At 41.6% G+C, this 57,671-nt stretch carries 47 protein-coding genes, 2 tRNA genes and 1 CRISPR repeat array (2 of these 50 cut by a window edge); of the genes, 24 read left to right on the forward strand and 25 right to left on the reverse strand.

Annotation, left to right across the window (positions count from 1 at the left end):
• On the reverse strand, positions 1–240 hold the 5' portion of the coding sequence (locus V7K31_RS28145; protein ID WP_335099029.1) for a hypothetical protein. The gene continues 141 nt to the left of window position 1, outside the view; 240 of the gene's 381 nt are visible here — the first part of the coding sequence; its start codon is at positions 238–240; its stop codon lies off the left edge, out of view.
• A gap of 193 nt (positions 241–433) precedes the next feature.
• Between V7K31_RS28145 and csx18 the strand changes: the two genes are divergently transcribed.
• The 3 genes from csx18 to cas2 all read left to right on the forward strand — a co-directional run bounded on the left by csx18 (position 434) and on the right by cas2 (position 2,415).
• Entirely contained in the window at positions 434–709 is a 276-nt protein-coding gene (csx18, locus tag V7K31_RS28150; RefSeq protein WP_335099031.1) for a CRISPR-associated protein Csx18, read from the forward strand.
• A gap of 426 nt (positions 710–1,135) precedes the next feature.
• Positions 1,136–2,128, forward strand: coding sequence for a CRISPR-associated endonuclease Cas1 (gene cas1 / locus V7K31_RS28155; RefSeq protein ID WP_335099034.1), 993 nt, complete (start codon positions 1,136–1,138; stop codon positions 2,126–2,128).
• A 5-nt stretch (positions 2,129–2,133) separates the two neighbouring features.
• A complete protein-coding gene (cas2, locus tag V7K31_RS28160; RefSeq protein ID WP_335099037.1) occupies positions 2,134–2,415 on the forward strand; it encodes a CRISPR-associated endonuclease Cas2 in 282 nt (93 codons plus the stop codon).
• A gap of 184 nt (positions 2,416–2,599) precedes the next feature.
• Positions 2,600–3,155: direct repeats of the CRISPR family, unit length 37 nt; unit sequence TGTCTCCACTCGCTGGAGAAACTAATTGAATGGAAAC.
• Here cas2 and V7K31_RS28165 read toward each other — a convergent pair.
• Positions 3,156–3,758, reverse strand: a complete 603-nt coding sequence (locus tag V7K31_RS28165) for a hypothetical protein (protein WP_335099041.1) — start codon at positions 3,756–3,758, stop codon at positions 3,156–3,158.
• Between the two features lie 783 nt (positions 3,759–4,541).
• On the opposite strand from V7K31_RS28165, the gene cas10 reads away from it, so the two are divergent.
• The 6 genes from cas10 to V7K31_RS28195 all read left to right on the forward strand — a co-directional run bounded on the left by cas10 (position 4,542) and on the right by V7K31_RS28195 (position 13,472).
• The gene (gene cas10 / locus V7K31_RS28170) at positions 4,542–7,502 is read left to right on the forward strand and encodes a type III-B CRISPR-associated protein Cas10/Cmr2 (RefSeq protein ID WP_335099044.1); all 2,961 of its coding nucleotides are present in this window, start codon (positions 4,542–4,544) and stop codon (positions 7,500–7,502) included.
• Entirely contained in the window at positions 7,502–8,569 is a 1,068-nt protein-coding gene (locus V7K31_RS28175; RefSeq protein WP_335099046.1) for a type III-B CRISPR module-associated Cmr3 family protein, read from the forward strand. The genes cas10 and V7K31_RS28175 overlap by 1 nt, the downstream gene beginning before the upstream one ends.
• A 76-nt stretch (positions 8,570–8,645) precedes the next feature.
• Complete coding sequence (gene cmr4 / locus V7K31_RS28180) at positions 8,646–9,428, forward strand: type III-B CRISPR module RAMP protein Cmr4 (RefSeq protein WP_335099048.1); 783 nt, start codon at positions 8,646–8,648, stop codon at positions 9,426–9,428.
• 194 nt (positions 9,429–9,622) lie between these two features.
• The gene (locus tag V7K31_RS28185) at positions 9,623–10,024 is read left to right on the forward strand and encodes a hypothetical protein (protein ID WP_335099051.1); all 402 of its coding nucleotides are present in this window, start codon (positions 9,623–9,625) and stop codon (positions 10,022–10,024) included.
• The gene (cmr6, locus tag V7K31_RS28190; RefSeq protein ID WP_335099054.1) at positions 10,024–11,916 is read left to right on the forward strand and encodes a type III-B CRISPR module RAMP protein Cmr6; all 1,893 of its coding nucleotides are present in this window, start codon (positions 10,024–10,026) and stop codon (positions 11,914–11,916) included. Before V7K31_RS28185 ends, cmr6 begins: the two co-directional genes overlap by 1 nt.
• Positions 11,913–13,472, forward strand: a complete 1,560-nt coding sequence (locus V7K31_RS28195) for a hypothetical protein (protein WP_335099056.1) — start codon at positions 11,913–11,915, stop codon at positions 13,470–13,472. Before cmr6 ends, V7K31_RS28195 begins: the two co-directional genes overlap by 4 nt.
• A 9-nt stretch (positions 13,473–13,481) precedes the next feature.
• Here V7K31_RS28195 and V7K31_RS28200 read toward each other — a convergent pair whose 3' ends face one another.
• The 4 genes from V7K31_RS28200 to V7K31_RS28215 all read right to left on the reverse strand — a co-directional run bounded on the left by V7K31_RS28200 (position 13,482) and on the right by V7K31_RS28215 (position 19,301).
• The gene (locus tag V7K31_RS28200) at positions 13,482–14,603 is read right to left on the reverse strand and encodes an ABC transporter permease (RefSeq protein ID WP_335099058.1); all 1,122 of its coding nucleotides are present in this window, start codon (positions 14,601–14,603) and stop codon (positions 13,482–13,484) included.
• A gap of 47 nt (positions 14,604–14,650) precedes the next feature.
• Positions 14,651–15,757 (reverse strand): ABC transporter permease, encoded by a 1,107-nt coding sequence (locus V7K31_RS28205; RefSeq protein ID WP_335099061.1) that lies wholly within the window; start codon positions 15,755–15,757, stop codon positions 14,651–14,653.
• 35 nt (positions 15,758–15,792) lie between these two features.
• Positions 15,793–17,745 carry an ATP-binding cassette domain-containing protein gene (locus V7K31_RS28210; RefSeq protein ID WP_335099177.1) on the reverse strand — a complete coding sequence of 651 codons (1,953 nt, stop codon included), beginning with the start codon at positions 17,743–17,745 and terminating at the stop codon, positions 15,793–15,795.
• A gap of 185 nt (positions 17,746–17,930) precedes the next feature.
• On the reverse strand, positions 17,931–19,301 hold the full coding sequence (locus tag V7K31_RS28215) for an HlyD family secretion protein (protein ID WP_335099063.1): 1,371 nt from the start codon (positions 19,299–19,301) through the stop codon (positions 17,931–17,933).
• Between the two features lie 108 nt (positions 19,302–19,409).
• Here V7K31_RS28215 and V7K31_RS28220 point away from each other — a divergent pair, with 108 nt between their 5' ends.
• Complete coding sequence (locus tag V7K31_RS28220) at positions 19,410–20,057, forward strand: TetR/AcrR family transcriptional regulator (protein ID WP_335099065.1); 648 nt, start codon at positions 19,410–19,412, stop codon at positions 20,055–20,057.
• 176 nt (positions 20,058–20,233) lie between these two features.
• Here the strand turns inward: V7K31_RS28220 and V7K31_RS28225 are convergent, their stop codons facing one another.
• Complete coding sequence (locus V7K31_RS28225) at positions 20,234–21,307, reverse strand: WD40 repeat domain-containing protein (protein WP_335099068.1); 1,074 nt, start codon at positions 21,305–21,307, stop codon at positions 20,234–20,236.
• 119 nt (positions 21,308–21,426) lie between these two features.
• On the opposite strand from V7K31_RS28225, the gene V7K31_RS28230 reads away from it, so the two are divergent.
• Positions 21,427–21,891, forward strand: a complete 465-nt coding sequence (locus V7K31_RS28230) for a CYTH domain-containing protein (RefSeq protein ID WP_335099070.1) — start codon at positions 21,427–21,429, stop codon at positions 21,889–21,891.
• Positions 21,892–22,317: 426 nt separating this feature from the next.
• Positions 22,318–23,493, forward strand: coding sequence for a PD-(D/E)XK nuclease family protein (locus V7K31_RS28235; RefSeq protein WP_335099073.1), 1,176 nt, complete (start codon positions 22,318–22,320; stop codon positions 23,491–23,493).
• Between the two features lie 484 nt (positions 23,494–23,977).
• Here V7K31_RS28235 and V7K31_RS28240 read toward each other — a convergent pair whose 3' ends face one another.
• The 4 genes from V7K31_RS28240 to V7K31_RS28255 form a co-directional block, all read right to left on the reverse strand.
• A complete protein-coding gene (locus V7K31_RS28240; protein ID WP_335099076.1) occupies positions 23,978–25,747 on the reverse strand; it encodes an NAD+ synthase in 1,770 nt (589 codons plus the stop codon).
• Between the two features lie 243 nt (positions 25,748–25,990).
• Positions 25,991–26,737 carry an NUDIX hydrolase gene (locus tag V7K31_RS28245; RefSeq protein WP_335099079.1) on the reverse strand — a complete coding sequence of 249 codons (747 nt, stop codon included), beginning with the start codon at positions 26,735–26,737 and terminating at the stop codon, positions 25,991–25,993.
• Positions 26,698–27,297 (reverse strand): nicotinate-nucleotide adenylyltransferase, encoded by a 600-nt coding sequence (locus tag V7K31_RS28250; RefSeq protein WP_335099179.1) that lies wholly within the window; start codon positions 27,295–27,297, stop codon positions 26,698–26,700. The genes V7K31_RS28245 and V7K31_RS28250 overlap by 40 nt, the downstream gene beginning before the upstream one ends.
• 4 nt (positions 27,298–27,301) lie before the next feature.
• The gene (locus V7K31_RS28255; protein ID WP_335099082.1) at positions 27,302–28,711 is read right to left on the reverse strand and encodes a nicotinate phosphoribosyltransferase; all 1,410 of its coding nucleotides are present in this window, start codon (positions 28,709–28,711) and stop codon (positions 27,302–27,304) included.
• 453 nt (positions 28,712–29,164) lie between these two features.
• On the opposite strand from V7K31_RS28255, the gene V7K31_RS28260 reads away from it, so the two are divergent.
• The gene (locus V7K31_RS28260; protein WP_335099084.1) at positions 29,165–29,317 is read left to right on the forward strand and encodes a hypothetical protein; all 153 of its coding nucleotides are present in this window, start codon (positions 29,165–29,167) and stop codon (positions 29,315–29,317) included.
• A gap of 216 nt (positions 29,318–29,533) precedes the next feature.
• On the opposite strand, the gene V7K31_RS28265 is transcribed toward V7K31_RS28260, so the two are convergent.
• The 6 genes from V7K31_RS28265 to treY all read right to left on the reverse strand — a co-directional run bounded on the left by V7K31_RS28265 (position 29,534) and on the right by treY (position 35,765).
• On the reverse strand, positions 29,534–29,824 hold the full coding sequence (locus V7K31_RS28265; RefSeq protein WP_335099087.1) for a hypothetical protein: 291 nt from the start codon (positions 29,822–29,824) through the stop codon (positions 29,534–29,536).
• Between the two features lie 138 nt (positions 29,825–29,962).
• Positions 29,963–30,610 (reverse strand): DUF938 domain-containing protein, encoded by a 648-nt coding sequence (locus tag V7K31_RS28270; RefSeq protein WP_335099090.1) that lies wholly within the window; start codon positions 30,608–30,610, stop codon positions 29,963–29,965.
• Between the two features lie 141 nt (positions 30,611–30,751).
• Positions 30,752–31,003, reverse strand: coding sequence for a BrnA antitoxin family protein (locus V7K31_RS28275; RefSeq protein ID WP_334826255.1), 252 nt, complete (start codon positions 31,001–31,003; stop codon positions 30,752–30,754).
• A gap of 118 nt (positions 31,004–31,121) precedes the next feature.
• Entirely contained in the window at positions 31,122–31,262 is a 141-nt protein-coding gene (locus V7K31_RS28280) for a BrnT family toxin (protein ID WP_335099093.1), read from the reverse strand.
• 82 nt (positions 31,263–31,344) lie between these two features.
• Positions 31,345–32,862, reverse strand: coding sequence for a trehalase family glycosidase (locus V7K31_RS28285; RefSeq protein WP_335099095.1), 1,518 nt, complete (start codon positions 32,860–32,862; stop codon positions 31,345–31,347).
• Between the two features lie 104 nt (positions 32,863–32,966).
• A complete protein-coding gene (gene treY, locus V7K31_RS28290) occupies positions 32,967–35,765 on the reverse strand; it encodes a malto-oligosyltrehalose synthase (protein ID WP_335099098.1) in 2,799 nt (932 codons plus the stop codon).
• Between the two features lie 115 nt (positions 35,766–35,880).
• On the opposite strand from treY, the gene V7K31_RS28295 reads away from it, so the two are divergent.
• Positions 35,881–36,321 (forward strand): hypothetical protein, encoded by a 441-nt coding sequence (locus V7K31_RS28295; protein ID WP_335099101.1) that lies wholly within the window; start codon positions 35,881–35,883, stop codon positions 36,319–36,321.
• A gap of 16 nt (positions 36,322–36,337) precedes the next feature.
• Here the strand turns inward: V7K31_RS28295 and treZ are convergent, their stop codons facing one another.
• From treZ to dnaK, 3 genes are all read right to left on the reverse strand, one after another.
• Positions 36,338–38,185 (reverse strand): malto-oligosyltrehalose trehalohydrolase, encoded by a 1,848-nt coding sequence (treZ, locus tag V7K31_RS28300; RefSeq protein ID WP_335099103.1) that lies wholly within the window; start codon positions 38,183–38,185, stop codon positions 36,338–36,340.
• 499 nt (positions 38,186–38,684) lie between these two features.
• Complete coding sequence (locus V7K31_RS28305) at positions 38,685–39,680, reverse strand: J domain-containing protein (RefSeq protein ID WP_335099105.1); 996 nt, start codon at positions 39,678–39,680, stop codon at positions 38,685–38,687.
• Positions 39,681–39,830: 150 nt separating this feature from the next.
• Positions 39,831–41,912, reverse strand: coding sequence for a molecular chaperone DnaK (dnaK, locus tag V7K31_RS28310; RefSeq protein WP_335099108.1), 2,082 nt, complete (start codon positions 41,910–41,912; stop codon positions 39,831–39,833).
• Positions 41,913–42,228: 316 nt separating this feature from the next.
• Here dnaK and V7K31_RS28315 point away from each other — a divergent pair, with 316 nt between their 5' ends.
• The gene (locus tag V7K31_RS28315; protein ID WP_335099110.1) at positions 42,229–43,077 is read left to right on the forward strand and encodes a M28 family peptidase; all 849 of its coding nucleotides are present in this window, start codon (positions 42,229–42,231) and stop codon (positions 43,075–43,077) included.
• Positions 43,078–43,328: 251 nt separating this feature from the next.
• Positions 43,329–43,736 carry a hypothetical protein gene (locus tag V7K31_RS28320; protein ID WP_335099112.1) on the forward strand — a complete coding sequence of 136 codons (408 nt, stop codon included), beginning with the start codon at positions 43,329–43,331 and terminating at the stop codon, positions 43,734–43,736.
• A gap of 330 nt (positions 43,737–44,066) precedes the next feature.
• On the opposite strand, the gene V7K31_RS28325 is transcribed toward V7K31_RS28320, so the two are convergent.
• The 3 genes from V7K31_RS28325 to V7K31_RS28335 all read right to left on the reverse strand — a co-directional run bounded on the left by V7K31_RS28325 (position 44,067) and on the right by V7K31_RS28335 (position 46,476).
• A complete protein-coding gene (locus V7K31_RS28325) occupies positions 44,067–45,473 on the reverse strand; it encodes a lysophospholipid acyltransferase family protein (RefSeq protein WP_335099115.1) in 1,407 nt (468 codons plus the stop codon).
• A 332-nt stretch (positions 45,474–45,805) separates the two neighbouring features.
• Positions 45,806–46,252 (reverse strand): DUF2127 domain-containing protein, encoded by a 447-nt coding sequence (locus V7K31_RS28330; protein ID WP_335099118.1) that lies wholly within the window; start codon positions 46,250–46,252, stop codon positions 45,806–45,808.
• A gap of 151 nt (positions 46,253–46,403) precedes the next feature.
• Positions 46,404–46,476, reverse strand: a tRNA-Ala gene (locus V7K31_RS28335).
• Positions 46,477–46,547: 71 nt separating this feature from the next.
• On the opposite strand from V7K31_RS28335, the gene trhO reads away from it, so the two are divergent.
• A complete protein-coding gene (trhO, locus tag V7K31_RS28340) occupies positions 46,548–47,450 on the forward strand; it encodes an oxygen-dependent tRNA uridine(34) hydroxylase TrhO (protein WP_335099121.1) in 903 nt (300 codons plus the stop codon).
• A gap of 195 nt (positions 47,451–47,645) precedes the next feature.
• Here trhO and V7K31_RS28345 read toward each other — a convergent pair whose 3' ends face one another.
• Both V7K31_RS28345 and V7K31_RS28350 read right to left on the reverse strand, forming a co-directional pair.
• A complete protein-coding gene (locus V7K31_RS28345; RefSeq protein ID WP_335099124.1) occupies positions 47,646–49,178 on the reverse strand; it encodes a SagB/ThcOx family dehydrogenase in 1,533 nt (510 codons plus the stop codon).
• A gap of 520 nt (positions 49,179–49,698) precedes the next feature.
• Entirely contained in the window at positions 49,699–50,196 is a 498-nt protein-coding gene (locus tag V7K31_RS28350; protein WP_069070622.1) for an HNH endonuclease, read from the reverse strand.
• Positions 50,197–50,500: 304 nt separating this feature from the next.
• Here V7K31_RS28350 and alr point away from each other — a divergent pair, with 304 nt between their 5' ends.
• From alr to V7K31_RS28385, 7 genes are all read left to right on the forward strand, one after another.
• On the forward strand, positions 50,501–51,688 hold the full coding sequence (gene alr, locus V7K31_RS28355; RefSeq protein WP_335099127.1) for an alanine racemase: 1,188 nt from the start codon (positions 50,501–50,503) through the stop codon (positions 51,686–51,688).
• A 126-nt stretch (positions 51,689–51,814) separates the two neighbouring features.
• A tRNA-Leu gene (locus V7K31_RS28360) sits at positions 51,815–51,896 on the forward strand.
• 1,372 nt (positions 51,897–53,268) lie between these two features.
• Positions 53,269–54,336, forward strand: a complete 1,068-nt coding sequence (locus tag V7K31_RS28365) for a response regulator (protein ID WP_335099129.1) — start codon at positions 53,269–53,271, stop codon at positions 54,334–54,336.
• Between the two features lie 80 nt (positions 54,337–54,416).
• Positions 54,417–54,782: a four helix bundle protein gene (locus V7K31_RS28370; RefSeq protein ID WP_335099132.1), complete on the forward strand. Its 366-nt coding sequence runs from the start codon at positions 54,417–54,419 to the stop codon at positions 54,780–54,782.
• Between the two features lie 55 nt (positions 54,783–54,837).
• Positions 54,838–55,215 carry a response regulator gene (locus V7K31_RS28375; protein WP_335099135.1) on the forward strand — a complete coding sequence of 126 codons (378 nt, stop codon included), beginning with the start codon at positions 54,838–54,840 and terminating at the stop codon, positions 55,213–55,215.
• A gap of 4 nt (positions 55,216–55,219) precedes the next feature.
• Entirely contained in the window at positions 55,220–55,717 is a 498-nt protein-coding gene (locus V7K31_RS28380; RefSeq protein ID WP_335099137.1) for a chemotaxis protein CheW, read from the forward strand.
• A 62-nt stretch (positions 55,718–55,779) separates the two neighbouring features.
• Positions 55,780–57,671 carry the 5' portion of a methyl-accepting chemotaxis protein gene (locus V7K31_RS28385; protein ID WP_335099139.1) on the forward strand. The gene runs 961 nt beyond the window's last position, so 1,892 of the gene's 2,853 nt are visible here — the first part of the coding sequence; the start codon lies at positions 55,780–55,782; its stop codon lies off the right edge, out of view.

The raw sequence follows: 57,671 nt of genomic DNA on the forward strand, positions 1-57,671 counted from the left end.
GTCTTTTCGCAGAGTAGCGATCGCCGGATAATCTTCTGGTAATCTGATTCTACACTCGACTGCTAATTGCTGTAGGGATGTTCGTACTTGAGTAAGTGCATCGTGTTGTTTGTCATAATTGGTGTTGATTAAATCGGGACAACCTATACCTGGATTCTTCAGCAAAGTTGCAATTAGCAACATCAGGCGTTCAAAGGATAGGCGTTCCGCGTAGGGGTGAGATGTCGATTTTTTGGGCATGAGGAATTAGGAATTAAAAAATATTACTACTGCGAGTAATAATGTAGCGTCAATTCTTTATACACAATAGTTATAGCTTGGTTATAGTGGCAGCATCAATTATTTTCTTTTACTGGCTTCTTGGTGAGTTCGGGGATATCGTAGTTAGTAATGGTACGGGATATTCACCTTTAAATAAGTCATATTTATAACTATGTATATTTCTCATCGCGGTGCTAAACTACGTAATACTTTGGTATCGTTTTTCAATGGAAGTGTGACTCTGGTGATTTTGCTGATTGCTCCTTTGGGTTTAATGGCAGTAATTATCAATACTCTCTTAGTGACTTTCGCTACTTATGTTGTTTCCAACGTGGCAGATAAAGTTATTGCTGGGCTAGAACCAGGACAGAATGCAGAGTTAACGGCTTCATCTCAGCCTAGAAATCGTAATTCACGGCAATCTTATCTCCAGCGATGGTGGCGGTAACAACCTGACTTTTCATGTGGAAAAGCTCACGAAAAACCTAACCCTCTTGCCGACGCGGGAAGGGGGAAAATTCAAAGTTTCTCTCCTTTTAGGCTACGGTGTACACACAAGTTTTTCTCAACGCAATTGATGGTTAAGTCTCATAACCTCACCCTGGTTCTGCTACGCAAAACCTGTCCCTCTCCTTATAAAGGAGAGGGATGTCCGATTAGGTCTTTGACGCTCATTTCCTCTGAATCATTGTCCTGTCCCTCTCCTTACTAAGGAGAGGGATGTCCGATAGGACAGGGTGAGGTTTTAAAGGACTTTTGGGTAATCGGATAACTTGTGTGTACGCCGTAGCTTTTAGGAGAGAGATTTTCCAGACAACGCGAAAAGTCAGGGTAACAAAAAATTCATAATTCATAATTTGTAATTCATAATTCTATGCGAACTCTCTACGTTTCTCAGCAAAATTGTTATGTGTGTTTGCACCAGGAGACTTTGCTTGTTAAGCAAGGAGAGACTATTTGCGGTGAGGTGCAATTACCTTTATTGGAACAAGTTCTGATTTTTGGTAAGTCGCAAGTTAGCACCCAAGCAATTCGCGCTTGTTTATGGCGAGATATTCCGATTACCTATTTATCGCGTATGGGTTTCTGCTATGGCAGGATTTTACCGATTGCTAGGGGATATCGCCAATTATCCCGCTATCAGCAGCAATTGTCACCAGTGGAAAAGTTAATCTCTGCCCGTGCGATTGTGCAGGCAAAGTTAAAAAATAGTCGGGTGTTGATGCGACGACAGCGAAAAAGACTAGAGTCTCAGATTCTAGAAAATGTGCTGCAAAGTCTTGATTATTTGGCTAATCAAGCGGCGGAGGCTGATTCAGTTGAGAGATTGATGGGGTTTGAAGGTGCTGCTGCTGCACAATATTTTTCTGCTTTTGCTGAGTGTTTGACTAATACAGATTTTGTATTTACTGCGCGTAGCCGTCGTCCTCCGGGAAATCCTGTGAATGCAATGTTGAGTTTTGGCTATCAGGTTCTTTGGAACCATTTATTAGCATTGATTGAAATTCAAGGACTTGATCCTTATTATGCTTGTTTGCACCAAGCACATGATGGTCATCCAGCGCTAGCTTCTGATTTAATTGAAGAATTTCGCGCCCCAATTGTCGATTCTTTGGTGTTGTGGTTAGTTAATAGTAAGGTGGTGAATGCCCAAAAAGATTTTGATTATCATGATGGAGGATGTTATTTAAATGATTCTGGACGGCGGAAGTATCTTCAAGCTTTTTTACAAAGGATGGAAGAAGAAATTCAAACTGACTCTGGGGAGAAACAACCGAAATGGGATTTGTTAACGCAGCAGGTTAAGGCGTATAAGCAGTTTGTCTATAAGCCTAGCTCACTTTATCAGCCTTATCAGATTCGTTAGTTTATATGTTTTTGTATGTGGTGGTTTATGATATTCCTTGTGACAAACGCCGCAAAAAAGTATCAGATTTATTAGAGGGCTATGGTCAACGTGTTCAATATTCGGTGTTTGAATGTCGATTGTCTGCTGATAAATATAAGGAACTGCGTCGCCGACTCCAGAAAATAGTTAAGTTGGCTGAAGATAGTCTGCGGTTTTACCCTCTGTCACGTCATACTTTAGAACAGGTGGAATGTTGGGGTGTGGGTCCACCTGTTACAGAACTTCCAGGTTCGCTAATTATTTAGTTTGGTTGCGAGGGCGTCTGGAAATCGCTGAAATGCTGATTGTGTCGCTTACCCCCTCGCCGCCTTGTCTTGTAAGGGTTTCAAGGATTTTTTTTACCGATGTTTTTGATTTTGCTGTCTCAAATTCTGACCCCCTCGCAAACTGCCTCTGGACTCTTGGCTGGATAAGGGTTTAAAATCGAGGGGTCTCCACTCGCTGGAGAAACTAATTGAATGGAAACGACAATTCATTATCCCAATCAATTGCATTAGAGATTATGTCTCCACTCGCTGGAGAAACTAATTGAATGGAAACTTCTTCTCACACTCCTGATCTAGATGTTGCTGTATGAATGTCTCCACTCGCTGGAGAAACTAATTGAATGGAAACATTGTCTTGCCAAGTCACTCAAGTCTTCTTGGGTTCCAGATATGTCTCCACTCGCTGGAGAAACTAATTGAATGGAAACCGAGAAAAGAGCCACATTGACAACATCTTTCTTGGTGTCTCCACTCGCTGGAGAAACTAATTGAATGGAAACGCATATTTTAATATTGGGTGAATCAAGGTACGGTGTCTCCACTCGCTGGAGAAACTAATTGAATGGAAACAATACTACTTCTTAAAAATTTTAAATTCATCTCTATCATGTCTCCACTCGCTGGAGAAACTAATTGAATGGAAACTTTTCTTTGCTTTGATATCAGCGAGCATTCCATTAAATGTCTCCACTCGCTGGAGAAACTAATTGGATGGAAACTTAAGCATTCTGCACCATCCATACTAAAAAACCTAGTATTTGATCTATTGGAGGTAGTGGGTAATCTGTCAAGTCGATTTCTACTATTTGTTCTACTAGCTTGAGGAATCGACACTGGGTTCCGTTTGTGATGCTCCCATACATGGCTGATGTGGGATTTCCCTTGAATTCATTAAATCGCTGGGCGGCCACCATTTCAGCAATACATTGACCTATTCCAGCATTTAAATCACCTCTTTTCGCCTCTACAATTACTACCGTAGGCGCTTCAATTTCTAGTAATTCAGGAGAACGGCTAATTAAAAAATCGCATCGGCCATTTAATCCAACTGTTGCATCTACTGTAAAATCTTGACCAGAGAAAAAACTGATTTTGCGTTCTAATATGCGACGAACTTCTACCAGCACAGGGCTAATTATTAACTCAGAACGGGCTTTTTCATTGCCTGTTGCTACTGCCAAAGGGAGGTTTTCATTGAGTGATTCTTGTAAGTTAGAACTAGGGCTAATTGGCTCTATCTGTGGTAAAAAACGATCGCCCTCACGAGTAGAAATGCCAAAAGCAGTCTTTACCTTGCCAAGTGTAAATTCGTTATATGCCATTTTGGCTCCCTTGCAAAAACAGCCGACCTTTAGAGGATGTTTTAAAAGTCCTAAAGTATACCAAAAACCCCGCTTCCATTCCTCTCCCCGAAGCGGAGAGAGGCTTTGAAACCCCCATTCCCTTGTAGGGAAGGGGGGCTAGGGGGGTTAGGTTTCTGAGATATTGATGTTAGCAATAATACTTTTCAAACACCCTCTTAAATCATTCTAAGTTAAAGAAGTCGGAAGTTGGAAGTACAGTTTTGTAAAGCATACTAGAAACCCCGCTTCCATTCCTCTCCCCCACTCCTGAGAGGCTTTGAAACCCCCATTCCCTCGTAGGGAAGGGGGGCTAGGGGGGTTAGGTTCTTAATGCTTTGATGTTACCAAAAATACTTGTTCATTCATCCTCTGAGAGGATGTTTGAAAAGTCGTAAAGTATACTAGAAACCCCGCTTCCATTCCTCTCCCCCACTCCTGAGAGGCTTTGAAACCCCCATTCCCGCACTTCGTGCCGCTACGCTAACGTAGGGAAGGGGGGCTAGGGGGGTTAGGTTCTTAATGCTTTGATGTTACCAAAAATACTTGTTCATTCATCCTCTGAGATAAGGTTTAAGTAGAAATAATTCAAATTGTCAATAAATAAATAAAAAAATATTTAAATAACTGCAACCTAACTTCCTCAAAGCCTTACCAGGAGAGGATTAAGCGAAAAAATGTTGATAATAATTAAGATTAATTTTTACTGGACGATCGCTAATTTAGATTTATACAATAGCGGGCACTATCAAAGAAAGCAAACCTGTGTCGGAAGCATACTGGCAAGCAAAAATCTGGGGATTACTTCATGACCCTGTGCTAAAAGCGCTACACAATAATAGTGGACGTGGTGAAAATAGCTTCTGGCAACAACTAGAAGTAATGCAGAACTGGCGTGAGAATAACTGGAACCCAGAGACATCTGGACGCAAAATTCTAGAACACATTCACCAAGCTGATTATATTGCCTCAGCCAGCGATCGGGGTGCTATTGGTAGCGTGACCGCAAGTATCAATTATGCTCCGACTAATAACAGAGAACAAGGTCTAGAAATATCTCATTTGCTATCTGGGGAAAAACGTCATTTTAAAATAAAGCAGCATTCAGAAATGCTGGCGACAAAGCGCAAAGATTATTTAACTTCAAAAGAACAAAAGTTACTAGAAGCCATACCAAAAGAGTTGAGAACAAATCCCGAAAAAATTAAGGGTTTGTTTTGGTGGCTGTGGCGTTGTTTACCAGCAGCTACTTGTGGAGAATTTGATGATGAATCTTTGATGCTGATGCCAGCTGAAACGCGCCTACCAGATAGTTCTATTTGGAGTCATGGTAGTATCACAGCAGCCTTGGCTGGCGCTTTAGCAGGATATGATCTGACAACCGCAGAGATTGAACACTGGCCAACCAACAAAACTTTCTCTCATCCTTATTTAGCTAGCTTCACCTTTACCCCCGTCCAAGAACTCATCAAAGCCAGCCGCAAAATGCGAGACTTTTGGGCAGGTTCTTGGCTATTGCACTATCTCTCAGCCAAAGTATGTTGGCAACTTGCCCTAAAATACGGCCCTGATTGCTTTCTTTATCCCAGCCTCTACCAACAACCATTAATTGACCATTGGCTATTAAAAGAATTTCCTGAGTTTAATATATGGATAGAAGAACCTGAAGCTAATTCACTTTTAACGGCAGGATTTCCGAACGTGTTAGTGTTAGTGCTGCCAAAAGATAAAGTGCAAGCTGCTATGCAATTGGCCAAACAAACACTTTTACAAGAATGGGCAAAAATTGGTGATTTGGTTTTTGACGAATTACAAACTCAGCGTCATTGGATGCCAGATTTACAAGCAAACAGCAGCACTTGGAAAGGTTGGTTACAATCTCAATGGCAATTTTATTGGACAGCTTTACCCATAGGCGCTGAAGGAAAACTTCTCAAAAATGCCGCTATTCCTAAAGAACGAGAGACAGAATTTTTAGATTGGCTAAACGCTCAAAATCAAGCTTATATAACTAACCAAAAGAAAAACCTATTTCAAGATAATGAAATAAATTTTCTGCGGCAAGCATATCAACAACGTTGGGAAAAACAAAAACGAAAATTCAGCGTAAATGTTGGTTCTTGGTGGGCACCGATTTTTGACGCTAATCGATATGCTTTAGCAGCAGTAAAAAATGCTCGGAATTGGGAACTACCTACAGCTTTTGGCCCGCGTTCTACGATTTCTGGTATTGGCCCAGTGGTGCATCCTGGTGAGGATTGGATAACTGAAGGTGAAACTAAAAAATATTGGCAACAACGCGTAGGTTTGTTTGATGGCAGTGAACAACTAAATGCTACAGAGACAGTGAAACGATGTTTGCATAAAATCCTCCCGACATTACTGAATATCTCAAAAGATAAAATTGCTGTTTCTTATCCAGATTTGACATCAGGAGTCGCAGGTTATTTAAAAAATGCTGATTCTGAAGAATTAAAAATATTTAATCGAACTTGTGCAGCAGTGAAAAATTGGGTGGATGACCGAGGACAAAAACTAGATGTAATTCATGAAAAATGGGGTATACCTTGGATTGATCAACATGAAAATACTCAATTTAAACAATTTCATCCTCGATTACTAAATCTAGGGTGGGTAGTTGAAGATTTAGAAATATCAGCAAACTTAATCAATGATTATCGCCAAGATATTGCGAAAATTATTCATAAATCTTATCCCAGCAATAATCCTGCTGATTGGTATGTATTAGCGGCAGGTGACGGCGATGATATGAGTAAATGGTTGCAGGGTGAAAAACTAAAAGAATATCGAGATTATATTCCTTCAAAATTAAAAGATAAAGAAGATAAATCAGTATCTTTAGAAAGCTTTCAGAAGTTTTTAGAAGTCAAAAAACGCATGGGGCCATCAACACATAATGCCCTGAGTCGTGCTTTGTTAGATTTTTCTAATCAATTAGTACCTTATTTGACAGAACAGCGTTATGCTGGACGCTTGATTTATGCAGGTGGAGATGATGTTTTAGCCTATAGCAATCTCTGGGAATGGGATAACTGGTTATGGGATATCCGCGAATGTTTTCAAGGAAATAAAGACCCTCAAGATGAATTTGACAGCAAAGGCGATTATTGGACTGCTTTGGAGACACACCCAAAAATAGCCAAAAGACCATTATTCACGATGGGGAAGAATGCAACTATTAGCTTTGGTATCGTTATTGTCCATCATTCAGTACCACTTGCGATCGCTTTAGAAAGTCTTTGGTCAGCAGAAGCAAAAGCCAAAGAACATTTTTATCTAAAGGAAGGTAAAAAAGACCAAAAAGATGCTGTACAAGTACGAGTATTATACGGCAACGGCAACACCTTAAAATCCACTGCTAAATTTGATGTTTTCCGTGAGTGGCAGAAATTAATTACAGACAAAGAATTAGACAGTGCGATATTTGAACAAGCCGCGAGTTTGTGGAGTCAACACCCAGTACCGAGTCGAGAGGCAATTTTACCTTGGACAAAAGCATTTTGCGATCGCCGTGACCAATTCCAAGGTGATGACACAGCCAAACAACAAGCCAAACAGCAATTTCAGAGAAATTTAGCTGATTTTCTCCAAGCCTTATTTGTGACTACCAAAGAAAAAGACTTAGACGATGAAATCCAAAACTGGTTAAAACTTGCAGCTTTTGTCAAACGCAACCGTGACATCAAACTAGGAAGTGATATTTAATGTATTGGTATAAACTCACACCATTAGATATATTAATGTTAAGAGATGCCAAACCATTTTCACCACAAGAAAGGGCTTGGGCGGGTAGTATATTTCCTCCCAATGGTCATGCGATCGCAGCGGCATTGCGGGGAATATTAGGAGAGAAGAAAGACTTTAATATTGTTGGTCCGTTCCTCTGTTATGAAAACAAAGGAAATAGCTTATATCTTCCGCGTCCATTAGGATTTGTGAAATCCACACCTCTTGTTCCTTTAGTATGGGAAACTGCATCTCATTTACATAATGTTGTTTTGCGTGATCAGACTCAACCTTGTCCTTTAGTTAAACCTGTCAACCTACTAACAGAAGATGAGGAAGATGATTTTGTAAAAGGCGACGATTCAGAAGCGAAATTTAGACAATATCTTCCATACTCAGTTGTCAAAACATATCTCCAAACCGGAAAGATCGAAAAAGACGATTGGCAAGTAATTTCTGGGAGTCATGAAGATCAACCTTGGACAATAGAGACGCGATCGCACAATACTATTGAACAAGGAACAAGACAAGTTAAAGATGCCGATGGTTATTTTGTCGAAAATGGAATTCGCCTTCATCATGGGTGGAGTTTAGCAGTTGGCATAGACGAAAATATCGATACTCCAAGCAGCTTACGATTAGGAGGAGAAGGACATCGGACAATTTTGCAACGTTGTGATGAATTAGGCGAACAGTGGGCAAGTTTGCAACAACAATCACAAGCTAACTTTGCGCGTGGAGGTAAAGCGATCGCTTACTTGGTGACACCAGGTACTTTTGAACGCAAAGATAAATCCCAAGGGAGAGAAAGGGCGATTTGCCGTGCTTATCCTTGGGAATGGAAATTAGCCCCGACTATTAACGGCAATCAAACACGAGGATATTTAGTCAGTGTAGCAACAGAGAAATTAGTACCTATTAGTTGCCGTTTTCGAGAAAAAGCAGAAGCGAGTAAAAGTATTCCGGCGCCGCAAGTTTTTGCTACACCTCCTGGTACTTTGTATTACCTCAATCAACCGCAACTTTTATTTCAAGATAATGAATAAACCAAGGTAAACACTTGGAGAAAACTTGGTTATTCAGAATTATTGTGGATTAACTACAAACAAGAAGGTAATAATCATGATTAATTCTATTTACCTATATCTTCTAGCTCCATTACACACTGGCGGTACAACTCAAGAAGGTAATTTACTAGGAATTGCGCGTGAATCTCATACTAATTTACCTTATATTCCTTCTAGTACAATTCGTGGTAAAGTTCGGTCAACTGTCACAGATAAAGATAGACAATATCAACTATTTGGCAATGAATTAAAAGATGGTAAACAATTAGAACAAGGTAATATTTGGATTGGTGATGCTTCTATACTTTGGCTACCTGTACCTTCTTTAAGTCATAGTGTAGTTTGGATTAGTTGTCCTATGTTACTACAACGTTGGCAACGTTTACAAGGTAGTAATTTACCTATACCTCCCGAATATAGTTATAACTTTACTAATGGTAAATCTGCTGTTTACCTCAAAGATGCGATTATCAAAGCTGATAAATTACAGCCTTGGGATAAATCGAAGGAATTTGTCCCAAAATCATCAGCAACAAGTTCTCTAAATCGTTTATTAGTTTTACCAGATAAACACTGCGCTACATTAATTCAAATGAGTTTATGGCGACAAGTAAAAATTAAACTCGATGAACATAAATCAGTAGACGGTGGTTTTCGTTATGAAGAAGCAATTCCTCCAGATACATTAATGTATTTACCTTGGGGAATTACATCTCAAGCTAATGGCACAGCCCAAAAATCATCTCAAGATTTTAAGGATTTATTAGCCGCTAATGAAATCTTACAAATTGGTGGACAAGAAAGTTTAGGACGCGGATTTGTCCAACAATGGATGTAAACATTTAGTAGTAAAACGCGATGTGCAACTTTCTCTCAAACCTAACCCCCAGCCCCTTCCCTACGAGGGAAGGGGAGCAAGACTTAAAGCCTCTCTCCACTTACCTAACGGTAGGCTGACGCCAACGGGGAGAGAAATGGAAGCGGGGTTTTAAGAATAAGTCGCACATCGCATTAGTAAAGGAATTAATTAATATGACATTTGACCCTAGAACAATTGCAACACCAATTTATGAAGCTTTAAATGAATTGCGTACCCTACCCAATCAAGATGACACTCGTTTGAAGCAACAAAAAGGACAATCAGTTGAACTTTACACTTATCTTTCTACTTGGGGAATGATGCGACTAAAAGCTGAAGAAACAGCCTTAGCTGAGAACATGAAAGGTAAAAAGCAGGTGGTAAAAAAGTTTTTTGAATGCTTACAAGAACTATCAGGAATAGCAAATTTAGCTAATGAACAAGGTTTAGTAACTTTAAAAAATCTTGATACAGATGAATATTTAGGTTTAACAGGATTGGGACTAGCTTTAGCACAAGAGTTTAGTTTTTGGGCTACTGCTATTTATTCAGATATTCAGGGAGACTCAAACTAATGGTATTTGATAGACCTCAACCTAATCAACCTAGAAGACGACAACCACCTGCAACCGCCAATTCAGATATGAATCCCAGAAGAGTAATTACTGTTGGTGTTGGTGGTCATAGTGGTGGTCATAGTGGCGGTCATAGTGGCGGTCAGCCTCCTATACCCTCTCCTTGGTTAAACCCAGAAAATCCACCTCAACCACATCCAGAGGCGAGTTTTGTAGAATATCTGCGTTGGATGCGATCGCCTGATGCTGAATACAAAGACCCCACCAAAGTACAAATATTGCAAATGGCCCAAGAGGGGGCAAACTACTCAAAGCGATTAGAACACCTCACCAAACGTACAGAATTAATAGCTAAAAATAGTTTTAAAGTTCAATGTCCTTGGAGAATTCGAGTCGGGGGACACCGAGGACCAGAGAGTATTTTATTACCTGCTTTTGATGCTTTAGGTATGCCTTATATTCCCTCTAGTACCTTGCGAGGTATCGCTAGAACCCAAGCTATACGGGAAATCATCACTCAACAGCAAATAGATTGGAAACAAGCAGAAAAACAAATTGCACCTTGGTTTGGTTCATTAGACGCGAAAAATAAAAGCGATCGCTCAGGTAAAGTAGTATTTTTAGATGCTTACCCTCTACCCAATCAAAATATATTAGCTGTAGACATGGCTAATAATATTTGGCAATGGGAGAATAATTCACCAAAATATAGTCCCAATCCTAACCCATTTTTAAGCTTAGAAAAACCCATCTTTGTTATTGGCTTATGTTTAGCAAGTGGTTGTCAAGATAATCAAATATTAGAAAAAGTTAAATATTGGCTAATTACTGGATTACAAGCTGGCGTAGGTTCTCAAGTTAATACTGGTTATGGTCAATTAAATCCCGCAGGTAAAGTTACTTATCAAAGTGAATTCTTCCGCGTTGAATTTATATTAGAAGGTCAGTTAATTCATGGGCAGCAGAAGTTTAGAAATATTAATCAACCTTATAGAAGACATACAAATGGAAATTTAAGATCAGATACAATCAATCATGCAGAAGTCCGACCTGTTGCTTTTAAATCTATGCTACGTTATTGGTTTAGAACTTTTGCATTAGGAATTCTAGAACCAACACAAGTTCAAGCATGGGAAAATAAAATATTTGGAGGGATTAATCCTAGTAAAGAATATGGTTGGTTAATGATCAGAGTTTTAGAAGGAAGAATTACCCAAAAAGAACCTCAGAGTCGTGATGATAAATGTGGTGAACAAAAAGGAATTTTAACATTAAATTACTCACCAGAAATCCCAAAAGAGAAACAAGCTAATCTGCAAAAATTAGCTCAAAATCTTACTTGGTTAATGTTTAATTTAGGTGGTATTGGTCAAGGTGCAAGAAGACCTTGTTATTCTCGGCAAAATCGTGAATATGCTCCTTGGTGGCGTGGTTCTACTATAATACCTGACAGTATAGACTCATTTTGGAGATTACCAAAAACTCCTAAAGAATTTCAGCAATTATTTAGACAAAAACTAGAAGCTTTTTATCAAGCATTACAAGCGTTAGGTGCTAATTTCAATTATCTTCAACTAAAAAATTGTGGTACAGCCAGAAATAACCAATGGACAGAAGCTATTGATGCTAATTGTCGAATAATTGTCTGTTCTGCAAAAGAAGATTTTGATAAACCCTATGCATTAGTAGTTCTGCATAGTCAAGACTTGAAATTTAATGGTAATTATGACGGTAATCTTTGCGGAAAAGTAGGTAGAGAAGTGAAACCTTCCCCTATATGGATTGCAGATTTACAGGAATACCAAGTAGTAACGGTATTTGGTGCTAACGTAGACCCACGCAAAAAGTATTTAGAAATATTAGATAATTCTATCCAAATCTTCCCCTTATGACAATTATATCAACTGAATCTAATCGCGTAGATACGTTAATTATCACCGTGGGTACTCGCCAAGTTGGTTGGCGTTGTAAAGATGGAGTAATTCGTTCTTTTGGTGCTGATGGTATTATGAGTTCTAGCTATCCATGTCATGTTAACGAACTTTTTCACGAATTAGGAATTGAACGTGGTACTCATGAAGAAAAGGAGAAAACCTCTCCCTGGAGTGCTAGAGATTTAGGTAAGCGATATTATGAATACTGTGTAGAATGGCTTGGTGGTGACTTTAGCCAAGTTGAACTGCTTTTAGACCAGAAAATTATTGAAACTGGGATTAAGCAGGGTCTTAAGCATATTATCTTGTGGGGAACTGACCAACCAGAAACAGTTTCTTGGTTTTTTCGTCGGCTTGATACTCTTTGGTTAGCAAAATTAATGTCAGGAAAAATTAAAAGTATTTTTCCTGATGTCAGGGTAGATATTCACGCACCACTAATTAATGCAAATGACACTAATGCTACTCGTGAAGAACTAGAAATTTTAGTATTGCAAGAAGCACGAGATTATTTTTCTCCCTCTGGCGAGGAAGAATTTGTCTTATGGATACAAAATAAAGGATGTACGCCTGCGATCGCATCCTGTGTAGAAATTTGTGCAGCAGCTTTGGTGCGTCAATGTCAAGTCTTTAACGCCAGTCCCGATGAACCAGAAGAATTCTTCCCCACGCTGCAAAATGGTGCTAGAACTGCTGCTCATTCCCAAACTTTTAAACTTATCCCGATGGGAGAGTATTTCTGGTCTTTAGAACGCTTGCGGGTAGTTTCCGCATGGGAAAGGGGCGATTTTTCCGAAGCACAACTTTGGTTAAAAGTACATCAAATTCGTCACAAAATTCTCTATAAATTGGCAGGAATTTTGGTAAGCTATACGAACTGGGAAATAGATAGTTTTATAAAACTTATTGGTGATTGGCTAGATTCTAATGATGTCGCTAAAGCAGTAAAGAGCGAACAAATTCAAGCTTGGAAAGAACAATTAAATCAAATCAAAGCCGACGACATGACCAAAGCTTGGGAGTCTACTTTGTTAATTCAACTACCGCTTTACCGCCAAAATTACACTATAGCATTTATTCAATTTGCCCAGATTTTAGAACGATTGCTGTATATTCAATCCCAAGAAAAAAATTGGCTGGCTAAAGGATTTTTGACCATAACACCAGACCAAGCACATGGAATAACCTATGAACCACGAATGGTCGATTTAATTCAAGGTTGGTGTAAATCTCGGAGTTTCAATCAAGATAATAAATGGTATAAATTATTAGATCGCATTCGGAAAAAACGCAATCAAGTAATTCATTCAGGTAAATCAGTGACACTGAGTCAAATCCGCTCTCTTTGGAATGATGGTAATTTATTTTCAGTAAAAATCTCAGAAGATTCAGCAGTTGTAAATGATTTGATGTTAGAACTGCTTAAAGAAGTTAGCACTTCGCCAAACTTAGATAAATTGCTAGTGCTATCGCTCTACAAATGGGGATTGCAGGTATTACAAGAATCAATCTGAATATATCCTTTAGCTTAACTGACTACGAAACTTACTAATACTAATAGTTAATAACACAACAGCAAAGGCGACTAAAACCAAAACATTCATCCACAATACATCTAAGCCAACGCCTTTGAGCAAAATACCTCGAACGATCGCAATGTAATGGCGCAGGGGATTCAGTAAGGATAGGACTTGAAAGAAAGGTGGCATAGCTTCAATCGGTGCGATCGCGCCAGAAGTTTGTACCATTGGTAAATTAATAAAGAAAGCTGTCAGGACTACCTGTTGTTGGGAATTACTCACAGTCGCCAACATAATACCCAGGCTAATTCCGACAAATACATACATACCTGATAGGGCGAAAAATAGCAGAAAATTACCTCGAAATGGGACATGAAATATTACTATTGCTAATGTGATAGCTAATAAGACATCTCCCATTAATAAAAATGCTAAAGGGACTATTTTCGATAGTAATATTTGCCAGTTAGCAGCCGGAGTCATTAATAATTGTTCTAAAGTTCCCGTATCTTTTTCCCGAACAACAGTAATTGCTGATACTAATGTGCCAATTAATGTTAAAACTAAACCCATAACTCCTGGTACAAAAAACCAACTACTCGTAAGTCCGGGGTTGTAAAGAAATACAACTTGAGGTGAGATTGGGGGAGTTGCTTTACCTTGGGTTAATTGCAGATTATATTGCTGGATAATTTGATTCATATAATTTCCCGCAATCCCGGCTGTATTGGCATTTACTGCATCGATAAATACTTGAATTTCTGCGGATTTTTGTGCCAGTTGACGCGGAAAATCAGGAGGAATTATTACTCCGACATCTAGCTTTCCTTCTTCTACCTGACGACTCAATACTTTTTCACTGTTTGGTACAGATTCTAAAGTGAAAATTTGATTTGATGTCATGGCTGAAACTAACTCTCGACTGGCGCTGACGTTGGCATAGTCGATGACACCTAATCGTAAGTTATGAACGTCGGGATTGAGGATAAAGCCATACAGTAATAATTGGACTGTCGGGGGGACAACTAACAAAACAATTAATTGTTTATTGCGGAGAATTTGATTAATTTCTTTCCGCACTAGTGCCCAAAATGGACTATCAAATAGACGCTGAATAAGTTTCATAAAATTAATTTTTATCGAACCGCAGAGACGCAGAGAACACAGAGAGATTAATTTGGTAATTGCATTCGACTTAAAGCTCGACGCGATACGTTGAAAAACACTAATCCCAAAGCTGCAAGCATGAGTAAATCAAACCAAACTCCGGCAAATCCTGTACCGCGCACGAAGGCATCACGAGTGATATTAATGTAATAACGCGCCGGAATTACGTTAGGTAGTAGTGATAAGGGAAAAGGAATATTGTTGAGGGGATAAATAAAACCTGAGAGTAATAAGGATGTGATAAAGCCTAGGAGGGAAACGCCTTGTACAGCAGCATTTTGGTTACTGCTACGGACTCCTAAAAGTAACCCAAAAAGAACGCTATCTGTTAGAAATAGTAATGTGCCAAGTAGTAATGTTATCGGGTTGCCAACTATGCCAAGATGGAAAATAATTGAGCCTAATATCATAACTATTAATGCCTCGGCGATGGCAATTAATAAGTATGCTAATCCTTTACCAAGTAATAGTTCGGTGGCACTAATACTGGAAGCGTAAACTTGTAAAATTGTCCCTTTTTCTTTTTCGCGTACCATTGCGATCGCAGACAGCAATGAAGGAAAAATCCACAGTACAACGCCGTAAGTTCCTGGTACAATATACAACGATTCTAATCTCCCAGGATTAAACCATAGACGCATTCGTGCTGTAATACTATTAGTAGCAGGTATCAGTCCATGCTCTTGCATGAAAAAGTTTGTGACTCTCTGAATACTATTTTTAATTACACGCGCATTATTAACATCAGTTGCATCGATTAATACTTGCACGTTTGTACTTCTTCCTGCTTGAATATCGCGGCTAAATTCCGGCGGAATAATTACAGCAGCTTTGGCGATTCCTTTATCTATTGCATCGCGTGTAGGATTGCCACCAGACCATTGTTTAGGCACAAATTGATTAGTGGCATACAATCGTTCAATATAGCTGCTACTTAGGTTTGTGCGGTTAAAATCTTGCACAATTAAGGGAATATTTTTACTTTCTAATCTAATCGCAAAGCCAAAAATTACTAGGGCGATGAATGGCAATAAAAATGCTAATGCTAATGTTAAGCGATCGCGGCGAAATTGGGCTATTTCTTTTACACATTGAGCAAAAATTCTTTTCATATATATACTAAGTAAAGTTTCTCCCTACTCAATTCCTATTTTTGCGATCGCTGGACAATACCGATAAAAGCATCTTCTAAAGAAAAAGGAATGGGACGCAAAGAATTGATGGTAATTTGATTAGCTTCTAAAAGTTGAGTTAGTTGATTTATTTCCTGTTCGGGATGATCAAGGACAACGTGTAAACTATCAGCAAAAATCGAGACGCGCCAAGACTCAAAGTGTTGTTTGAGTATCTGGGAAGCAGCTTGGTTTTGATTGACAATAACTTCTATTAGTTGTCCCGGTTGCGAGGCTTTGACAGAACTTGGCGAACCTTCGATGACGGTTTCTCCTGCAACCATAAAACTCATGCGGTTGCACTGTTCAGCTTCTTCTAGATAGTGCGTTGTCACTAAAATAGCTGTACCATTGTGGGCAAAGTCATTAATCAGCTTCCAAAACTGGCGACGCGCTAACGGATCTACTCCCGATGTTGGTTCGTCTAAAAATAAAATATCTGGTTCGTGCATCACGCAAGCACCAAAAGCGACTCGCTGTTTCCAACCTCCCGGTAGCTGTCCAGTAATCATATTTGTTTGCCCTTCTAAGCCACAGGTAGCAATTACCCAGTCAATTTTTTCCCGCCGGAGTTTGCGAGGTACACCGTAAACTCCGCTATAAAATTCTAGATTTTGCAGAATAGTTAAATCGTCGTAAAGGGTGAATTTTTGACTCATATAACCAATGCGTCGCCGTAAGTCTGCACTCCGCAGATTTCCTGTTTCACCACCCAAGGAAATTTCACCGCCACTGGCTTCTAATAATCCACACAGCATTTTAATTGTGGTAGTTTTGCCAGCACCGTTAGCACCTAACAACCCAAATATTTCGCCGTAGCGGATTTCGACGTTGACATCTTTAACGGCTTGGAATTTACCAAAGATCCGACTGAGGTTATGGGCGTAGATGGCTACTCCTTTAGTCTCCCCCTGTCCTCTTTTGCGAAAACGAGGAAATGGGAAAAATTGCGGTACGGAACCTTGTTGTCGCAGGCGCGTGACAAAGACGTTTTCTAATGTGGGTTCGCCATGCTCGATATTGGGGGAAGGTAACTGATGTTGTTGCAGTAGTTCGCGCACTTGGATTTCGCCGGAATTTATATCTTTGACGAGGACATCCAAGCGATCGCCAAAACTTTGCACATCTATTATATTTGTCTCAATATTCTGGGAGAGTATTTCTTCTGTGGCTTGCAGATTTGCTGTTCGCACTTCTAAGCGATGCAAACCTAAGTTAGCACGTAATTCTGCGGGTGTGCCAATTTCATGAATTTGCCCACCGTACATCAAACCTACGCGGTGACAGCGTTCAGCTTCGTCTAAGTATGGTGTAGCGACTACAATTGTCATCCCCTCGGCTGATAACTGGGCTAGCACATCCCAAAATTCTCGCCGGGAAACTGGATCAACACCTGTGGTAGGTTCATCTAATAATAAAACTTCTGGTTGAGAAACCAAAGCACAACACAGCGCCAGCTTTTGTTTCATCCCACCAGAAAGTTGTCCCACTAAGCGATCGCTAAATCGCTCCAAATTCATTAATTTTAAATATTTCTTGCGGCGTTTTTGTAATAAATCGTCTGCTACTTGCCGCAACCCTGCTGCATAACGCAAGTTTTCATCAATGCTCAAATCCAAATACAGCGAAAACTGTTGGGTGAGATAACCTGTGATTAATCGGGCATCTCGTGCAGGTTGATTAAATATTTGTACGTCTCCCGCCGTTGCTTCCATCACACCGCCCAAAATGTGAAAGGTGCTAGTTTTTCCCGCACCATCAGGGCCAATTAATCCAAACATTTCGCCTTTGTTGACACTGAAATCTATTCCTTGTACAGCAGCTAAGTTTCCATAATGTTTGTGCAAGCCATGAACTTTAATTGCTGTGGTGGGAAGACTAGATGATTGCGGTAAGTTTGGAGTAAGAACTGTTCTTTGCTGTTGCATCATTTAGCCTCCTAGCTGGGAAAAGAGAATTGAGGGGGAAAATTGAGGGGGAGAATTGAGGGGGGAAGAATTGAGGGGGGAATTTTAAACGCAAAGGGGCGCGAAGGGAAGCGCAAAGGTACGCAGAGAATTGGTTATGAATTAATGAAATGTTGTAGTAAGTAAATATTTGCTCTCTGGTTTTTTTAACTGGCTTCTGTCTTCAGCTTGATTTCGGCATCTGCTGGCATCCCCATTTTGGCACAGGGTAAATCTGATTTGGTATAAGGATTTTCGGGGTTAAAGCAGTTATCAGGGTTTTGAATTTTAATCCGAATTCCTACTACTTGTCTGACTCGATCTTTTTGAAAGTAAATATTCTCTGGTGTAAATGAAGCTTGCGGATCGATCGCAATTACTTTACCTTCTAGTGGTTTATCTGGCGCAGAATCAATCAAGATTTTCGTTGTTTGTCCTAGACGGACTCTGCCAATATCGCCTTCGGGAATAAAACCTCTAAAATACAGTGTCTTGGGATCAACAATTGTCAAAATATTAGTCTGACTGCTAACTACTGCACCTGGTTCGACACTACGGGCTGTTACCACTCCATCTAAGGGACTAACTACATTTAAATCTTTTTTGGAGTCTGCAATCTGGGTGAGGATTTGCTGATTTGATGCTTGGGCATCTTTCACTTTGGCACGGGCAGAGTTGACTTTTGCCTGTGCAGATTTAAGTTGAGCATCACTTTGCTGCTGCTTTCTGACTAATGCTGTTAACTGGGCGTTGCGAATGTCAGGATTGAAACCTGTAGTTTGAACTTGAGTTAACGCCCCTGATGTCGCGCTTAACTGTTGGCGTTCGGCATTAACTGCTGCAACTCGTGCTTCTAGGGTTGCGATCGCAGTATCAAGAGTGGTTTGTGCTTGATCGAATTGTTGTTGATTGATTGCCCCTTCTTTGACTAATTGGGCATAGCGATCGCGGTTGATTTTTGCTAAATTAACTTCTGCTGCTGTCTGCTTAACTTGCGCTTGTGCTTGTACTAATGTGGCTCTGGCTGCTGCTACATTTGCTCGTGCCTGCTCAATTCTACCTTTGGTATCCCCTTGAGACTGCCGCAAATTCAGTTTGCCTTCGTTAATTTGGCTGTTAATTTCTTGAATTTCTCTGGCAACTTGCTCGACATCTGAAATTGCCTGCTGTTCATCATACTTTGCAGATGTTACTCTCGCTTGAGTACCAAGCAGTTGTCCTTGCAGCAATTGATCTTCTGTGTCGTCTAACTTAATTAACTGTTGCCCCTTTTTTACTGCTGCCCCTTCCCGCACGCCAATTGACACAATTCTTCCAGAACGCTTGATCCCAATCTCGGTTTCATAACCCTCAATGCGTCCGCTAACTTGCAGTACATTCACTGCTCCTTGCCGTTGACTGCGCCACACAGCGTAGCCAATGCCAACCACCACCAACAGCACCCCGATCAGTAAAGGAATCGGTTTCTGGCGGCGCTGCTGCTTTGATACTGGAGCATCTTTAAGATTTTCCGGGGATGTCGGGATAGTCTGAGTCATGGTAGCACCCTGGATTGGGAAAAATATTTTGTAGACGGAAATTCTTTGTTATCATACTAGACTGTATAGTATTATGACACAAGAGATACGTCAAAAAATTTACTGTTCATGTGCAAAAATCCTACTTGCGAAATAGAAAATCCTTTACCTGCGATCAATCCCAAGCAGGAGCAAATCTTACAAGGAGCTATACGGGTATTTTTGAAGGAGGGTTACGCTAGAACAAGTATGGATCGTGTCAGCGCGTCAGCTGGAGTGTCGAAGCAAACGATATACAGTCACTTTCAAGATAAAGAAGGGCTGTTTAAAGCGTTGATAGAACGGTTGACGTTGGCTTGTTTTCAAAGCATTTTTTGCACAGAAAAATTGCAGGGCGAACCAGAAATTTTGTTGCGTCAACTTGCGGAAATTTATTTAACCAAAGTCGCTGATAATCCCGATTATTTGGCCTTGTTGCGTTTGATGATCACTGAGTCACAAAACTTTCCGGAACTAGCAAAACTTTATACCCAAACTGTTGTGCAGCGTGGTCGGCAAATGCTGAGTCAGTATTTCGCATCTCATCCAGAATTAGGAATCACCGACCCAGAAGCAATGGCTCAGATTTTTTTTGGTTCGCTGGTATCCTACGTGATTTTACAAGACATTTTGTATGGTAAAGAACTCATGTTTTTATCACGCGATCGCCTGGTAGACAGCTTAATCAACGTCGTCATGAGCCAATCCCTAAATACGGAAATATACCTTTCCAGGTGATTGTAAAATCTGTTTTTTTTGGCGTTTAAATTTCCATCTGTAGGTAATAGCTAATGCAGTTAAGTAGGTAGGCGTAATTAAATATAAGATCAAACCTCACCCTCAATCCCTCTCCTTATTAAGGAGAGGGAAGCCGGAGGTAGGGTGAGGTTTTATATTTAATTTGACCCACTTACTTAGTTAATTTGCCAAATATGTATAATGCTATCCTCATTGCTACTAGCAAGAGTTTTACCATCTGGGCTAAGAGCAAGCCCTAAAACAGAACTGGAACCATCTTCAAAGGTCTGCAACAGCTTCAAAGTCTCTAAGCTCCACAGTTTAATAGTGCCATCAAAATTGCCGCAGATCAGAATTTTTCCATCGGAGCTGATCACAAGAGATTCAACTGAACTAAAATTTTCAGGAAACTCATGCAGCAGTTTTCCAGTTTGGAGATTCCATAACTTCAGGGTGCTAATTGCCCGATTTCCAGAAACTAGCTGACCAAAACTGCCAGTGACGAGCTTTTTGCTATCTGGAGTAATGCCAATAGCATCAACTGGGGTTTTGTGCCCTTTGAGAATATGGCGTATTTTTTTAGTTTGCAGATCAATCAGCTTAATTGTATTGTCATCGCCACCCCCAGCACTCACAAGGGTTTGCATATCAGGGCTAAATGCAACCTTACTTACATATTCTGAATGTGCAGTAATGGTATCAAGCAACTTAAGCCTATGTAAATCCCAAAGCTTGATTGTGCGATCGTCACTACCACTAGCAATCAATCTACCATCTGAACTAATAGCAACGGTTTCTACTGGCTGGGTATGTCCACTTTCGATGTTTTGCATAAGCATTAATTGAGTGCGTAAATCCCAAACCTTCATTGTTGGAGTGGTTATCCCACCACTTACAATCCGCTTGCCATCTGGACTAATCGCAATTGAAGTCACACCATCTGAGTGAGCATCTAAACTACGCAACAATTTTCCAGTACGTAGATTCCAGATTTTAATTGTATCATCTCTACCTCCACTAATCAGGGTTTTCCCATCCGGGCTAATCACAACTGCTGGAACACCAAAAGTTACTTTTTTATGCGCTGTCAGTGTGTGAACAAGTTGAATATGTGATTGCGACTGAGTAATTGTACTCCTACCAATGCGAGGATTTGAACTGGAAGAATGTACATCAATGACAATAATGGTTACTGCGATCGCTAAGGCTGTAATCGCTGGTTTGGATTTGAGGAATTTCAATAATTTCATGGTGGTGAGGAACGCAATTATATAATATGGTTCCCATTTGATGGGGCGCGATCGCATCTCATCTGATAAACTACAGTCACTTGAAAGTGTAAATTATTACATCAAAGCAAATAAATAGAATGGCGAAAGAAATAGAGCGGAAATATTTAGTCAGAGGAGATAGCTGGAGAGGATTAGCTGAAGGTAGTGTATATCGTCAAGGATACATTGCCACACAAGACAAAGCGACTGTACGTATACGTATAGTCGGGGAAAAAAGTTATTTAACCATTAAAGGCCCGAATATCAAATATTCAAGATTAGAGTTTGAGTATGCGATTCCTGTTGAAGATGCTCAAGAAATACTTGAGACATTGTGTGAACGTCCCTTTATAGAAAAAATCAGATATAAAATAGAGTCGGGTGGTTTGATTTGGGAAATAGATGAGTTTGATGGTGTTAATAAAGGACTAATATTAGCAGAAGTTGAACTCAGTGATGAAAACCAACAAATTGAATTACCAACCTGGATTGGAGAAGAAGTTTCTGATGACTCCAGATATTTCAACAGCAATTTAGTAAAACACCCTTTTTCACAATGGTAATGGCTGAAATATTGCTGATACCAATTCTGTATGAAGATGCGCTAAACCATATTTAAGTGCAAAAAAGAAAAATGAACCGCAAAGGACGCAAAGGAGAGGCAACGCGTTGCGGGGATTCCCCCCGTTGTAGTGACTGCCGTCACAAAGAAAGAAGTTAACGGGACTTAAACATTTTTGAGTGGGAAACAAGGCTAAAACCCATGCAGTGTAAGGGAAATACACTAAATGCTCAGGAAATGACCCAAACCTATATCAAGAAATCAAGCAAAACGATGTCAAAGTCTCTCTGTATATACATTTAAGGTCATTTTATCGCTGTTTTTTGTCTAAGTCCCACTAATCAAGGCAATCAAAATTGTTGAGTGTAGCGCGATCGCATAAGGACAATACATTTGTCTATATGCTATGTTGAAGGCTTTAAAAACTATGGAGAATATACGCTTGTCAGATAGCTTGTTTAGCGCACTACGTAAATATCCCAAAAGCCAAGAGCTTGATCCAATTGAGAATTTTCTGACTGAAGGTTTTGCTTGGTTGCTGAGAAATAAAGAGATGCTTGCTCGTGAATTTGTAGATTATCTCAGTTTAAAATTACCAGAACCTCTTCCTTTAACTCATAAACTACCAGAGTGGAAAACACAATACACCTTCCCTGGTGGACAAATAGATATGTTGGCAGATTGGGGACAATTTGCCTTGATATTTGAACACAAGGTATGGTCAAATCTTAGTCCAGGGCAACTAGATAGATATCGTAACTATGCAAACTTAAAGTGGTCACAAGGATATAAATTAATTCTTATTACTGGATTAACTCGACAACATGAACAAAATCCTGACTTAGCTCTGACTTGGAGTGATATATATAAATTTTTGAAGCATTGGTTAGAAACAAAATCAGATGATAGTCTGGTTCGTGATTTTATAGATATGCTTGCTGAGGAAAATTTAGGACCAGCAGCACCAGTTTCTTATGAAAGTATAGTTTCTTATTTACCTGCTCAATCACTACAGCGTAACCTGAAGAAGATAACAGAACGTGCTGCTTTAGCAGATTGGCGTTGGGTGTTAGAAAGAATTGGATTTAACAAAGATGCACCTATTCCCTCTATGCCAGCGAAATATCAATCTCTGTTTGGGCGATTAGGGCTAGAAATTTTAGATGCTAACTTTCCGAGTATATTCGTTGGTACTCTTCTAGATGGCTCCGATTTTAAAGTGCAACCTTCAAATTTACATCTCGGCCCAGATTTTTGTTTAATTTTAGGTTTTAATATAAAGAAATGGAAGTCATTTGAAGGCGATTTTTTTTATTCTGATGAATATACTAAATTGCGCTCAAGATTAAAAGAGAATTCAAGGACATGGGATTTTCACGATCACAAATTTGACGTAGCCAGACCAAACCCTTGGCATCCTCTTCATTTAAGAAAACCTCTAGTTGAGGTCTTCCGAGGTACTATAACGTTTGAACAGCAAGTTGACAGATTTATTTTGTATGGCCGTGAAGTTATTGAATTGCTGCTTGCTGGTGGTGAGTTAGAAGCTTTAACAAACCGCCTTCATCCTATTGCCAAAAATAGTATTTTTCCTGTTGAATGAGTTGTTTTGAGGTATAGAGTGCTTTAGTTGTGGGGAACTGCGATCGCACGGCTATTTGTTGCATATTTAATTCGTAAATAAGTGTTGAGAAGTGAAAAATAATCTCAGGTGGTGCAGAGTTAATAATTCCTGTTTCGCTAAGACGCTTATATACAGGGCGTATACAAGTTACCGCAACCTACAATAATTCTTCGGGAGCAATGCGATTTTGTGAGGTTTGGGAAAAAAGGTGCGATGCCTTCTCTTCGAGACGCTTCGCGAACGGCGGGCGCAGCCATCGCTAAATCCTTTTCTCAGTAATTAAAATATATTTTCTTTAATTTCAGTGCGTTTTAACGCACTTTAGCTATTAGCCCGCAATTTATTGCAGGGCGGGAAAGCAATGCTCTCACTGAGGTTTTAGGGATGGGGATTTAAATAATTTGTAATTGAATTAGTTGGTGTATAAATCCCCAACTAATTCAACTGTGGTTAGCATAACTAATTACTTAATTTGCGGATGGGCATTTTGTCCATCCCAACAGACTAAAGTAGGTGTAGCTATGGTTTTAGTCTGGTAAGCGTTTTTGACACCAATCCAGTTACTAGCAATTGGCATTCGCCAACCAGTTCCGAAGGCGCGATCGGTGATTTTCAAGCCTGGGGGTGCTTGTCGCCGTTTAAATTCAGCCCGCGCCACCATTTGGATTACTCGGTCTACAATCACTGGATCGTGACCGGCTGCAACAATTTGCGTTGCTGATTGGTGGTTGTGAATCAGGCGTTGCAAAATATCGTCCAAAATTTCGTAGGGCGGTAGAGAGTCTTGATCCACTTGACCTGGTTTGAGTTCGGCGCTGGGTGGTTTAATCAAGATGTTTTGCGGGATAATTTCACGTAGGCGTAGCCCGTCGTAGACATCGCGATTTAACCAGTGACAAAGTGAATAAACACAGGTTTTAGGAACATCTGCAATCACCGCTAACCCGCCATTCATATCGCCGTAGAGGGTACAGTAACCAACTGCCATTTCTGATTTGTTACCAGTAGATAAGAGGAGATAGCCAAACTTATTAGCGATCGCCATTAATAAATTACCCCGAATTCGGGATTGGATATTTTCTTCTGCTAGTCCAAACTCAGTACCCGCAAACAAATCACCTAAAGTTTGATCAAAGCCTTGCATTAACTCGCCAATCGGTAAAAGATTAGTCTTAATCCCCAGATTTTCGGCTAATGCCATAGCATCCCTAATAGAATGCTCGGAACTATAAGGGGAAGGCATGAGAACACCGAGGACATTTTCTTTACCAAGTGCAGCAGTTGCGATCGCAGCTACTATTGCAGAGTCAATCCCGCCACTTAAACCCAACACTACTTTAGAAAAGCGACACTTGCGAGCATAATCTCGCACTCCCAAAACCAAAGCTTGCCAAATTTCTTCATCTTCCGATTCATCCACAGGCGCTACATAACCCAACTGCAAATCCCGTTGCACCTCGTCAAATTCGACCACCACTAAATCGGTGTCAAAACCACGGGCGCGACACATAATTTCACCTTGACGATTCAAGGCAAAACTCCGCCCATCAAAAATTAGGTCATCATTTCCCCCAACCTGATTAGCGTAAATAATCGGTTGTTGAAAACGTACTGCACTATGCCTGAGTATTGTTTCTCGAAACTGGTGTTTCCCGACCGTGTAGGGGGAAGCAGACAAATTTACAATCAAATCTACACCGAGAATTGCTAAGTCAGCAATCGGATTCACTGCATAACTACGTTTGCCCCAAAATTCTTCATCGTTCCATAAATCTTCGCAAATAGTTACGCCAATATGGATATTATCTAGAGTGAAATAATTCGCCTGCAATCCTGGTTCAAAATAGCGGCGTTCATCGAATACATCGTAAGTAGGCAAAAGTCGCTTGTGAAAAAGTTGCTTGACCTTACCATTCTCTAATAAAGCTATACTATTAAATAAAGTTTTACCGCCACTAATAGACGCTTTCAGGTTCTGTTCAACAGTTCCTACCAACACAGCTAAATTTGGCGGTAAATCCCGCGCTAAATTTTGTAAAGTCATGCCCATTGCTTCCACAAAACTAGGATTTAGTAATAAATCTCTTGGTGGATAGCCACACAAAGAAAGTTCTGGTGTCAACAACAAACGCACACCGCTAGATGCTGCTTGTTGTGCCGCCTCCAGGATTTTTTGGGCATTCAAAAGCAAATCACCAATTGTCGGATTAATTTGAGCGATCGCAATCTTCATTGTATTTAGTCATTAGTCATTGGGCATTGGTCATTTGTCAAGAGTCAAAATAAGTTACTCAGGACTTTGGACTCTACAAAGTAATGTGAGTTCGACAAGTCTTATTTGACCTCTCCCCCAGCCCCTCTCCGACGCGGAGAGGGGAGCAAAAAGCTGAATTAATTTTTCGTTGCTCCTCCCTTTCCGTTTCGGAGAGGGAGGCTGGGAGGGAGAGGTTCATCGAACTTACGTTCAAGTGATTGGTTAAATAAACACCAAAGGTTTGTCTTTTAAGGGAGCAAAAGCTTCGGCATCAAACTTATACAAGCTAGCCGGACGACCCGCACCCCGCGATACCTTAATTCCGGTATCGCATAAAAAACCTAACTTGAGTAGACGCGCCCGAAAATTAGAATAATCGGAAAAATTGTCACCTAAAACTGTGGCGTATAACTGATATAAATCATTCAAGGTGAACATTTCTGGCAAGACTTCAAAAGCCACCGGACTATATTCTAATTTATTTCGCAACCGCCTGTGTCCATAGGCGAGAATTTGATTATGGTCAAAAGCTAATTGCGGCACTTCTTTTACTGGATACCAAGCTATACCAGTCATGCGATCGGCAATCAATTCGGCTTCCTCAAATCGTACTAGGGCAAAGTAACTAACTGATAGATAACGCACACCATAACTATCGGTTGCTTCCCGTGGATCGCGATTCGGCCCACCAAATGTATACAGTTGTTCTAAATAGAGATTGTTGACCTTAATTTTCTCTGCCATAATGCGATAGGCAGCATCCTCTAAAGACTCACCTGGACGCACCAAAGTACCGGGAAGACTCCAATGATTTAAAAATGGTTCTTGCTGTCGCATTACTAATAGAACTAACAGCCGATTTTGGGCAGTATCTACAGAAAAAATTACATTATCAACACCAACCTTGAAATCGGCCAAAAGTTGTTGGTTTAGCGGAGTTGGTATCTTTTTTTGGGAATGTCCTGGCATTTGTACAAATGCTCTCGATTAATATAGGCAACTACAGTGGCTGTGAGGGCTTCAGAATCTCCATGTTCGCGGTACGCTGTTGAGGAAACATCTAAACCAGTAAAAGAGGCGATCGCAATCTTCCCTCCCAGCTTTTGTACTACCTCTGAACTAGACTCATCTATTGCATATCCCGGTCGCGGCACGATCAGTAGTTGCACTTCCTGTAACAAATCTTCAATGTGATACCAACGTGGTAGCTGACTCAGTAAATCTGAACCAATGATCAACGTCAATTCAGCGTCCTCACCCCAAATAAGCCTCGCTTTTTCTACTGTTTCCAGTGTTCTAAAGCTACTCAATTCTTGTTCCAAAGCAATATTATGCCGTGGCGCGTCTATATCCGCAATCAACAGTTGCAGCATTGCCGCTCGATGCTCTAAGGGTGTTTGATGAGACTTAAATGGATTATCTGCTGCCCAAACCGCTACCCAATCATAACGCTCAGACAACCAACTCAGAATCGCCTGATGTCCAGCAGTTGGTGGATCGGCACTAGTACCAAACAAAGCAATTTTCATCATCTTACTTTGCGTCCTTTGCGTTTCGTTTCTTCGTTTCCTCTGTCAACTCTTGCAGTGCAGCAGAAATCTCCACTTCTACAACTACAGGATGATCCAATCGCCTTGTCTGTTCTGGCAAACTGGCAACTGAGGCGGCGGTACGCTGACGAATTGTTGCCAAAGACTCCAGTGGTTGCACCCGTTCACCTTCCTCCATTACCAATTGCAACAAAGGTTCTTCTTCCAGAGGAATTTCATCTAAAAGTCCCAACCTGTCTGCTTTTACCTTACCTCCGGTAAACGAGCGAAAAATCTGCTTGCGCCCTGGATAAGTAACCTTACCACTTGACTGTTTCATCACTGGGATGCCATCAATGTCTACAAGTTTATAAACTCCATTTACGGGCGAACCTGTAACTAGTCGGGTTCCCAGTCCGTAACCATCAATTTCAGCCCCAGCAGCTTTTAATCTGGCAATTTCCCACTCGTCCAAGTCGCCACTGGCAAAAATTGGCACACCGGGAAGGAGCGATCGCACCTGTTTTGATAAGGTAACTAAATCTCCTGAGTCCAATCTCACTCCTGTTAATTGCATTTCCCCGGAATTTACTTTTTCGGACAAGCGCTGGGCAGCAGCAACGGTATCGTAAGTATCAATCAACAATGGCGCACCCGGAAAATATCGATGAAATGCACTAAAAGCTTGTTCTTCAGTGCCTTCTATTGCTGACAACGCCATCACCAGTGCGTGTGCCATCGTACCACTTGGCTTTTGTCCCAGTTGTAGCGCTGCTAACACATTGGAAGTGGAATCTAACCCACCTGCCAATGCCGCCCGCGCTGCCCACAAAGCAGCCTGGGGACTAAATGCTCGTCTTGTCCCAAATTCTAAAAGTGTTGCTTTTTCCCCCGCTACATCCCGCAACCGTGCTGCTTTTGTGGCAATCAAAGTCTGGTAATTAATCGTATTCAGCAGGTAAGTTTCCACAAGTTGCGCTTGCCAAAGAGGTGCTTCCACCCGTAACAGTGGTTGATTGGCAAAGACGGCTGTCCCTTCCGGTACTGCCCAAACATCACCCGTAAACTTTCCCTCAGCTAGTAGTGACCAAAAGCGATCGCTTGCGTGAGCAAAAATTCCCGTTGCCTGTAATGCGGCAATTTGCGAGGAACTAAAGCGGAATTTGGCTAAATATTCCAATGCCTGCGTCAGCCCCATTGCAATTAAATAACCAAAACCCTCTGGCAATCGCCTGACGGACAATTCAAAGCTTGCCCGTCGTTCTTCTATACCTTCACCTGTGTAACAAGCTGCCATCGTCAACTGGTAAAGGTCGGTCAGCAAGCTGTAGTCATCCGCAGAGAGGTTTAGTTCCTGGTTCTGCTGGCTTTGCTGTTTATATACATAGTCCAAATCTGGCAAAAGAGTTGTCATCCTAGAGCTTCCTTACAAGACGCTTCTGCTATTTATGGTAATATCTACCATAAATAATGTCAACTCCCGGCGAATATATTTCAGAGATTGCCGTAGAACAGTAGATTTATAGGCAAATTAATACTAACTTCATAAAATACTTAATATTTTTTAATAGTAATAGTTAGCAATAATGTTAATTTCACAAGGCGGCTAATGAAAGCAAACAATATCCTGTCAGAGAAAGTTTGTTTACCAGCCTCTTTGCCAAACTGGGGTTGGAGAAATAACTATGTTAGGATTAGAAATAGTGAGGAAAGTTTGGCTTTTTGACAAACTAAAGTATTGCGAAGTTATCTGAATAAACATTGCGTATAATTTCAATCTGTTGAGAATTAGAGCCAGTCAAGAATATCAGCATTAAAGTTATAGATATCACAATTAAAGCGACTCGAAAATAAGGAGTCCAATATTATGGCTATTTCCAAAATCATTGCGAACATAACCAAGTATATTTCTGAAGCTGCAATGCGGATTTTTGGGCCTAATGATGATGCTTATCCTAATATTGGCGTACAACCTTTTAAAGGTGAGCCTTATGATAAGCGTAAAGATGATAATGATTAGGTGCTGAATATAAGAATCCAACTTGAATAATTATAAGCACAGTGAGACTGAAATCTATGTCAGGCAAGGCTTTTATCTGAAAAAGTTTTCATTAATCAAACTGGAGTCCTAAGTAAGTGGGCTTGAATAATTAAAGGTTTGTTTTAAGCAGCTAGAGCCGTTTAAAACAAGCGGAGTAACATCTGTCAAGATAAAATTGATGGCGTGAATAGTTACTTAACGCCATCTGCAACTTTCTCTCAAACCTAACCCCCAACCCCAACCCTTGTAGGGTTGGGGAGGAAAAATCAAAGCCTCTGATGCGACTTGCTTGATTTTTTTCAACATAATATATACCAATACGCTTGGGTTAGAGCCAAAAACCAAAACCAGCGTAGGTTGGGGAGCCACTGTGTTGGGCGGGTTTCCCGACTTGTTCGCGCAGCGTCTCCCCTTGGGAGAAGCAAGTGGCGTTTGAGGAACGAAACCCAACCTACGCAGGGTTTGTTGGGTAACACGAATGTTCAACCCAACCTACAATTATCCTTAACTGAACTGTATTGTAATATATACAACAAATTGCAACAAGCGCCTCTGTACAGATTATTGTCAAGTCAAACACGTAATCTTTGTTCATTACAAGCCCCATCCCTCTACAGGGTGGGGTTATTGACTAGCAGAATGTTCAAACACTACTGAAAGATTATTTGCTGGCATTTGGTAAGTCTGTTTCAAGATCAGGTTTTGGGCGTTAGCTACTGCTACAACATCATCCAAGTTACGTACACCCCACTCTGGGTTTTGGGCGCGTAAAGATTCGTCAAAAGCTGCATTACTCGCTGCTGTATGTTCTCCACCTTGTTTAAAAGGCCCATATAAATAGAGGATACCTCCTGCTGGTAAGATCCGACCTGCCCCTGCCATTAGTCCTAGACAGGCTGACCACGGTGAAATGTGAATCATATTGATGTTGACGATCGCCACAATTGGCTGATTATTAAGCCAATCAAATGCCGGATTCTCCACTGCCCAAACTGGTTCTCTGACATCAAGCTCAAGTGGTGGATAAAGATTATAACAGCCAAAGTGTTCAGCCCATGCAGTAATGCTGGCTCGTAATTGTGGATTTGCATCTGTTGGCAACCACGAACGAGGACTGAGCTTGGGGGCAAAAAATACTGCATGTTCGCCAGTACCACTTGCTATTTCCAATATCGTGCCACTCTTTGGCAACACCTGTAAAAGTACTTCTATAATTGGTTCGCTATTGCGCTGGGTTGCTGGTGCATATTGTCGTGCGTCTTCTGGTGTCATCCGTATCGTTATATTATAAAATCTGACCGCATTTTATACTATTTCACTCAATGACAGATCCCCAACGGTTATAATTTTTGGGGCTGATTGAATCATTGTGATTATTCCTCATGATTTGGTACGAGCCAATAAGATAAGGCGTTATAGCGATGAATTATGCTCAATATAAGAGCGGAGAGCGGAGTTAATTAGAGATTGGTAGCCTTTTCCTTTGCTTTTAAACCAATCCAGAATATCTTGATCTAGTTGAATTAATGTGGTCTCTTGGCTAAGAGGTTTTACCATTTTGGCTGTTTCCCAGAATTGCTGATCTAATTCCGGAATATCTGAAGTATCAATCGCTGTATCAGCGATATTTTGGAGTTCTTTAAGTCGATTGGGCGAGATACTCATAGTAGGTTCTCCTTTCTTTGGGGGTGGCTTTTCGGGCAGAGATTAATCGAATTTTGCCGTTTCTGTCTGTATGGGCGGCGGTAATAATTACAACGCCTTGGATTGAGCCAATACTAATTTATCGAATTTCTTCATAGTCGTACCGTTCATCAATTGAGGTGAAAACAATACCGTCAAATATTTCTGTAGCTTCTTCAAAACTAATGCCATGTTTCTGGATATTTTGTTGGTTTTTATTTTTGTCCCATTCAAATTTCATTCAACTATACATAATTCATATAGAGTCAAGTGTAATAAATAAGATGAAGACGTGAGGGAAAAACTCACGCTTTTCTTTTTGCTTAAACTTTTTTCCCACGGGCTGCTAAGAGTTCCAGAACGACTCCATTTGTCCAGCCGAAACCAACTTCGTTAGAACTGTATCCAAAGGAGATTTCGTCGGAAACGTTGGCAGAACAGCGTTCAACATCATATTTCTCAACTATGGTATTGTGACGCCCGAATTCTTTAATTACCATAGCCAGGAATTTGTTGGCAATGCGATCGCCTTCTGAATGATACCCATAGCGGTGAAGTCCCTGGACGGCAATTAATGTCAGTGGCGCCCAACCAAAAGGCGCATCCCACTGGTTTCCGGTGACGCGAGTACTGGTCAAAATTCCTCCTGGGGCTTCAAACAAAGAGAGATTTTCCACAACGCGTTTGGCTTGGGTTGGCGAAGCAATTCCCAGCCACAGGGGATAGAACGTGGTAGCAAATTCATAACGGCGGCGTTTTCCACTCTGCAAGTGATAGTCCAGATAAAGTCCCTGTTGGTCATCCCAGAGACGCAGATCGATGCGATCGCGGCGGATATCTGCGCGATTGCTCCATTTTTGTTCCAGTTGTTCGTTCCCCAGAATATCGTTAATTTGCGCCATGTCTTGTTCTACCTGATACAGCAAACTGTTGAGGCACACAGGAGCGTAGTGGAGGATATCAGCACTGAAAGGGCCAAATCGGTTGGTGATATCAAAACCGGACTCGCGCATGGTGCGATCGCCCTTGTAAAATAAATTGGTCAGTTTGTCATTTTCGCGATCGTAGTAAAGATTGACATCATAATCCTCAACTTCAAAGGTTTGGTAATATTCCTTGACGCGATCGTAGTGGCTTTTTCCCTCCTCATCCCGCTCGGAGAACAAAACTTCTGGCGCGGGGCCTTCCCCAAGAGCATAGAATCTAGATAAGCCTGTTCCAGGATTGAGGTGGGGCGGTACTACCCAGTAATAGTAAAATTGCTCTAGTAGCGGTACGGTTGACCTTAACCACTCTTCATTCTGGGTATGCTGGAATAATGCCAAAACCATCATGCTGAGTACAGGAGGCTGCGATCGCGACAACATATAAGTCCGGTTGGAATTGAGGATGATGCCGTAATTCTGCACCTGGTACAGCATTTGGTCTACTTGGCTTTGCGCTAGCTCTAATTCCCCATCGTGCAAAAGTCCCAGTAATATAAAGTAGCTGTCCCAGCCATACATTTCGTTAAAGCGCCCACCTGGTACCACATAAGGCCCTGGTAAGTATAGTAACCCATGCTCTTTAATCGCCTCCACTTCAGGTGGCAAAGTGCGAATTTCAATTCTTTGCATATCCTTTGGAGATAGCGATCGCTCCAACACAGCCTGAATATTAGGACAATCTTCTAAGGGTGAAATGTAGACAATCCAAGGAGTGTCTGTTTTGTGGTCTAGCTTGGTATCTTTTGCAGATTGTAATAAGTGTTCGTGCGATCGTGTTAAGGTTTTCCACGTTTTTTTGATATGGAGGCGCAGGGTGTCAATTTGCGCCGTGGTGGGTGTTGGAGGAGTGGTCATATGGAATTATTTTTTTAACGCAAAGGGACGCGGAGGGAACCGCAGAGGTACGCAGAGGTTTTAGGGGGTTTTCTCTGCGTTTCTGGGTGAGGCAGGTTTATTTTTTACTCGGCACTACTAATCAATAGGGCAACTGGAAAATGGGCGAGGGCGGTTGCGATCGATAGGGTTTCTGTAGTTTGTAAGGGTTGCTGAGTTATGACGTTTTTCCAGGTAAGGGAAGTTCCAGGGGGTAATTGTAGGTGCGTATCTTGCCAAATTGACTCGCCTAAGGGGTTGTCTCTAGGCTGGATGAGGCTTGTTAGAAAACGAGGCGCGATCGCGATCGCTGTTTGATTCCCCTCCCGCCGTGCAAAGGCGATGATGTGATTGGCGTAGGTTCCTTGAACTTCTAAGGGTAAATAGTCGCCGTCCTGGAATAATGACACGTAGTTTGTTCTGGCTTGGAGTAATTGAGCCGTTAAAAATAATTTGATTCTACCGTCTGTTTTATCACTCAGCAACTCTTGAATTAAACCCAGAATGTCGGTTTTCACCTGTTCGCGGATCGCACTTAAGTAGGTGCGTCGTTGTTCAAAATCCACGGGACGGCGATTGTCTGGATCGACTAGACTTAGTTCCCAAAGTTCTGTTCCCTGGTAAAAGTCGGGTACGCCGGGTGCGGTAATCTTTAGGAGAGTTTGGGAAAGGGAATTGAATATACCATAAGCTGCAATTCGCTGTTGAAAGGGGCGAAAAACTTCTAGAAATTCCCCGGAGATGGCAGGATCAAGTACTTTCTCAATAAAGGAGGTACAAGCCTCTTCGTATTCGCTATCGGGTCGCAACCATGCTGTATGCACTTTCGCTTCTCGAATTGCCTTAATTATATAGTCTTTCACCCGTTCTACAAAGGATGCCTGTTCATGTTCCCCAAAAGGAAACGCCCCCACCAGGGTTTGATAGAGAAAATACTCATCGTTGCGATCGGGCATAGCAAACCCGTGGCGATCGCTACGATTTCCGCGATTAATGGCGCTCCAAGTATTTACCTGCTGTTCCCACTCATCGGGGATTTCTGAAAGGACATTCAACCTAGCCCGCACATCTTCACCGCGTTTGGTGTCATGGGTGGCTGTGGTGTTCATTGTGTGAGGCCAGGTTGTCTGGTGCTGTTGGTTAAAGGCATGAAATTTGGTTACTGAAATTCCAAAATGACCCGGATTACCCCCCACTTCATTCAGCGACAGCAACCGATTGTAAACATATAATGTGGTGTCTTCTACGCCTTTCGCCATTAGCGGCCCGCTATATTGCTGCATTCGTAAGACAAAAAATATCCACTGCTCGCGTTCTGTTTGAGTCAGAGAGTTATCAAATTCTAGCAGCATTAACTTTTCAATAAAGGTCAATTCGTGCTGCAACAGGGGCGCTTGTTCTTTGGCTTGGTAAATTACTTTTTCAATGGTAGCGCGATCGCTATCCCCAATTCCATCTGGCGTAATATAGGTGCGGTAAATCGGGAACAGTGTCAAAACTTCCGCGATCGCTCTTTTTAGTCCATTCAGTGTAAAGTCATTGCCATAGCGATATTTGCTGGAAATGTTCTTTAACAAAAGAGCCAGATTGTCAATATCACCTGCTAAATTCTTTTCCAAAATCAGGTGCTTTTTATCCTTCACCACCGATGCATAATTTACTCTTGAGCCGATAAAGTTATGATAGATTTTATCGAAGGATGATTCATTTTCAGTTTGACAAAATACACCATTTACATAATTCAAAAAGTCATATCCCGATGTTCCTTCAATTCCCCAGTTTTCCGGTAAATCTTCAGTAACTTCTAAAATCTTCTCAACGGTGATATAAACATCTCCTGTCTTTTCTCGCAGCCTTTCTAGATATTGGATTGGGTTATAGAGTCCATCAATGTGGTCAATGCGTAAACCTGTAAATATACCCTCGTCAACCAGCTTTTGAATTAGGCTGTGGGTATTATTAAAAACCCGCAGTTCTTCAACTTTAACGGAAATCAGTTCATTGACTGTAAAGAAACGGCGGTAGTTCATTTCCTCTGCCCCCACTTTCCAGAAGGCGAGACGGTAAAACTGGTCATTCAGTAATTCATCTAGGAGGTTAAAGCTATCTGAATTTCCTGGTTCTCCGTTGAAGGTTTGGATATTTTCGTCAATGAACTCGCGGATGGCATCGTTTGTGGTATAGAGTTCCCAAACCAATCCTTTAATAAAGGCAATTTGGTCTTGTCGCTGTTTTCCCGCAACTTCTGAGGGGACATTTTTGAGAATATACAGAATCCCCAATAGTTTAATAAAATCGGGGTGATTGCGTCCGAGTGTGCGCGTGAGTTTGCCCAAATTATGGGTGATAAATTTTGTGTAAGATTCTAACCGCAGTGGCAGTTTTAAGCTGTAATAGTTTACAGTTAAACCGTTTTGTTCATATTGTAGTTGAATGTGTCCGTTTTCTAGGGATGCACCATAGAAATCTCCCAGTAGCGGCGCTAGGATTCGCTGTTGGCGATCGCCAAAGGGAGCATTCCAAGAAAGGTCGAAGTAGTCGGTATAACTGGAATCTGGGCCGTGTTCCAATACATCCATCAAGTAAAGGTTTTCGCTGGTATAGGCCATGTGGTTGGGCACAATATCTTGTAACCAGCCCATACCAAGGGATTGAACTTCGCCAACTAACGCATCAAAGGACTCATTCGTTCCTAATTCTGGGTTTAGTTGAGTGGCATCTACGATATCGTAGCCGTGTGTACTCCCGGATCTTGCCTTGAAAATGGGAGAAGCATATAAATCGGAAATACCTAAATCTGCTAGATAAGCTGCGATCGCTTTAGCGTTATCAAAGCCAAACTGAGGTGTAAACTGAATTCGATAAGTTGCGGTAGGAATTCGCATGAGTTTGTTCTAATGATAAATGGGGGAGTAGGTAGTGAGGCGGACGAGGGACTTATATTATGTCCGTTTGATTGCTCATTAAACCCGAAAAACCCCACCCCGCCAAAACTGTGCTTTGTCTCCCCTCCCTGCTTGCAGGGAGGCAGAAATTCAAGTACTGGCAATCAAAAATGATGCCAAAACTGTGCTTTGTCTCCCCTCCTCGCTTGCGGGGAGGGGTTGGGGGTGGGGTTCTTTTATTATGGGTAATTTAGCGGACACTATATTACTTGGAGAATTTGAGCCTTTTTACATGAACGTTGAGCCTTTTTACTCGAACGTTGAGCCTTTTTACTCGAACGTTGAGCCTTTTAGCTTCAACGTTGAACCTTTTTACATGAACGTTGAGCCTTTTAACTCGAACGTTGAGCCTTTTAACTCGAACGTCGAGCCTTTTTACATGAACGTCGAGCCTTTTTACATGAACGTCGAGCCTTTTTACATGAACGTTGAGCCTTTTTACATGAACGTCGAGCCTTTTTACATGAACGTCGAGGTTATGAGGCTGAAACTTTAAGTTCTAACCCTCCTCCTCATGCTTTTTCATAGAGTACTAAACTAGTAGCTTGCAATTTTACTTGTTGGCCTACAGACAGATGTTCAGTAGCTTCAGAACCAGTCCCAGACCATGAGGTATCAGCAGAGTCTAATAGTTTCTCAGCATTATGCCCAATTGGCAGAGCGACTGTCACTGGAGACGAATTGAAATTCATCACAAATATTAGTTCACTTGATTCGCACCAACGACGTACAATGACCACCTCCTTGTCTCCATCGCTAGTCGCTTGGATAAAATTGCGGTCTTGATTTAAAAGTGCTGGATGCGTTTTGCGTAAATTAATTAACTGGCGATACCAATTCCAGAGAACTTTGTGCTTACCATTATTGCGTAATTCCCAATTGAGTTTAGACTTTAGGAAAGTTTCTGGCGATTCGGGATCTGGGGGATCATCTGCGTAATGAAATGCTTCAAATTCTTCTTTACGTCCGGCTCGAACTGCTTCAATTAAATCTGGATCGGAGTGACTGACAAAGTAAATGAAGGGTGCTGTTTCAGCGTATTCTTCTCCCATGAATAACAGAGGTAAGTAGGGCGACAGCAACACAGCGCCAGCAGCTAACTTTAATCCTTCAAAAGAGATCCTCTGGGTGAGGCGTTCTCCTTTCATTTGATTGCCGATTTGATCGTGATTCTGGATGCAGACTGTAAACTGTGATAAAGAGCGATCGCGGCACGATATGCCATGAAATCGTTTGCGATCGGGCGAGTATTTCCAATCATAGACAAAACTATCTTCATAAGCTTTTGCCAGATCAGCACATCGCCCAAAATCTTGATAATACCCTTGGCGATCGCCTGTCAAGAGTGTATGCAATGCATGGTGAAAATCATCACTCCATTGAGCATCGATTCCGTATCCACCCAATTCCGGCGGACGAATTATTTGCGGATTATTTAAATCACTTTCGGCGATTAAATGGCGTTTCCATTTTTGCCCTTGTTGTGAAAAATGATGAACCGCTTCCGCCAATTCCCATAAAAAATGCTTGGCTCCCAAGTCGTAAATTGCTTGAATCGCATCAAGTCGCAATGCATCAATGTGAAATTCACCCAACCAATAAAGCGCATTTTGGATGAAATAGTTTCGCACACCCTGACTATGGGCATCATCGAAATTCAGCGCATCGCCCCACGGCGTTTTATAGGTTTTAGTAAAGTAGGGCGCGAACTGCCCCATATAATTACCTTCTGGCCCAAAGTGGTTATACACCACATCCAACACTACGGCGATATTATGTTGGTGACAAGCATTTACCAGTTGCTTCAGTTCGGCTGGGCTACCGTAGGAATTTTGGACAGCAAAAGGGTAAACGCCGTCATAACCCCAGTTGCGGTATGTCAGAGAAGCCTCAATATGGGTGTCTCCCGGAAACTGAGCGATGGGCATGATTTCAATGGCGTTAATTCCCAGTTCCCTCAGTTCAGGTAGGCGGGAAATGATCGCGGTGAAAGTTCCTTCGGGCGTGAATGTGCCAACGTGAAGTTCATAGAAAATCATCGACTCCACAGGAATGCCAGCCCATCCTTCATCAGTCCACTCAAACTGTTGATCGACAACTTGAGAAGCCCCATGCACCCCTTCAGGTTGATACTGCGACGCCGGATCAGGAAAAGTGTCTTGGCCATTCAAGACATACCGATAAAGCGCACCTGGATACACATCGTTGACTTTCGTGTGCCAGTATCCCTCAGACTGAGGCTTGAGGGGAATTAACTGCTGTTCTGGCTTTAAAATTTGTACCGTCACGCTATGTAATAGCGGCGACCAAACTGTAAATTCACACTCTCCGTTACCCAAGTAGTTAGCACCAATTCTCACGCAGTATCCTCCCATCAGATTCTATGTTGTGCCGAATTGTGGCATGACTGTAAATGTCATTGATTGCACAATGTTTACAAACACGCCAGATAGCATAATGGTTGGTCTACCAGACTTGTTGCTAGCACCTGGAGGCGGATTTTTTACCAGAATAAGTTCTGTCTAATGATGATGAAGAATTTAGAAGTCAGAATTTAGGAGCAAAGCCAGGAAAGCTCCGCCTCACCACTCGTAATACTGTTCGGTTAAGGCACCAGACGCGATAAATCGCCGTCTTTACAATAATCAGTCCTTCGTCCTGACGGCAATTTATCGTAAATTCAAGGGTTTAAGACCCCAACCATAAAGGTAGCCCCAGTTTCAGTCGGGGTTTAAATCTCCGCCTGAAATTGTCTAAAATGTTTGAATGCGTGAATTGTTAACTCCGCTCTCCTTAGTAAGGAGAGCGGTTGGGGGTGAGGTTTTGAATAGCTTTATTTGATTGATTGATATTTCATCTCTAACCCAATAAATCAGCGCGGGGTTTAAAAGTTTCAATTTGACGCAACTTTTCGTAAAGTTCGCGTTCTTCTGGAGTAATATTTTTCGGGGTAACTATCTGAATTTCCACCAATTGATCGCCACGTTTACCATCATCGCTGGGGTAGCCTTTATTTCCTAGTCGGAATTTTTGACCAGACCTAACTCCTGTGGGAATTGTCATTTTCACTGGGCCGTCCAAAGTTGGTGCTTCTACCTGTCCTCCTAAAACTGCCTCAGTGGGAGTAACGGGAATCTGGCAAACTATATTTAAACCTTCGAGCTTAAATAATGGATGAGGCTCAACGGTAATTTTTAAGTAGAGGTCGCCACCACCAACGCCTTGGTTCCGCAAACGGATGGTTTGACCTGTTACCATACCTGGAGGCATAGTAACTTCTAGCGATCGCCCATCTTCCAAACGAATACGTTCATTGCCACCTTGATAAGCTTTTTCTAGTGGCAGCGTTAATCTGGCTTCTATATCCCGACGGGTGGTGCGAGGTGGGGTATTAACGGTATACGCAACTTTTGTTCTGGGGGAACGAAACGGATCGCTAGTATTACCATTGCTGGAGTTACTTGTCCCACTCTTATTTTTGACGCCGATAACTTGATTAATAAAGCTTTCAAAGTCGGAAAATTGGCTTGGATCTACATCCTGATTACTGTTGCGATCGGCTTGACTACTCTGCCAAGTTTTAGTCTTTGGCGTTTGTTTGTTGCCTGCAAAGCCTTTTTGCTTCCAGTAGCGGCTAAACTGATCGTACTGCGATCGCTTGGCTAAGTCTGAAAGAACTTCATAAGCCTCGCCGATATCCTTAAATTTTTCCTCGGATTCTTTGTTACCCGGATTCAGATCGGGGTGATATTGTCTTGCTAACCGCCGATAAACCTTTTTAATTTCCTCACCAGAAGCGTCTTTAGATACTCCCAAAATCTCGTAGTAATCGCGGAAGTTCGGCAAATTTTGCATAGTTCAGTTATTTAAATTTTAGATTTTAGATTACTTATGAGTAGAGACGCGATTAATTGCATCTGTACAGGAGTTAGGAGTTGAAAGATTTAATTTTTAACTTCTCACTCCTAACTTTTGACTTCTCACTTCTGACTTTTATTAAAAGTACTACAACCAATCATTGTCTTCTTCATCATCCCAGTTATCTTGGTAGGTGGGGCGGGATTTGCGTGGAGGACGGCTTTCATAGGAAGGAGAACGACTGTCTCGGTTATAGTCTGTGTCATAGTCTTTACTGTAATCTCTGCCATAGTCCTTACCATAGGAGTCGCGTTCTCGATATGTCTCTCGCACAGGTTCGCGTTCTTTATCTTTATCACCGCCAGTAAAGATGTCCCGGATAGTACCAAATAAGTCATCGTCTTCGTCTTCAGCATAAGTCTGGCGGACTTCCCGGTTTAGCTCATAGAGAGCATCTTGCAAGTCGGCATAAGATTGATCAATACCGCGATCGCTATTTTCCTTGAGACTCTCTTTTAGTTGTCGGCAAATATTATCAATTCTTTGGCGGCGGCTGCGGGCAAACTGCATACCAAATTCCAGTGCTACTTCTCTAAGTTGCCTTTCTGCTTGGATAATCAACGCCTCAGAACGAGTCCGCTTTTCTATTCTTTCTTTACGTTCGCGATCGACATCGGCGTATTTCTGAGCATCCTGAATCATCCGATTCACTTCTGACTCGTTCAAGGTAGAAGCGCCCTGAATGGTGATACTCTGCTCTCGCCCAGTGGTTCTATCTAAAGCTGTCACCTGTAAAATACCGTTAGCATCAATATCAAATGACACCTGAACTTGGGGAATTCCTCGTGGTGCTGGCGGGATGCCATACAGCTTGAAACGTCCTAAAGACTTGTTGTTTGCTGCCATTTCCCGTTCGCCCTGGACTACGTGAATTTCCACAGTATTTTGGTTATTTTCGGACGTGGAAAAAATGTCAGAACGGCGGACTGGAATGGTGGTGTTGCGGGGAATGAGTTTTTTCATCACGCCGCCGATGGTTTCCAATCCCATAGAAAGGGGTGTAACATCCAAAAGCAGTACATCTTTGAGTTCGCCGGCGAGAATTCCGGCTTGAATTGCTGCACCCACTCCCACGACTTCATCGGGGTTGACGTTTTCGTTGGGTTCTGTGCCAATCAAGTCCCGCACAAGCTGCTTCACTATTGGCATCCGTGTAGAACCGCCAACTAACACTACTTCTTCAATATCTCTAGGTGAGAGTCCGGCATCTTTGAGGGCACGTTTCACTGGTATCCGCAAGCGCCCCACCAAATCGCCACACAAATCTTCAAACTGGGAACGAGTTAAACGAGTTTCCAGATGTTTGGGGCCATCTTCAGTAGCGGTGATGAAGGGTAAGTTAATATCGGTGATGCTGACAGCAGAAAGCTCAATTTTGGCTTTTTCCGCCGCTTCCATCAGACGTTGCAAAGCTTGGCGATCGCGTCTTAAGTCTACCTCTTCTGTCTCTAGAAATTGCTCTGCTAACCAATCTACAATTTTTTTGTCAAAGTCATTACCACCAAGTTGCGTATCTCCACTGGTAGCTTTGACTTCAAATATCCCATCACCAACGTCTAAAATCGACACGTCAAAAGTGCCACCACCCAAGTCAAATACTAAGATAGTTTCCGTGTCACCCCGATCTAATCCATAAGCCAAAGATGCAGCAGTTGGTTCATTCAGAATCCGCAGCACCTCTAAACCAGCAATTCTGCCAGCATCGCGGGTTGCCTGCCGTTGAGAATCGTTAAAATAAGCCGGTACTGTAATCACTGCCCCAGTAACTGGTTCACCTAAATAGCGACTAGCATCGTCTGCCAATTTCTTCAGCACCATTGCTGAAATTTCTTCTGGGGCGAAATCTTTATTAAGACGGGGACAGGCAATTTTAATATTACCTACTTCGTCTTTGCGGATGGTGTACGGTACACGCTTGGAATCTGGGTTAAGTTCGCCATACTTGCGCCCAATGAAGCGTTTCACTGCAAAAAAGGTATTTTGGGGATTGAGTACCGTTTGTCGCCGTGCCATTTGCCCAACCACCTTTTCACCATCTTTGCTAAAGCCAACTACGGAGGGGGTTGTTCGCATTCCTTCTGCATTGGCAATCACCACCGGCTTGCCACCCTCCATAACGGCGACTACTGAGTTGGTTGTACCCAAGTCGATGCCGACTACCTTGCCCATGCGTTACTCTTCTCCTAAAGTGTCTTATATATTTATTATGATTGGGCGGAACTACCTCTAGCTTTGTGCCACAGGATAAAAACACCCCAATGGTATAATAGTGATCATTCAGGCAGTGAGCTAAGATGTGCAGCTAGAGGAGATAGTTGCAAGACTAGGATAGCATTGACATGGTTGGTGTGCCTAAGCAGCCTTAATTCTTGTTATCCGCCGCCTTCTCTTTACGGGATCTGCAAGTTGGTAAATAGACCTTAAGAATACTTGCTCTGCTTCTTTGATTGCCTGAAAACCTTAATATTGCGACTATTTTAAAAATTTGAATTTAACAGAGCGATTACAAACTTCCCTGAGTGCGATCGCGCGAGAACGCGATCCTTACATGGCAACGGCTGGACATTTTTTTGTCCAAGAATACATCCGCCAGGAATTTTCCCAATGGGGGAGTGTGGAAATCCACACCTTTGAAGTCAGAGGTAAAGCTTGTGATAACTTGATTTTAAATTTACCCTCCCAAACTAGAGGGCAAAAAAAGGATTTGCCACCGATTTTAATTGGCGCTCATTATGATGGCGTTCCGGGAACACCTGCGGCTGATGATAATGCTACAGGTGTGGCGGTGTTGCTGGAATTAGCCAGAAAGTTTGCTGCCCAAGCTGTCAGATATCCTTTAAGGCTAGTTGCTTTCGATATGGAAGAATATGGCTTATTGGGTAGTGCTGACTATGCAGCCTTGTTGCACCAACAAAAGCAACAGCTACGTTTAATGATCTCCCTAGAAATGCTGGGTTACAAGGATTCTACACCCGGTTCTCAAAGTTATCCCGCTCCTCTGGAACGCTTCTATCCAGATAGAGGTGATTTTATTGCTTTAATTGGCAATTTGCGGACATTGCCTGACTTAATTGGCATGAGCCGTAATATTCGCAAAGCTGGCGTATCTAGTCAATGGCTACCCGTGCCGAATCGAGGTTTAATAGTTCCCCAAACCAGACTTAGTGATCATGCACCTTTTTGGGATTTGGGTTATCCGGCAATGATGGTTACAGATACAGCATTCTTGCGAAATCCACATTATCACAAACGTAGTGATGCGATCGCTACTTTAGATTTAGATTTTCTTAGCGGTGTATGTGAAGGGTTGGAAATTGCAATTCGAGGGTTGTGAAAAATATTGATGATCTGCCTCAGCAAATTTTAGATTTTAAATTAGCCTCTCGCTTTGGGAGAAGGGGAGACGCGCAAGGGACAAGTCGGTAGAGCCGCCCAACTCACTGGCACCCCATGAGCAACTGGCGCGCGAATTCCAGTCGCCTCGATTATTCTCTTTTTAGAGTTATAAAAAACTATGAAAATGCTTGACAAAAGTCTTACTAATTTGGCTCAATCTTAATATAATATTTTTTTTGGAAAGCCCTCATGCTGAAAACAACTTCTAAAACAGGAAAAGATTCTTTTTCTATTAGGTTTGATGACCTTGATGAGAATTGTTTATCTGAATTAAGCTGCAATGAAGCCTCTGAAATTATTGGAGGTTTTACAGTTATCAATGATTCAGGAGCTACGAAAGGTTTTTATAATTTTGGAGCATTAGTATCGCCACAAGCCGAAGTTTTACAACCGGGACAAAGCGCTACTTATAATGGAGAATATATTTTATATAATTCTTCAACAACCCAATTTCAACCAACATTATCACAGGCACTCAATCCAACAGACACAGTAAGTTTTCGTCTGCAAGGAAATCAAGTAGTTCTTAAGAATGCAGCTCTCACGGGAGGAACCATATTCAGTGCAGTCGCACCGGGAGCTCCTGGCGGCATGTAGGTAAGGCTAAAAATTAAAACTGGCGTAGGTTGGGAAGCCACTGTCTTGGGCGGGTTTCCCGACTTGAACCAAGTAGCGTTTGAGGAACGAAACCTAACATGAAATAAGACTTTATTGAGTTTCACTACCCTCCGGGAAGCCTGAAGAAAAGTTTCACTGGAGGCAGAGCCTTTAATCAGCCGTTCCCATGCTCTGCATGGGAACCAGATAACCTCTCTGAGGATTTATGTAAAAATAACCTGAACAATTTTTATGTGAAAGCTAGATTTAGCAAGCTATTTCAAATAAATTTTGTAAAACTTATTTTTACATGATGCCTGAGTGAGATAATCAAGCAATCATCTTCTCTAAAGCAACCTGCAAATCTTTTGTCAAATCGCTCACAGCTTGTCTAGACGCCTGGCGATCGCCCTGACAATTATCAGAGCGTTCCGTAACTGAAATTGGCTCTCCCACGGTGATTTCTGCTTGTCGCAAACCTAACCGAGGTCGTCCCGGAAGTGTTGTATCCTGAATCCTAGAAAGCATATCGAATATAAGCAAAGCTGTTTCCGCAAACCGTTCCGCCGTCGGTTGTTCCTGAATATAAGTAGCTGTGACGGCAACAAAACTTTCCACTATCCGCATATGTCGCATTTGTAAGTCTGCTTCCTTTGCAACCCAGTCTGCTAAACCGCGTTTAAAGGGTGGTAAAGCATTGATATCTGGCAAATCTTCCCGATAAATGTAATTCCAGCCAGCCTCTTCTAAACGGCGACATCGATCAATGAAATTACCCTGGGCTTGAACTCCAAAATACTGTTCGGCAACTTGTAAAGCTTTATCCAGTAAGCGATGAAGTCGGGCAATTAACACCTGATTAGGATTAGCAAATTCATCTGTTGAGATGGTTTTTGGAATGTCTTGATGATAGAAGCGACGATAAAATTCTTCCATCTCCGTAATCAGATATTCAGCCAACCGATAGATACGTTGATAGTAAATCTCTTCGCCATCGCCCTGATTAATTTCTATTACTGGCAAGCCACTATCAGCTTCCAACTTACTTAGTAACCAATCCAGTTTAGACCAAGGTGGCTCAACGTAGCGATACTGGATAGCGATCGGCACAATGATCACAGTCTCAGTCCGGTTAGCTTTTTGCAAGTCTTCTACACACCAGAACCCCATTTGAGCAACACCGGGTTCTAGTGGGCTAACAATGCCACTATGACCATTAGTACCTCCTTCTGGTGCCACTGCGATCGGTAGTTCGCCATTAGCAAACAACTCCCGTGCAGCTTGAATCGCTTGGCGATCTAGTCGCCTACCGCGATGAACCGGTACACCTCCGATTCTAGAGAACAACCAACCCAGCCAGTCTCCAGCCCAAACCGTCATACCCCTGTCATAAAGAAAATAGCTGTGAACAAGAGATTGCAGTATGATACCTTCCTGACGAGCAACCTGTGGCACAATACGGGAAAGCAAATACAGCATACATAAAGGATCTTCTACCTCTGGGTGGCGAAATGCCAACAAAAAGCGAATTTTTCCAGCCTGAAATTGTTGATAAAGTTCAGCTAATACCTCAACATTTTTGGCTTCAATTTTGACAATACCAGCACTCAGCCAAGGTCGAGTGCGAAACCGTAGTGCGATCGGTAGTAACCACCGAACAATCTGGAGTATCAGGCGGTTAAACTGTTGAGTAATAAATTTCAGTGGTGGTTGAGTAGACTGAATCGATCTAGGCAAGTCGCTCTCCAGATTGTATTTCTAGCGATTGTACAACGTGGGGTCTTGGTTTTGCCTAAACCGCAGCCTCCTGCCGTCAAACATTTCAATCTCCACGTTTCGCCCTCTTGGTTACTCAGCACTGGTTACTCAGCACGGGCTAAACCATAGCTACGGGACTGTTTCGGTGATAAATACAAACCTGGAAACCGAGATTACAGCTATTTTCAGGTAAATAGACCACGCAGTAAGGGTACAGCATTGCTGTGCCCCTACAACAGATGTGGTTCAAATACTTAAAACTGCTGTAAATCAGGCTTTATTAATTTTGAATTTTGAATTTTGAATTGGTATTACTTTCGATGTTTAGGAAAATTTCGCAATAAATAGCCAAACACTGCTAAATTCAATACAAGAATCAATATTTTTATTGCAGAGAAGCCTCGAATCAATTCATAAATTTCTGGCGGAATACTGATACCCACAAGTCCCAACACCAAGACATGTGCCCAACGCTTTTCGTACCATAAACCAATGGCTTCAATACTAGTAACAATAGCATAGACTCCTGCTCCAATGCCGCTAAATGCCAAGGTTCGGGGATTTAAGTTGAGAACTTTATTTAAAAGCCAATCAATAATTATCGATTTACCTTCTAAAACATAATCATCTGAAAAAGCCTCTAGATTTTGATAATTTTTTAATGTCAATAATAACGCGATCGCAGTAGCCATAAGCAGCAAGGCGGTAAATGTTTTGTAGAGAACAATTACCACTAATCCCAATGGACGTTTTTTCAAACAACCCCCTTAAGTATATATAAGTCCAACTTTGAGTAACTGGCTCTGGATGATGCCAACTAAGACGCTTATTCTAGCAATTCTTGCTCGCCCGATCTTTCCACTTTTTCCTACAACAGATGTGGTTAAAATAAATGAAACCCTGTGTAAATGGAGGTTAGCGGACTCGAACCGCTGACATCCTGCTTGCAAAGCAGGCGCTCTACCAACTGAGCTAAACCCCCATAAAATTAAAATAGTAGGTAACTTTGGTTGCCGTTGTGATTGTACGTTATACTGTTCCATTACCAAAAGGATGAAACCAGAAAATATCCAAGTTGTCGCAGCATTGTATAAATTTGTGAAGCTGCCAGATTTTGCCGAGAAACTAGATCCTCTACTGTCTTACTGCCAAGCGCAAGATGTCAAGGGGACAATTTTGCTGGCACAAGAAGGTATTAACGGTACAATTGCGGGTTCGCGTCAGGCGATTGACTCTGTTCTCTGCTTTCTGCGTTATGATCCCCGTTTAGCAGACCTAGAATCCAAAGAATCCTATACCGAAACCCCGCCCTTTGAGCGGATGAAGGTGCGGTTGAAGCCAGAAATTGTTACTTTAGGGTTGCCCGAAATAGACCCAAGTGAGCAAGTTGGCACTTATGTCAATCCCCAGGAATGGAATGATTTGATTTGTGATCCAGAGGTAACTTTGATTGACACCCGCAATGATTATGAGGTAAATATCGGTACTTTCCAAGGAGCAGAAAATCCCCAAACTAGCTCATTCCGGGAATTTCCTGATTATGTGCTACACCACCTCGACCCAACTAAACACAAAAAGATTGCTCTGTTTTGTACAGGCGGTATTCGCTGTGAAAAAGCCTCATCCTTCATGCTTGCCCAAGGCTTTACTGAAGTTTATCATCTCAAAGGTGGCATTCTCAAGTATTTGCAGGAAGTTCCAGCACACGAAAGTTTATGGGAAGGCGAATGTTTTGTCTTTGATGAGCGGGTAACTGTCAGTCATGGGTTGGAGGAAGGGAGTTGTGAGCGGTGCTTCTGTTGTGGACGTCCGATTTGTGAAGAAGATAAGGTGGCTGGTAAGTATGAGCAAGGTATCTCCTGTCCCTACTGTTTTGATAGCCTGACTGAGGAGAAAAGAGCGCGTCAGCAGCAAAAATGGCGCCACTACCAAACCCAAGTTAATAATCTGAAATAAGCGGAACGCATCTAGGGCTATTTCATTCTCATCTAACCCGCCTCAGAATAAATTCACCTTTTCTTATAGCGAAAGTCGTCTCAAGACGACTGAGAAAAGGTTATAGTCCGTTAAAACGTACTTTAGCTAAAAGTCTGTGAACTTTAGTTCTGGGCGGTTTATGTTTAGAACGAAATAGCCCCTCTGAGATTCTTTTTATCTTGAGCGTCCCAATGTAGTGATATATAGAACAGCTTCATCAGCAGGGATACCCAAAACTTCATTCACTTGGTCATCAAAGAATCCAGCGATTCCACTGACGCCGACATTCAGGTGGACTGCCGCTAAATTCAGGCGTTGTCCCAAATGACCGGCATCCAGATGTAAGTAACGGTAAACGCGATCGCCATACTGTGCGATCGCAGCTTTCAGATCGGCTGTATGAAATAACACTGCTGCTGCATCCCGTCCTAATTCTTGTCCTAAACAGAGAAAATGCAACTCTCGCCGAAAGTTTTTAAACCGAATTTGGCGTAATTCTTGGGCTTTGGGTGCGTAATAGTAACAACCCGCTTCTAATCCTTCAACTCCGCAAACAGCAATGAATGTTTCGATTAAATTTAGATCAAAGTAGTCTGGAGAAATATCTAAATTTTGGTCGATGTAATTTTGCGGTTGGTAAGTGAAATCGAGTAAACTTTTCAACTCATCGAAAGTTAAATCCTCACCATTGTAAGCGCGGGTAGATCGTCGCTTGTACATAGTGATTTCCAGTTCTGACAGATTTTTTCCCCAGTCTATAGGCGTAGTGGTGGTAGGAATTTTTAAACAGAATGGAAAATTGTATTTATCCTCCAAAGATTTTTCTTGTTTGATAGTTGGTAGATTGAGATTGCCAGTTATACCTAATTGGATCTGGGTGTGTCGATGGAAATATGCCAGCAATTCCCCATCGGGGATTTGAGGATAACTGGTTTCGGTGGCGGAAGGTAAAGCAGTACATCCCAATGGCAAATTTTGATTGACATCTAACAAGTCTGCCAGAGGTAAGATAGCGATCGCACCTTCTTGTTGCGGATCGATATAAAGCAAATCGTTCACCGATTCATCCACAAAACCGCCAATTAAATGGGGGCGATAGTCAGTAATCGCAGCAGCCAATTCGATATTGCCCAACAGGTGTCCCGTATCTAGAAAAATCCGGCGGTAAGCCCGATCTTCATAGCGCCAAGCAGAACGATAGAAAACCCCAGTGACAATAATTGCTAGTTGGGTATTTTCTAAAGCAGGATGCCAGAAACAAGCTGCTTGGAGAGTTTGCCAAACATCATTTTCCCAATAATGCATCAGGGAATGAGTCCGACACTGGTAGTTATAGAGTCCGGGCGGCAATAACGACGTGCCACGGGAAACCACATACACCTCGGCAGGGTATAGTCCCCCGGCACTGGGAGCAGCCCGTAAATACACCGCGCTACCCATAGAAGGCATTTTCGCCGTCAATCCATAGCTGCGAAACAGCAGCCTTGAAAGTCTTTGCCACCATTGAGCATCTGGGTTATTAGCAAATGTCTCTGGTTTTTCTTGGATATAGGGTTTGAGATCAAAAGTAGAGCCAATTTTGTACTCTTTGAAGGGCACTGGCTGTTTAGCCCAGTCTAACCCTTGATTTTTGGAGGCGAGAGTCTCAGGGTTGTATTTAGTCCGTTCGTGATAATGCTGGGCAATTGATTCGTGTAATTCTGGCATAGTACTTTTAATATCCTTGGGGCATCTTTTTTTGATCTTGGCATTCATTAGCCCCATTATTTCGTGTCAATTGGTACAATCCTCAGAGTCACAAAGTGGTGATTAGTAACAACTGTATTCGGGCATTGGGCATTGGTGTGGACTTATAACAGCAATATAGTGGCACTACAGTAGACCAATAACGGCATTATGATGCCATTACACTGGACTTATAACCTTTATAGACACACTAGATGGGTGTTGACACACGACTAACAGCACCTCTGGAGTTTGTAACAAGACTTAAACTTTAGTTCAAGGCTCTTAGAGGTTGGTGGAACTGACATTTGCCTGGATTTATGCAGACTACTGTGTTGGTTTCTGCCGAAAAATGTGCATCACAATGTCTGAACAAACCTGATCCAACAGACAATTTGTGAACGCAAATGTGTCCAACACAGCTTTAGCGAGACTCTAAAACTAAGCACAAACGCCAACCTGTGACTATTTCTTGATGATTTTAGGATTAGGTTAAGTTATGTCAAAGACCTATAACATACTTTTGCCACTCTGTGTGCAGTCCACTCTTAAGATGTTTACTGACCTCAAAATAGAGGCTGCTATAAGGTTGGCGGGGGGGATGACGCAAAGGCATATGAGCTTCATGGGGAGTGCGACTGCCTTTTTTGACATTGCAACGGACACAAGCGGTAACAATGTTCTCCCAGGTATCGCCGCCGCCGCGCGATCGCGGTATTACATGGTCTAGGGTCAACTCATCCCCTGTGTAACCACAGTATTGACAGGCATGACCATCACGGTGCAATATGTTTCGGCGAGTCAGAGGAATTTCTTTATAAGGAACACGTACATAATGACGCAACCGGATCACGGTCGGCAACGGAAAATCCGAATAAAGGAATTTGCCGTTGTGTTCCACGCGTTCTGCTTTGCCCTTGATTAAAAGAACCACAGCGCGACGCCAGCTCGTTATATTGAGAGGTTCGTAAGAGGCGTTTAAGACTAAAACTTTCCCCATTATCTACGCTCAGGGTATGAGTTTTAAAGTATGTTAACACAAATACACCCTGCTAGGGAGATGAGAATAAATTATACTTTCGGGATAAGTTAGAAATTAAGTTATGAGTTGAGAGTTAGAAGTTATTTTCTCTGTTCCCTGCTCCCTTTCAAACAAAACTCTTAACTTTTTCTTTAGTAACTGATGCTGTTGTATCAATTGCAATATGAAAATTAAACTTCCTATTTAATCTGATCTCGCTTTTAGGAGCGTGTATAGATAGATAATTTGGAAGTTTAGCCAGGTGGGATAGGAGTCAGTACAAATGTTAAGTCATAAACAAACCCCAAGTTTTGCTGATAGTCAGGAGTGTGATACCTACGCTTGGTTCTCGCAACGAGCCTGGGTAGAAATTGATTTAGGGGCGTTGTCGTACAATGTACAGCAACTGGTGCAGTTTTTATCGCCGCGTACCCAGTTGATGGCAGTAGTAAAAGCTGATGCTTATGGACATGGAGCGGTAACAGTCGCCCAAACTGTCATCCAATCGGGAGCTAGTTGGCTGGGAGTCGCTACAGTTCCAGAAGCGATTCAATTGCGAGAAGGCGGGATTCAAGCCCCCATTTTGATTTTAGGGGCAACTCATACAGCAGAGCAAATTCATGCGATCGCACACTGGAAACTTCAGCCCACACTCTGTAGCCCTAAACAAGCTCTGGTATTTTCCGACACCTTAGAAGCGATGAACTATGGTTCTTCTATACCCGTACACATCAAATTAGACACGGGAATGTCCAGGTTGGGGACTAATTGGCAGCAAGCTGGGGAATTTGTGCAATTAGTGCAACGCTTACCACATCTTGAGATAGCCAGTATTTATTCCCATTTGGCAACAGCAGATGATCCTGATACTACGGTAATGGAAGAACAGCATAAACGATTTGAGGAAGCGATCGCCCAAATCAAAGCAATGGGAATTCAACCGCCCTGCTTGCACTTGGCAAACTCAGCAGCTGCACTCACAGATCGGGCATTGCACTACGATATTGTGCGAGTCGGTTTAGCCGTTTACGGACTTTACCCAGCAACCCATTTACAAAATGCGATCGATCTCAAGCCCGTTTTGCAACTTAAAGCACGAGTCACCCAAGTTAAAACTATTGCCCCAGGAACAGCTGTTAGTTACGGACATCAATTTATTGCCCCGCGTGAACTTCGCCTCGCCGTGGTGGGAATTGGCTATGCTGACGGTGTTCCTCGCAGTCTTTCCAACAAAATGCAGGCGTTAATTCGCGGTCGGCGAGTGTCGCAAATCGGGACAATTACAATGGATCAATTGATGCTGGATGTGAGTGCTATACCTAATATCCAAGAAGGAGAAGTAGTCACCTTACTAGGGGAACAGGGAAAAGAACAAATTTCAGCAGACGATTGGGCAGAACAACTAAACACTATTTCTTGGGAAATCCTCTGCGGGTTCAAGCATCGTCTGCCTCGTGTTGCAGTCATGTAATTGGGCAGGGGCATTGGGCATTGGGCAAAGAGGAAAGACTTGCTACAACTTCTCCCATATTCTCCATTCCCTATTCCCCATTTCCCTTTCCATAAATAATTTCTTATGGTATGATAGTAAACTGATGCGGATATGGCGAAATTGGCAGACGCGCTAGATTTAGGTTCTAGTTCCGAAAGGAGTGAAGGTTCAAGTCCTTTTATCCGCACTTTTAACGTATCGCGGAAGTCCCCATCTTCAAGATACTCCTAATATGGGGATTGTGAGCGGGCAATGAGGATTGCATCTAGAATTGATTTTTACTCTTCGTTTAAAATCAATTCTAGATGTATGACAAATTCCCAGGATTTTCTGGTAATAGAGTTAAGTCTTGACCATCAATGCCACAAGCGAAAACCACGAGCTTTTAGGTACATGTCGCAAGAGAAAGATTTGGGTCTTGGCAACCAGGACTCCTGACAAGAGGAGGGAATGTCAGACCAAAAAAACTACGGAGTAATTGATGGCTATTCCCGATGAATTGGGAGAGCTACGACTTCATCCTTGGGCAAGTCTGAGTAGTTCACAAAATTGAATTGCCTTATCTAGGCTGATACTGACACTTGAGTTAAAACTTCAGGGATAGTACCAGCCTATTTAAGTATTTAGGACTTACGCAAAATATCTCTCAAACTCTGATTTCTCTGTGTCCTCTGCGCCTCTGTGGTTCGTTATTCCGTAACTTGTGCGTAAGTCCTAGTATTGTCTAAGTAAAATGCCGCAAGTCTTGAGGCGGCAGCCCCCATGTTAGGCATTCCCAGTCAGAGACTCTTGACGAGACAATCTCTAAAAGCTAGTTATAGAGTGGTTTTTACGTTAAGTTGACACCAATGAACAATGTTGTGCCCTTACAATAATCTGTACAGAGGAGCTTGTTGCAATCTGCTACAAACATCCTCTAAAAAACGTGGATTTAATAATCTAAAATTCCCGTAGGTAGGGTGTGTTACGTCCCTAACGCAGCATTCCGAGTGCTTTTGGTCGCGTACTGTCGGTGGTAAAAAAACATCCTACAAAAGATAAGTTTACATTCTGTATAAACTACGCTTTTAAGTGTGAATATTAAAAAATAAATTTATTTTTGTCAATAAATCAGTATTATTCCTGTGGTCAATTTGAAGTTAATCGATGCAAAGTGGCTTCAGATAGTCTTTAAGCAAGTAAGGACTAGACTTTTCTTAAGTGTAAATACAGAAGTTAAAATATATTAAGCTCTACAAAATCAGTATTATTCCTGTGGTCAGATCGGGGTTACTCAATGGAAAGTGGCTTCATCTACTCTTGGCATTTTTATGTCTTATTCTCGAAAGATGTTTATAAATCTTAGTAAGAGTAAATAAATTAATCACAATTTACGAATTTACTAAGATTTGCTCGTCTAAAAATAACGCATACTGTCGTTGAATTTCACCACAAAGCTAGATGAAAACTGATGTACTTTAAAATACAAACCCTTGATGCCTTTTACTTGATTTCAATTGTGGAATAACTCTGCACGAATTTAGGTTACACGTATTGAATTTAGCTGAAGTAAAAGCAAAATGAGCACAACTCCTATAGGTAGCTACAGGTTGTTCCAGAAACTACATCCGCTATCTCTGTTGGCACAATTAACTAGCCGCCATGCTACAGGTTGCTTAAGGGTATTTACTGGGATAGTTTCTTGGTCAATCTATCTAGAGGACGGTAAACTTACTTATGCCTCCTATTCAGATAAACTATTTGAGCGCCTTGACAGTCACTTGCGACGCTTGAATCAGCAAATTCCTGCTCTCAACAGCGCCACTCGTATGCAGATGCGGCTGATGTTTGAGACGAAGAATGAACATCAATCAATACCAAATGCGGATTACCAAGCTATTTGTTGGTTAGTAAATCAGGACTATATCACCTCTGTGCAAGCAGCAAGCCTGATAGACGAATTGGCAAAAGAAGTGCTGGAATCGTTTCTGTGTTTAAAAGAAGGTAGCTATGAATTCAGTCTAGAAAGCTCTTTGGATGAACTACCAAAATTCTGTCGCCTGGATTTGCGGTTACTTGTTGAACATTGTCAAAAGCAGTTACGAAATCGGCAAAATATCCAGTCATCAATTCCGGCTGGTGGGGGTTCCCAAGTTTTGTCTACAACACAACCGTCTCAAGTTCAGCCACAGCTGCAAATAAAACTTGGGCAAAAATTGCTGAGAACAATCAATCTTGATATTCCTGATAATAATAAAACTACTCAGCCAATTGTGGGCAAAAAACTATATACAATTGCCTGCATTGATGATAGCCAAACAGTTTTGAATTCCATTAAACACTTTTTGGATGAAAATACATTTTCAGTTGTGATGATCAACGATCCGGTAAAAGCTTTAATGCAAATTCTTCGGAGTAAGCCCGATCTGATTTTGCTAGATGTTGAAATGCCAAGTTTAGATGGCTACGAGTTATGTTCTTTATTGCGAAAACATTCAGCTTTTAAAAATACACCTATTATTATGGTAACAGGTAGAACAGGATTTATCGACAGGGCAAGGGCTAAGATCGTCAGATCATCAGGATATTTGACCAAGCCTTTTACACAATCAGAATTGCTAAAAATGGTTTATAAGCATCTTGGTTAATTCAGAATTCAGGAGTCAGAATTCAGGAGTTAGAATTCAGGAGTTAGAATTCAGGAGTTAGAATTCAGGAGTCAGAATAAATGAGACAGCCAGCGAAGACATTTCAAGATTTGATAGTTTGGCAGAAAGCACATCAATTTATTTTATTAGTGTACCCATTTACTGCTCACTTTCCTAAATCAGAAATATATGGGCTTACCTCTCAATTTAGACGGGCAGGAATTTCTATAGCAGCAAATATAGCGGAAGGATTTAAGAAAAAAGGATTAGCAGATAAAGTACGTTTTTTTAACATTGCACAAGGTTCTTTGGAAGAATGTCGTTATTATCTCATTCTTTCAAATGACTTAGAATATGGTGATACTTCAGGATTAACACTTCAACTTGAGGAAGTTAGTAAGCTACTAACAAGCTATGCTAAGTCCATTCTGAATTCTGATTCCTGACTCCTGAATTCTTATAACAAAATATGTTTAATTTATTTTTTTAGGAGATTTAATAGTGAGCCTGACTTTGCTTGGCACAATTATGATTGTAGAAGATTCTCCCAGTGAATTGGAATTAATGAGCCATTATCTTAAAGAGAGTGGTTACAAGGTAATTAAAACTTCTGGTGGAAAAGAAGCTTTAGAAAAAGCTGTGTTAGAAAAACCAGATGCGATCGTTACTGATGTAGTGATGCCAGAAATGAGTGGATTTGAATTGTGTCGCTCTCTGAGAAGAAATCCGATTACTGCAAAAGTACCGATTGTGATTTGTAGTTCCAAAAATCAAGAAATTGACCGTTTGTGGGCGATGAGACAAGGTGCAGATGCTTATATAACTAAACCTTACACCCGCGAACATCTCCTACGTACTATTAAATCAGTGGTAATTTGAATCAATGACTAGTACAAACATTACTCTTTCTTCAAAAGCAACCCAAAATAACTTAGCAGATGGTTATCTGAAGTTTCAGCTAAATCAACAAACTACTGCTGTTTTATCAATGATGCATACCCAAGAAGCAATTATTGTGCCTGTTGAATCTATCACCTCAATGCCCAATATGCCTCCCTGCATATTAGGTTTAATGAATTGGCGGAGTCGGATAATTTGGGTAGTTGATTTACCAAGAATGCTCAATTTAGAATCTCTAGATTATCGAGTGCGACAGTACAATACGATCGTTATCCGAGTGGAATCATTGGTGTTGGGCTTAGTTGTGCAAGAAATAAAAGGTACAACCAAGTTTATAGCTGATGCTATTCATTCTCCTATCGGACAAGTAGCATCAAGTTTAGTTCCTTATTTATGTGGGTGCGTTGTGCAACAGCAAGAAATATTACTGATATTAGATGCAGAGGCAATTGTCCAGTCTTCTATTCTCCGCAGTGATTAGGGTCTACTACTAAAAAAAAGATTTTTAGTGTTCTTATTCACATAGTTAGGAGAACTACTTTTATGTTTAATAAAACCAACACGAATCAAGGTAATAGCGCTCAAAATCGAGCCTCATTGATTTCATCTCAAAAAGGCATTGGGACTGTAGTAAAGCCACCAAGTAAGCTGACTACTGGAACTGGTAAGAATTCTTCTTTGAATCAGGGTATTGCCTATTTTACAAGGCTGGGATTGGTTAAGAAAGCGACTATTTTAGCGATCGCAATCGGTACAATACCAGTATTGGTCATCGGCGCGATCGCTTTTAGCTTTGCCAACAAATCAATTACTAAGCAAATTACTCAATCTCAACAAGCCGAAGCTAGTGGTTTAAGTGATAAAGTTAACCGTTTCATGTTGGAACGCTACGGCGATATTCAGGTAATATCAAGTTTGCCATTTTTGACAAGTCCCCAAGCTAGTGTCAGTACGACTACTCAAGAAAAGCAAGCAGTCCTAAATCGTGTTGTTGAAGCTTATAAAGCTTATGACAGCGTTGCTGTTTTTAATCGCCAAGGTAACTTGATTGTGCAATCTAGAGGCGAACCCCTGAACAATCAAAAAGACCGTACCTATTTTCAAGATGCTTTACAAAAAGATGCGCCGATCATCAGTAAACCAGAAGCAGCAAAAAATACTGGTGTAATGAGTATTTATATAGCTGCACCCGTGAAAGAGATAAGGACAGGGCAAACTATTGGCGTGGTACAAGCACGTATGCCCGTAAAATCTTTAGAGGAAGTAATCAAAAACTACGTAGCCAATGGGCAACAATATTATTTGCTCGATGCTTCGGGAACAGTTTTCTTGAGTTCACAAAAGGAATTTTTGGGGAAACAGGCAAAGGAAGAGTATTCTAGTTTACCTAAACTGCTAGCAGCCAAGAAGGTAGATAGTTTTATAGAAGTACCCAAAACTGACAAAAAACAAGAATTAGTTAGCTACGTACCATCTAGTAAGTTAGATGGCTTGCCTGATTTAAACTGGCAGGTACTTTTATCTACAGATACCGCAATTGTATTTGAGCCGCAAAGACAATTATTGTGGACTATAGCCATCGGCACAGCACTGACAGCATTTATTGTGGGTGCGATCGCATCTCGGTTAGCTAAACTGACTACACAGCCAATTCTGAATGCAAGTGCGGCATTAGCAAAGCTAGGTCAAGGTAAATTTAATATCCGTCTGGAAATCGAAACAGAAGACGAATTAGGGTTATTGAGTGCAAATATCAACCAGATGGCCGAACAATTGCAGGTCTTAGTTAAGGAACAAGAACTCGATGTTGAAGGGGTAAAATTACTGGCAGATATTACCCTACGAATTCGGCGAATTCTCAAAACTGAAGATATCTATCACGCAGCAGTGAAAGAAGTTGAGCGATCGCTAAAAACAGACCGGGTAATCATTTATAATCTGAATCCAAAGACTTGGGATGGCGTTGTCGTTGCGGAATCGGTAACTGATAATTGGCCGAAAATGCTCGGTGTGCAAATTGACGATCGCTATTTTCGGGAACGCTATATAGAAACTTATCACGATGGACAGGTGCAAGCGATCGGCGGAGTCCTTGCCGAAGGCATCGCCAATATTTATCAAGACCAAAGCCTGAAAAATGCCGACAGTTACATCCAACTTTTAGAAAAATTTGCTGTCAAAGCTAGTTTGATCGTACCGATTTTTGCCCAAGAACAACTTTTAGGCTTATTAATTGCTCATCATTGCGAAGCTCCTCGTGTTTGGCAACAGCCAGAAATTGACTTGTTTCAACAGATAGCAACTCAAATCGGTTATGCCTTAGAACAAGCCAAGTTATTAGAAGAGATCGAAAAATCTAGAAATGTTGGCATAATCGGGTCAGACGAAGAACGGCAACAAAAAGAAACACTGCAACAGCAACTTTTAGAACTGCT

The sequence above is a fragment of the Nostoc sp. genome (assembly GCF_036917675.1).
GTDB lineage: Bacteria > Cyanobacteriota > Cyanobacteriia > Cyanobacteriales > Nostocaceae > Nostoc.

Bases quoted from the DNA above. Each gene is read 5' to 3' on its own strand.
- csx18 (WP_335099031.1), top strand. From the start codon at position 434: ATGTATATTTCTCATCGCGGTGCTAAACTACGTAATACTTTGGTATCG.
- cas1 (WP_335099034.1), top strand. From the start codon at position 1,136: ATGCGAACTCTCTACGTTTCTCAGCAAAATTGTTATGTGTGTTTGCAC.
- cas2 (WP_335099037.1), top strand. From the start codon at position 2,134: ATGTTTTTGTATGTGGTGGTTTATGATATTCCTTGTGACAAACGCCGC.
- V7K31_RS28165 (WP_335099041.1), bottom strand. From the start codon at position 3,758: ATGGCATATAACGAATTTACACTTGGCAAGGTAAAGACTGCTTTTGGC.
- V7K31_RS28175 (WP_335099046.1), top strand. From the start codon at position 7,502: ATGTATTGGTATAAACTCACACCATTAGATATATTAATGTTAAGAGAT.
- cmr4 (WP_335099048.1), top strand. From the start codon at position 8,646: ATGATTAATTCTATTTACCTATATCTTCTAGCTCCATTACACACTGGC.
- V7K31_RS28185 (WP_335099051.1), top strand. From the start codon at position 9,623: ATGACATTTGACCCTAGAACAATTGCAACACCAATTTATGAAGCTTTA.
- cmr6 (WP_335099054.1), top strand. From the start codon at position 10,024: ATGGTATTTGATAGACCTCAACCTAATCAACCTAGAAGACGACAACCA.
- V7K31_RS28195 (WP_335099056.1), top strand. From the start codon at position 11,913: ATGACAATTATATCAACTGAATCTAATCGCGTAGATACGTTAATTATC.
- V7K31_RS28200 (WP_335099058.1), bottom strand. From the start codon at position 14,603: ATGAAACTTATTCAGCGTCTATTTGATAGTCCATTTTGGGCACTAGTG.
- V7K31_RS28205 (WP_335099061.1), bottom strand. From the start codon at position 15,757: ATGAAAAGAATTTTTGCTCAATGTGTAAAAGAAATAGCCCAATTTCGC.
- V7K31_RS28210 (WP_335099177.1), bottom strand. From the start codon at position 17,745: ATGCAACAGCAAAGAACAGTTCTTACTCCAAACTTACCGCAATCATCT.
- V7K31_RS28215 (WP_335099063.1), bottom strand. From the start codon at position 19,301: ATGACTCAGACTATCCCGACATCCCCGGAAAATCTTAAAGATGCTCCA.
- V7K31_RS28220 (WP_335099065.1), top strand. From the start codon at position 19,410: ATGTGCAAAAATCCTACTTGCGAAATAGAAAATCCTTTACCTGCGATC.
- V7K31_RS28225 (WP_335099068.1), bottom strand. From the start codon at position 21,307: ATGAAATTATTGAAATTCCTCAAATCCAAACCAGCGATTACAGCCTTA.
- V7K31_RS28230 (WP_335099070.1), top strand. From the start codon at position 21,427: ATGGCGAAAGAAATAGAGCGGAAATATTTAGTCAGAGGAGATAGCTGG.
- V7K31_RS28235 (WP_335099073.1), top strand. From the start codon at position 22,318: ATGGAGAATATACGCTTGTCAGATAGCTTGTTTAGCGCACTACGTAAA.
- V7K31_RS28240 (WP_335099076.1), bottom strand. From the start codon at position 25,747: ATGAAGATTGCGATCGCTCAAATTAATCCGACAATTGGTGATTTGCTT.
- V7K31_RS28245 (WP_335099079.1), bottom strand. From the start codon at position 26,737: ATGCCAGGACATTCCCAAAAAAAGATACCAACTCCGCTAAACCAACAA.
- V7K31_RS28250 (WP_335099179.1), bottom strand. From the start codon at position 27,297: ATGAAAATTGCTTTGTTTGGTACTAGTGCCGATCCACCAACTGCTGGA.
- V7K31_RS28255 (WP_335099082.1), bottom strand. From the start codon at position 28,711: ATGACAACTCTTTTGCCAGATTTGGACTATGTATATAAACAGCAAAGC.
- V7K31_RS28260 (WP_335099084.1), top strand. From the start codon at position 29,165: ATGGCTATTTCCAAAATCATTGCGAACATAACCAAGTATATTTCTGAA.
- V7K31_RS28270 (WP_335099090.1), bottom strand. From the start codon at position 30,610: ATGACACCAGAAGACGCACGACAATATGCACCAGCAACCCAGCGCAAT.
- V7K31_RS28275 (WP_334826255.1), bottom strand. From the start codon at position 31,003: ATGAGTATCTCGCCCAATCGACTTAAAGAACTCCAAAATATCGCTGAT.
- V7K31_RS28280 (WP_335099093.1), bottom strand. From the start codon at position 31,262: ATGAAATTTGAATGGGACAAAAATAAAAACCAACAAAATATCCAGAAA.
- V7K31_RS28285 (WP_335099095.1), bottom strand. From the start codon at position 32,862: ATGACCACTCCTCCAACACCCACCACGGCGCAAATTGACACCCTGCGC.
- treY (WP_335099098.1), bottom strand. From the start codon at position 35,765: ATGCGAATTCCTACCGCAACTTATCGAATTCAGTTTACACCTCAGTTT.
- V7K31_RS28305 (WP_335099105.1), bottom strand. From the start codon at position 39,680: ATGCAAAATTTGCCGAACTTCCGCGATTACTACGAGATTTTGGGAGTA.
- dnaK (WP_335099108.1), bottom strand. From the start codon at position 41,912: ATGGGCAAGGTAGTCGGCATCGACTTGGGTACAACCAACTCAGTAGTC.
- V7K31_RS28320 (WP_335099112.1), top strand. From the start codon at position 43,329: ATGCTGAAAACAACTTCTAAAACAGGAAAAGATTCTTTTTCTATTAGG.
- trhO (WP_335099121.1), top strand. From the start codon at position 46,548: ATGAAACCAGAAAATATCCAAGTTGTCGCAGCATTGTATAAATTTGTG.
- V7K31_RS28345 (WP_335099124.1), bottom strand. From the start codon at position 49,178: ATGCCAGAATTACACGAATCAATTGCCCAGCATTATCACGAACGGACT.
- V7K31_RS28350 (WP_069070622.1), bottom strand. From the start codon at position 50,196: ATGGGGAAAGTTTTAGTCTTAAACGCCTCTTACGAACCTCTCAATATA.
- alr (WP_335099127.1), top strand. From the start codon at position 50,501: ATGTTAAGTCATAAACAAACCCCAAGTTTTGCTGATAGTCAGGAGTGT.
- V7K31_RS28365 (WP_335099129.1), top strand. From the start codon at position 53,269: ATGAGCACAACTCCTATAGGTAGCTACAGGTTGTTCCAGAAACTACAT.
- V7K31_RS28370 (WP_335099132.1), top strand. From the start codon at position 54,417: ATGAGACAGCCAGCGAAGACATTTCAAGATTTGATAGTTTGGCAGAAA.
- V7K31_RS28380 (WP_335099137.1), top strand. From the start codon at position 55,220: ATGACTAGTACAAACATTACTCTTTCTTCAAAAGCAACCCAAAATAAC.